51 protein-coding genes and 1 tRNA gene (1 of these 52 running past the window's edge) are annotated in these 56,375 nt (G+C 69.3%); 31 read left to right on the top strand and 21 right to left on the bottom strand.

All coding sequences use genetic code 11. The features are described from left to right. Positions 1-191: the 3' portion of a fatty acid desaturase family protein gene (locus J3P31_RS10610; RefSeq protein WP_210528421.1), read on the top strand. It extends 946 nt beyond the left edge of the window; only the last 191 of its 1,137 coding nucleotides appear in the window; the start codon falls outside the window, past its left edge; it ends in the stop codon at positions 189-191. A 52-nt stretch (positions 192-243) separates the two neighbouring features. On the opposite strand, the gene J3P31_RS10605 is transcribed toward J3P31_RS10610, so the two are convergent. Then, the gene (locus tag J3P31_RS10605) at positions 244-912 is read right to left on the bottom strand and encodes a phosphoribosyltransferase (RefSeq protein WP_210528420.1); all 669 of its coding nucleotides are present in this window, start codon (positions 910-912) and stop codon (positions 244-246) included. A gap of 535 nt (positions 913-1,447) precedes the next feature. Here J3P31_RS10605 and J3P31_RS10600 point away from each other — a divergent pair. The 4 genes from J3P31_RS10600 (at position 1,448) to J3P31_RS10585 (ending at position 4,974) form a co-directional block, all read left to right on the top strand. Beyond that, positions 1,448-2,305, top strand: coding sequence for an SDR family oxidoreductase (locus J3P31_RS10600; protein ID WP_210528419.1), 858 nt, complete (start codon positions 1,448-1,450; stop codon positions 2,303-2,305). Positions 2,306-2,667: 362 nt separating this feature from the next. Then, positions 2,668-3,435, top strand: coding sequence for an FCD domain-containing protein (locus tag J3P31_RS10595; RefSeq protein WP_210528418.1), 768 nt, complete (start codon positions 2,668-2,670; stop codon positions 3,433-3,435). Between the two features lie 106 nt (positions 3,436-3,541). After that, positions 3,542-4,504, top strand: coding sequence for an aldo/keto reductase (locus tag J3P31_RS10590; protein WP_210528417.1), 963 nt, complete (start codon positions 3,542-3,544; stop codon positions 4,502-4,504). A 185-nt stretch (positions 4,505-4,689) separates the two neighbouring features. Beyond that, on the top strand, positions 4,690-4,974 hold the full coding sequence (locus J3P31_RS10585; protein ID WP_210528416.1) for a hypothetical protein: 285 nt from the start codon (positions 4,690-4,692) through the stop codon (positions 4,972-4,974). Positions 4,975-5,040: 66 nt separating this feature from the next. Here J3P31_RS10585 and J3P31_RS10580 read toward each other — a convergent pair whose 3' ends face one another. Together J3P31_RS10580 and J3P31_RS10575 are read right to left on the bottom strand one after the other, a co-directional pair. After that, positions 5,041-8,178: an efflux RND transporter permease subunit gene (locus tag J3P31_RS10580; protein ID WP_210528415.1), complete on the bottom strand. Its 3,138-nt coding sequence runs from the start codon at positions 8,176-8,178 to the stop codon at positions 5,041-5,043. A 24-nt stretch (positions 8,179-8,202) separates the two neighbouring features. Next, positions 8,203-9,393, bottom strand: coding sequence for an efflux RND transporter periplasmic adaptor subunit (locus J3P31_RS10575; RefSeq protein WP_210528414.1), 1,191 nt, complete (start codon positions 9,391-9,393; stop codon positions 8,203-8,205). A 167-nt stretch (positions 9,394-9,560) separates the two neighbouring features. Here J3P31_RS10575 and J3P31_RS10570 point away from each other — a divergent pair, with 167 nt between their 5' ends. Continuing rightward, positions 9,561-10,217, top strand: coding sequence for a TetR/AcrR family transcriptional regulator (locus tag J3P31_RS10570; protein ID WP_210528413.1), 657 nt, complete (start codon positions 9,561-9,563; stop codon positions 10,215-10,217). Between the two features lie 132 nt (positions 10,218-10,349). On the opposite strand, the gene J3P31_RS10565 is transcribed toward J3P31_RS10570, so the two are convergent. Beyond that, entirely contained in the window at positions 10,350-11,015 is a 666-nt protein-coding gene (locus J3P31_RS10565) for an outer membrane protein (protein ID WP_210528412.1), read from the bottom strand. Between the two features lie 343 nt (positions 11,016-11,358). Here J3P31_RS10565 and J3P31_RS10560 point away from each other — a divergent pair, with 343 nt between their 5' ends. After that, on the top strand, positions 11,359-12,042 hold the full coding sequence (locus tag J3P31_RS10560; protein ID WP_210528411.1) for a TetR/AcrR family transcriptional regulator: 684 nt from the start codon (positions 11,359-11,361) through the stop codon (positions 12,040-12,042). Between the two features lie 171 nt (positions 12,043-12,213). On the opposite strand, the gene J3P31_RS10555 is transcribed toward J3P31_RS10560, so the two are convergent. Both J3P31_RS10555 and J3P31_RS10550 read right to left on the bottom strand, forming a co-directional pair. Beyond that, complete coding sequence (locus J3P31_RS10555) at positions 12,214-12,540, bottom strand: hypothetical protein (RefSeq protein WP_210528410.1); 327 nt, start codon at positions 12,538-12,540, stop codon at positions 12,214-12,216. Positions 12,541-13,486: 946 nt separating this feature from the next. Next, positions 13,487-13,573, bottom strand: a tRNA-Leu gene (locus tag J3P31_RS10550). A gap of 117 nt (positions 13,574-13,690) precedes the next feature. On the opposite strand from J3P31_RS10550, the gene J3P31_RS10545 reads away from it, so the two are divergent. The 7 genes from J3P31_RS10545 to gltB all read left to right on the top strand — a co-directional run bounded on the left by J3P31_RS10545 (position 13,691) and on the right by gltB (position 23,610). Beyond that, positions 13,691-14,671 (top strand): complex I NDUFA9 subunit family protein, encoded by a 981-nt coding sequence (locus J3P31_RS10545; protein ID WP_210528409.1) that lies wholly within the window; start codon positions 13,691-13,693, stop codon positions 14,669-14,671. Positions 14,672-14,702: 31 nt separating this feature from the next. Further along, a complete protein-coding gene (locus J3P31_RS10540) occupies positions 14,703-15,509 on the top strand; it encodes an undecaprenyl-diphosphate phosphatase (protein ID WP_210528408.1) in 807 nt (268 codons plus the stop codon). A gap of 158 nt (positions 15,510-15,667) precedes the next feature. Beyond that, positions 15,668-17,107 (top strand): NAD(P)-dependent oxidoreductase, encoded by a 1,440-nt coding sequence (locus J3P31_RS10535; protein WP_210528407.1) that lies wholly within the window; start codon positions 15,668-15,670, stop codon positions 17,105-17,107. Positions 17,108-17,184: 77 nt separating this feature from the next. Continuing rightward, complete coding sequence (locus J3P31_RS10530) at positions 17,185-17,913, top strand: hypothetical protein (protein ID WP_210528406.1); 729 nt, start codon at positions 17,185-17,187, stop codon at positions 17,911-17,913. Positions 17,914-17,972: 59 nt separating this feature from the next. After that, positions 17,973-18,641 (top strand): hypothetical protein, encoded by a 669-nt coding sequence (locus J3P31_RS10525; RefSeq protein ID WP_210528405.1) that lies wholly within the window; start codon positions 17,973-17,975, stop codon positions 18,639-18,641. A 14-nt stretch (positions 18,642-18,655) separates the two neighbouring features. After that, on the top strand, positions 18,656-19,078 hold the full coding sequence (locus tag J3P31_RS10520; protein WP_210528404.1) for a GFA family protein: 423 nt from the start codon (positions 18,656-18,658) through the stop codon (positions 19,076-19,078). Continuing rightward, positions 19,075-23,610, top strand: coding sequence for a glutamate synthase large subunit (gene gltB / locus J3P31_RS10515; protein ID WP_210528403.1), 4,536 nt, complete (start codon positions 19,075-19,077; stop codon positions 23,608-23,610). Before J3P31_RS10520 ends, gltB begins: the two co-directional genes overlap by 4 nt. Positions 23,611-23,855: 245 nt before the next feature. Here the strand turns inward: gltB and J3P31_RS10510 are convergent, their stop codons facing one another. Next, complete coding sequence (locus J3P31_RS10510) at positions 23,856-24,080, bottom strand: DUF4342 domain-containing protein (protein ID WP_210528402.1); 225 nt, start codon at positions 24,078-24,080, stop codon at positions 23,856-23,858. 148 nt (positions 24,081-24,228) lie between these two features. Here J3P31_RS10510 and J3P31_RS10505 point away from each other — a divergent pair, with 148 nt between their 5' ends. From J3P31_RS10505 to J3P31_RS10480, 6 genes are all read left to right on the top strand, one after another. After that, complete coding sequence (locus tag J3P31_RS10505; RefSeq protein WP_210528401.1) at positions 24,229-24,861, top strand: DUF1269 domain-containing protein; 633 nt, start codon at positions 24,229-24,231, stop codon at positions 24,859-24,861. Positions 24,862-24,915: 54 nt separating this feature from the next. Continuing rightward, a complete protein-coding gene (mtgA, locus tag J3P31_RS10500) occupies positions 24,916-25,749 on the top strand; it encodes a monofunctional biosynthetic peptidoglycan transglycosylase (RefSeq protein WP_210528400.1) in 834 nt (277 codons plus the stop codon). Between the two features lie 86 nt (positions 25,750-25,835). Beyond that, positions 25,836-26,501, top strand: a complete 666-nt coding sequence (fzlA, locus tag J3P31_RS10495) for an FtsZ-binding protein FzlA (RefSeq protein ID WP_210528399.1) — start codon at positions 25,836-25,838, stop codon at positions 26,499-26,501. Then, a complete protein-coding gene (queG, locus tag J3P31_RS10490; protein WP_210528398.1) occupies positions 26,482-27,561 on the top strand; it encodes a tRNA epoxyqueuosine(34) reductase QueG in 1,080 nt (359 codons plus the stop codon). The genes fzlA and queG overlap by 20 nt, the downstream gene beginning before the upstream one ends. Before the next feature lie 65 nt (positions 27,562-27,626). Further along, the gene (locus tag J3P31_RS10485) at positions 27,627-28,793 is read left to right on the top strand and encodes a PQQ-dependent sugar dehydrogenase (protein ID WP_210528397.1); all 1,167 of its coding nucleotides are present in this window, start codon (positions 27,627-27,629) and stop codon (positions 28,791-28,793) included. Between the two features lie 112 nt (positions 28,794-28,905). Further along, positions 28,906-29,961, top strand: coding sequence for a DNA topoisomerase IB (locus tag J3P31_RS10480; protein ID WP_246849449.1), 1,056 nt, complete (start codon positions 28,906-28,908; stop codon positions 29,959-29,961). Here J3P31_RS10480 and J3P31_RS10475 read toward each other — a convergent pair. Next, the gene (locus J3P31_RS10475; protein ID WP_210528396.1) at positions 29,954-30,628 is read right to left on the bottom strand and encodes a Crp/Fnr family transcriptional regulator; all 675 of its coding nucleotides are present in this window, start codon (positions 30,626-30,628) and stop codon (positions 29,954-29,956) included. The genes J3P31_RS10480 and J3P31_RS10475 overlap by 8 nt on opposite strands. A 167-nt stretch (positions 30,629-30,795) precedes the next feature. On the opposite strand from J3P31_RS10475, the gene J3P31_RS10470 reads away from it, so the two are divergent. Then, entirely contained in the window at positions 30,796-31,161 is a 366-nt protein-coding gene (locus J3P31_RS10470) for a hypothetical protein (protein WP_210528395.1), read from the top strand. A gap of 77 nt (positions 31,162-31,238) precedes the next feature. On the opposite strand, the gene J3P31_RS10465 is transcribed toward J3P31_RS10470, so the two are convergent. Continuing rightward, entirely contained in the window at positions 31,239-32,036 is a 798-nt protein-coding gene (locus J3P31_RS10465) for a response regulator (RefSeq protein ID WP_210528394.1), read from the bottom strand. Between the two features lie 96 nt (positions 32,037-32,132). Here J3P31_RS10465 and J3P31_RS10460 point away from each other — a divergent pair, with 96 nt between their 5' ends. From J3P31_RS10460 to J3P31_RS10445, 4 genes are read left to right on the top strand one after another with little or no spacing between them, the layout of a single operon-like run. Then, positions 32,133-32,291 (top strand): NepR family anti-sigma factor, encoded by a 159-nt coding sequence (locus tag J3P31_RS10460; RefSeq protein ID WP_246849450.1) that lies wholly within the window; start codon positions 32,133-32,135, stop codon positions 32,289-32,291. Further along, positions 32,288-32,959: an RNA polymerase sigma factor gene (locus J3P31_RS10455; protein ID WP_210528393.1), complete on the top strand. Its 672-nt coding sequence runs from the start codon at positions 32,288-32,290 to the stop codon at positions 32,957-32,959. Before J3P31_RS10460 ends, J3P31_RS10455 begins: the two co-directional genes overlap by 4 nt. Positions 32,960-32,994: 35 nt before the next feature. Beyond that, positions 32,995-34,821 carry a sensor histidine kinase gene (locus tag J3P31_RS10450; RefSeq protein WP_246849451.1) on the top strand — a complete coding sequence of 609 codons (1,827 nt, stop codon included), beginning with the start codon at positions 32,995-32,997 and terminating at the stop codon, positions 34,819-34,821. A gap of 57 nt (positions 34,822-34,878) precedes the next feature. Beyond that, on the top strand, positions 34,879-36,534 hold the full coding sequence (locus J3P31_RS10445) for a phospholipase D-like domain-containing protein (RefSeq protein WP_210528392.1): 1,656 nt from the start codon (positions 34,879-34,881) through the stop codon (positions 36,532-36,534). Positions 36,535-36,626: 92 nt separating this feature from the next. Here J3P31_RS10445 and J3P31_RS10440 read toward each other — a convergent pair whose 3' ends face one another. The 5 genes from J3P31_RS10440 to J3P31_RS21620 form a co-directional block, all read right to left on the bottom strand. Next, on the bottom strand, positions 36,627-37,733 hold the full coding sequence (locus J3P31_RS10440; protein ID WP_210528391.1) for a DUF3618 domain-containing protein: 1,107 nt from the start codon (positions 37,731-37,733) through the stop codon (positions 36,627-36,629). Further along, positions 37,714-38,124 (bottom strand): phage holin family protein, encoded by a 411-nt coding sequence (locus J3P31_RS10435; RefSeq protein ID WP_210528390.1) that lies wholly within the window; start codon positions 38,122-38,124, stop codon positions 37,714-37,716. Before J3P31_RS10435 ends, J3P31_RS10440 begins: the two co-directional genes overlap by 20 nt. A 6-nt stretch (positions 38,125-38,130) precedes the next feature. After that, complete coding sequence (locus J3P31_RS10430; RefSeq protein ID WP_210528389.1) at positions 38,131-39,069, bottom strand: hypothetical protein; 939 nt, start codon at positions 39,067-39,069, stop codon at positions 38,131-38,133. A 206-nt stretch (positions 39,070-39,275) separates the two neighbouring features. Further along, the gene (locus tag J3P31_RS10425) at positions 39,276-39,569 is read right to left on the bottom strand and encodes a hypothetical protein (protein ID WP_210528388.1); all 294 of its coding nucleotides are present in this window, start codon (positions 39,567-39,569) and stop codon (positions 39,276-39,278) included. A gap of 40 nt (positions 39,570-39,609) precedes the next feature. Continuing rightward, a complete protein-coding gene (locus J3P31_RS21620; protein ID WP_256439152.1) occupies positions 39,610-39,732 on the bottom strand; it encodes a hypothetical protein in 123 nt (40 codons plus the stop codon). Positions 39,733-39,949: 217 nt separating this feature from the next. Here J3P31_RS21620 and J3P31_RS10420 point away from each other — a divergent pair, with 217 nt between their 5' ends. Continuing rightward, entirely contained in the window at positions 39,950-40,768 is an 819-nt protein-coding gene (locus J3P31_RS10420) for a transglutaminase-like domain-containing protein (RefSeq protein WP_210528387.1), read from the top strand. 7 nt (positions 40,769-40,775) lie between these two features. Beyond that, complete coding sequence (locus J3P31_RS10415; protein WP_210528386.1) at positions 40,776-41,756, top strand: zinc-binding metallopeptidase family protein; 981 nt, start codon at positions 40,776-40,778, stop codon at positions 41,754-41,756. Between the two features lie 11 nt (positions 41,757-41,767). Here the strand turns inward: J3P31_RS10415 and J3P31_RS10410 are convergent, their stop codons facing one another. The 5 genes from J3P31_RS10410 to J3P31_RS10390 all read right to left on the bottom strand — a co-directional run bounded on the left by J3P31_RS10410 (position 41,768) and on the right by J3P31_RS10390 (position 46,508). After that, positions 41,768-42,619 carry a YihY/virulence factor BrkB family protein gene (locus J3P31_RS10410; RefSeq protein WP_210528385.1) on the bottom strand — a complete coding sequence of 284 codons (852 nt, stop codon included), beginning with the start codon at positions 42,617-42,619 and terminating at the stop codon, positions 41,768-41,770. Between the two features lie 387 nt (positions 42,620-43,006). Next, positions 43,007-44,227, bottom strand: coding sequence for a PRC-barrel domain-containing protein (locus J3P31_RS10405; protein WP_210528384.1), 1,221 nt, complete (start codon positions 44,225-44,227; stop codon positions 43,007-43,009). A 106-nt stretch (positions 44,228-44,333) separates the two neighbouring features. Continuing rightward, positions 44,334-45,272, bottom strand: a complete 939-nt coding sequence (locus J3P31_RS10400) for a cation efflux transmembrane domain-containing protein (RefSeq protein WP_246849479.1) — start codon at positions 45,270-45,272, stop codon at positions 44,334-44,336. Between the two features lie 5 nt (positions 45,273-45,277). Next, entirely contained in the window at positions 45,278-45,703 is a 426-nt protein-coding gene (locus J3P31_RS10395; RefSeq protein ID WP_210528382.1) for an enoyl-CoA hydratase, read from the bottom strand. A 1-nt stretch (position 45,704) separates the two neighbouring features. Further along, positions 45,705-46,508 (bottom strand): SDR family oxidoreductase, encoded by an 804-nt coding sequence (locus J3P31_RS10390; RefSeq protein WP_210528381.1) that lies wholly within the window; start codon positions 46,506-46,508, stop codon positions 45,705-45,707. Positions 46,509-46,695: 187 nt separating this feature from the next. Between J3P31_RS10390 and J3P31_RS10385 the strand changes: the two genes are divergently transcribed. The 4 genes from J3P31_RS10385 to glgX all read left to right on the top strand — a co-directional run bounded on the left by J3P31_RS10385 (position 46,696) and on the right by glgX (position 54,051). Continuing rightward, positions 46,696-48,483 carry an alpha-amylase family glycosyl hydrolase gene (locus tag J3P31_RS10385; RefSeq protein ID WP_210528380.1) on the top strand — a complete coding sequence of 596 codons (1,788 nt, stop codon included), beginning with the start codon at positions 46,696-46,698 and terminating at the stop codon, positions 48,481-48,483. Beyond that, positions 48,480-50,732, top strand: a complete 2,253-nt coding sequence (gene treY / locus J3P31_RS10380; RefSeq protein WP_210528379.1) for a malto-oligosyltrehalose synthase — start codon at positions 48,480-48,482, stop codon at positions 50,730-50,732. The genes J3P31_RS10385 and treY overlap by 4 nt, the downstream gene beginning before the upstream one ends. Before the next feature lie 134 nt (positions 50,733-50,866). Beyond that, positions 50,867-51,925, top strand: a complete 1,059-nt coding sequence (locus J3P31_RS10375) for a sugar phosphate nucleotidyltransferase (RefSeq protein ID WP_210528378.1) — start codon at positions 50,867-50,869, stop codon at positions 51,923-51,925. Between the two features lie 2 nt (positions 51,926-51,927). Further along, complete coding sequence (gene glgX, locus J3P31_RS10370; RefSeq protein WP_210528377.1) at positions 51,928-54,051, top strand: glycogen debranching protein GlgX; 2,124 nt, start codon at positions 51,928-51,930, stop codon at positions 54,049-54,051. Here the strand turns inward: glgX and J3P31_RS10365 are convergent. Both J3P31_RS10365 and J3P31_RS10360 read right to left on the bottom strand, forming a co-directional pair. Continuing rightward, entirely contained in the window at positions 54,048-54,566 is a 519-nt protein-coding gene (locus tag J3P31_RS10365; protein ID WP_210528376.1) for an HAD-IIIA family hydrolase, read from the bottom strand. The two genes, glgX and J3P31_RS10365, sit on opposite strands and share 4 nt — an antisense overlap. Continuing rightward, positions 54,563-56,375: hypothetical protein (locus tag J3P31_RS10360; RefSeq protein ID WP_210528375.1), on the bottom strand; the 1,813-nt coding region annotated here is incomplete at its 5' end. The genes J3P31_RS10360 and J3P31_RS10365, both read right to left, overlap by 4 nt.

The following is a 56,375-nucleotide window of genomic DNA, read 5'->3' as shown; positions in this document are numbered from 1 at the left end:
TTCACGAGGTCATCAAGCACGACCTGCCGCCGCCGAACCCCTCCATCTGGGCCGCCTACCGGGAGATGATGCAGGCCGTCCTGCGCCAGCGCCGCGAGCCGGGCTACTATCTCCAGCGCCAGTTGCCCTCGACCGCCCGACCCTACCGGCTCGACCTCCACCAGGCGATCCCCGAGCGGGAACCAGCCTGATCGAAGGGAAACAGGGGTTCGGCCCATCGAGGTCGGCGAGGGCGGACCAGACCTAAGATCGCAGGCCCAGCCCGGGCCGGCGGGCCTCGGCCAGGAGGGCAATGACCTCCTCGTCGGTGGTCTGGCCAAAGTCCACATAATGAAGACCGACGGCGATGAACGGATCGGGGGTGGCGAGGCAGACGACCTCGTCCGCCTCGGCCCGGAGGGGGCCGAGGATCTCGGCCGGCGCCAGGGGTACGACCAGCACGAGCCGCGCCGCGCGCGACCGGGCAAGTCCCCGGAGCGCGGCTCGCACCGTTCCACCCGTGGCGATGCCGTCGTCCACAAGGATGACGGTGCGATCCGCGGTCGCAAGGGGTGGGCCGTCCCCGACATAGGCCTGGCGCCGGCGCTCCAACTCCTCGATCTGGCGCCGGGTCTCCGCATCGACATGAGCCTGGGACGGCTTGACGATGTCCATCACCGAGGAGTTCAGCACCACCTGCGGCGGCGATCCGTCGACCACGGCGCCCAAGCCAAGTTCGGGATGGCCCGGCGCGCCGATCTTGCGGACGATCAGGACGTCCAACGGCGCTCCGAGCGCCTGGGCGACCTCATAGCCGACCGGGACGCCGCCACGGGGCAAGGCGACCACGATGGAGTCCCCAAGGTCGGGAACGGTCTGTTGCAGGGCCTCGGCCAGACGGCGCCCCGCGTCCCTGCGGTCACGGAAGGTCATGGGGCGGCCGCCGTTGTCCAGGATGTGGGTGCCATGGCAAGCCTGACGGAAGGTGGCAGGCTGGGGCGGCGCGACCCCGGCGGCGCCGATCCGATCCCGGAAACGTTCGCAGGGCTGGACGGCACGGCCTAGAGATCCGGCTGGCGGGGCGGCGCGGCATCCTCGCCCGGATCCGGCGGGCGATGCTCGCCATCGAACCAGAGCACCGCGCCCAGCACATGCTAGGACACCTGGCGGTCGATGCCGATGGTGGCTTCCTCGTCGACCAGATCGTCCAGCCAGACTTGCGAGACCTCGAGCGGTCCTTCGGAGATCCCGATCCCGGTGGCGCCCATTTGGTCCTCCCCCGTGTCGATGGATGAGCCTGCGGACGGCAGAGGCGGGCCATCCGCCCCTGGGCCCGCTCGCAGCGCCATGCCGCCGGAACCCAGGAGGCGGGCCATTGTTCCATGCCGCCCGGGACCGGATTCCCAGGAACATCCCGCGCCCGCGCCCGTTCAGGCTCCCGACAACACCGACTCAGTGGAGATCCGTCATGAAGGACTACCCCACCCCCCCGTTCCCCGACCAGCAGCAGCCCATGCCGGGCCGCACCGACCAGATGGATCCCAGGCCGGATCACGGCGAGGACAGCTACCGTGGCTCGGGCCGGCTCGAGGGATTGAAGGCCATCGTGACCGGGTCGGACAGCGGCATCGGCCGGGCGGTCGCGCTCGCCTTCGCGCGGGAGGGCGCGGACGTGCTGATCTCCTATCTCAGCGAGCATGACGAGGCGGAGGAGACGCGCCGCCTGGTCGAGGCGGCCGGGCGCAAGGCCGTCGTGGTCCCCGGCGACATCCAGCACGCCGAGCACTGCCGCGCCATCGTCGATCGGGCCCTGTCCGAATTGGGCGGGATCGACATCCTCGTGAACAACGCCGCCCATCAGGCGACCTTCGAGGAGATCACCGAGATCCCCGACGAGGAATGGGAACTGACCTTCCGGGTGAACATCCATGCGATGTTCTATCTGGCCAAGGCTGCCGTCCCGCACATGAAGCCGAACAGCGCCATCATCAACACCACCTCGGTCAATGCCGACAAGCCGAGCCCGCAGCTCCTGGCCTACGCGACCACCAAGGGGGCGATCCAGAACTTCACGATGGGCCTTGCCCAGATGGTGGCGGAAAAGGGCATCCGGGTGAACTGCGTGGCGCCGGGGCCGGTATGGACGCCGCTGATCCCCTCGACCATGCCCGCCGAAAAGGTCAAGAACTTCGGGCAGCAGTCGCCCATGAAGCGCCCCGCGCAGCCGGCCGAGCTTGCGACGGCCTATGTGATGCTCGCGGATCCCTTGTCCAGCTACACCTCGGGCGCGACGATCGCGGTCACGGGGGGCACGCCGTTCATCTGAGCTGTTGCCCACGGCGCGCCCTGTCGAACGGGGTCGAGGGCAATCCACCGGCATGACGGCTGAATGACGAGCTCGGGCGCCTCAGGCTCGGGCTCGTCCGAAGGACCGCGCCCGGAGCCGAGGCGAGGTCGCCGGATCACTTGGATGCAGGTCTCGCGCCACCCTGGCCGGGCTTCGACTGCGGGCCGAAACGTCCGGTCTTGCTTCCGCGCGATGTCCGGCCGTGAGACCCGGACTGGCAACGACGGTCGGAAAACTCGGACTGGTCCTATCTCTGGGTCTGGATGATCCACGCTGTGGCTTTGCACCGGACCCCGAGGCGCCATCTTGCCCTGAGTCGCAGGGTTGTCATAAGTTCTGGTATGACCAGTGCCGACCAGCCCGCCCGAACGAAGCGCGCCGACCATGTGCAGGCGCATCTGCTGGCCCGGATCCGGGAGGGCGAGTTGCGCCCCGGGGATCTCCTGCCTTCCGAACGCGAACTGATGACGGCGATGTCGGTCGGTCGCGTCACCATCCGCGAGGCCATGCAGAACCTGCAGCGGATGGGTCTGGTCGAGATCCGGCACGGCGGCCGTCCCCGCGTGCGGCAGCCGACGCTGGAGCAGGTCATCCGCGACATGGGCGAGACGATGCGCCACACGCTGACCTACTCCGGGGACACCTTCGACCATTTCAAGAATGCCCGCCTCGTCTTCGAGAAGGAGATGGTGCGCCTTGCGGCGCTGGTCCCCAGGCCCGAGCGCATCCAGCACCTGCGCGACCTCATCGGGGCCATGGACGCCGCCAAGGTCCAGCGCGAACAGTGGCGCGAAGGGTCCGAGGCCGGCTGGCCGACCGGGATCGCCTACGACGCCTTCCTGCGGCTCGACGGCGACTTCCACAAGGCCATCGCACTGATGACCGGAAACCCTGTGCTGGCGGCCCTCTGCGGGGCTCTTTTCGACTGGCTCGCCTACTTTCATGTCGACCGGGTGCGAAGCCCGGGCCTCGAACGGCTGACCATCGAGGAGCACAGCCGCATCGTGGACGCCCTGGAGGCCGGAGATCCGGACCTGGCGGTGGGCCGCATGGCCGAGCACCTGAACCGCGCCAACACCCTTTATCGGCAGGACCACGCCGCCTTGTGACGCTCCGGTTCGATCGGACCGCCGGCGCAGGAGGATCCGGGGGCTTGCGCCTGGGCCCGGCCGGTGCCCTCCTGCACGCGAACTTCCACCAGCAAGGAGCCGCCTCATGAAACGCCGCCCCCTCGGACAGACCGGGCTTGAAGTGACCGAGATCTGCTTCGGCACCTCGGGCCTGGGCAACATGCCCGACACCTACGGCTACGAAGTCGGCGAGGAGCGGGCCCGCGCCACCCTGCACGCGATCTTCGACGGGCCGGTGAACGTCCTCGATGCGTCCAACAACTATGGCATGGGGCGGAGCGAGCAGCGCATCGGCGCCGCGATCCGCGAGCGGGGCGGCCTGCCCGACGGCTTCGTGATTTCCACCAAGCTTGATCGCGACATGGACACCGGCCGCTTCGACGCTGCCCGGGCGCGCCGGTCCGTTGAAGAAAGCCTGGAGCGACTGGGGCTCGACCGGATCCAGGTCCTTCACCTGCACGACCCCGAGCACGCCCGCGACCTGGGCGAGATCACCGGAACCGGCGGCGCCCTCGATGAGCTGTTCCGCATGAAGGAGGAGGGGCTCGCCCAGGCGGTCGGCCTGGCCATGGGGCCGGTGGACCTGATGCTGCCCATCCTGCGCGACTGGCCCTTCGACGTGCTCATCAGCCACAACCGCTACACGCTCCTGAACCGGGCGGCGGATGCCATGTTCGACGAGGCTCGGGCCAAGGGCATCACGATCTTCAACGCGGCACCCTACGCCAGCGGGGTGCTGGCCAAGGGAAGCGCGGTGATGCCGCGGATCACCTACCAGGAGGCGAGCGAGGAGGCTCTCGAGCCCGTGCGCCGGATCGAGGCGACCTGTGCGCGTCACGGGATCCCGGTGGGGGCGGCGGCGTTGCAGTTCTCCATGCGGGACCCGCGGATCGCCTCGACCATCGTGGGCGTGTCCAAGCCCGAGCGCGTGTCCGAGACGCTGGACTGGGCCGCCACCGAGATCCCGGAGGCCCTGTGGGAGGAGCTGGCCTCGCTGCCCGCCTCGACCGAGGACCCGGAGGCCACCCGCGACTACAAGCCCGGCTGAGGGAACAGGCCGGCCTTTCGGCGACACGGCCGGCCGCGGGGGCCTGGGCTTCGTCGGCCTGCTTCGCTGCCGGCCGGCGATGAAGGGCGCTCTTGGTGCAGAGGGCGTCCGTTGCCTGCCGCATTCCTGCCGAGATGCCGGCTTAGACCGCGCCGGATGAAGCTCAGGGCTTTCCGGCGCGAAACATGATCCAGACCAATCTTTACACCTGCCTCATCCTGGCGGTGGCTCTTCCGTCCGGGATGGTCCTGGGGGCGACCGGCTCGGGCCGGCCGCTCACGGCGGTGGGGCTCTTCTACGAGTTCTGTGTGCGCGCCGCGCTGGCGGGCGGCCTGCTGATCCTCGCCATCCTGGCGCAGGGCCTTGGCGTTCCGCCGTCCGAGCTGTTCGCGGCGGTCCCGGTCGGGCTGCTTTTGCTGGAGCTGGGCTGGGCCATCCTGAGACCGGCCGGCGCTGTCTCGGACGACTGACGCGTCGGAGCCGCAGCGGGCTGGCGGGGGCGGCCCGGGACATCGCCCGGGCCACCCTTCGCGGGATCAGGCGGACGGGGCCTGCGCGGCCGCATCCCGAACGGGTGGCGTTCCCCGGCGGCGGAAGATGCGCGCAACGATCACATAGAAGAGCGGCACGAAGAGCACGCCCAGCACCGTGGCCGAGATCGTCCCGCCCAGCACGCCCGAGCCGATGGCGGTGCGCCCGCCCGAGCCCGCTCCATGGCTGAGCACCAGCGGCAGCACGCCCAGGGAAAAGGCCATCGAGGTCATCACGATGGGCCTGAACCTCTGGCGCGCGGCCTCCCTGACGGCGTCGAACAGCGACTCACCCGCTTCCTGTCGTTCGCGCGCGAACTCTACGATCAGGATGGCGTTCTTGCCGGTGAGGCCGATCACGGTCAGCAGGCCTACCTGGAAGAAGACCCCGTTCTCGAAGCCGCCGAGCCAGGCCCCCAGCAGCGCGCCCAGCACGCCGATCGGCATGGCCAGCATCACCGCGAACGGAATGCTCCAGCTTTCGTACAAGGCCGCGAGCGACAGGAACACCGCCGCGAGCGAGAGCACGTAAAGGAGCGGAGCCTGACTGCCCGATTCCCGCTCTTCGAGCGAGAGGCCCGTCCAGGAGATGCCGAAGCCCCCAGGAAGCTGGGCCGCCAGGCGTTCCATCTCGGCCATGGCTTCGCCGGTGGTCACGCCCGGCGCGGGCGAGCCCTGAATCTGCATCGAGGGCACGCCGTTGTAGCGGCTGATCCCCTGCGCCCCTTGGGACCAGGAGCCTTCCGCGAAGTTGGAGAAGGGGACGAGCCCGCCCGAGGCGTTTCGGACCCGCCATTGCTCCAGATCCGAGGGCGCGGCGCGGGAGCCCGCTTCGCCCTGGATATAGACCCGCTTGATGCGGCCCTGGTCGAGGAAGTCGTTGACGTAGCGTCCCGCCCAGGCGACCGACAGCAGGTTGCCGATGTCGGTGGCCGAGATGCCCATGGCGCCGGCCTTGCGCCAGTCGATGTCGATGTTGAACTGGGCCGCGTCCTCCAAGCCGTTGGGCCGCGCCGAGGCGATGAGGGGGCTTTGCGCCGCCATCCCCAGGAGCTGGTTGCGGGCGTCGAGCAGCTGCTCGTGCGTCTGGCCCCCCCGGGCCTGCAGGTAGAAGTCGAAGCCCGAAACGTTGCCAAGCTCGATCACCGAAGGCGGAACCACCGGGAAGACGAAGGCGTCGCGGATCTGGCTGAGCGCGCCGAAGGCCCGGCCCGCCACCGCCTGCGCGCTGAGGGCCGGATCGTCGCGGTCGGCCCAGTCCTTCAGCTTGACGAAGGCCAGGCCCATGTTCTGGCCTTGTCCGGCAAAGCCGAAGCCGACGACGCCGAAGACCGATTCCACCGCCGCGCTTTCCTGTTCGAGGAAGTAGTCCTCGATCTGCTCCACGACATCGAGCGTGCGATCCGCGGTCGCCCCGGTCGGAGCCTGGACCATGGTGAAGAGGATGCCCTGGTCCTCCTCGGGCAGGAAGCCCGTGGGCGTGCGCAGGAACAGGAACCCCATCGCCACGGCCAGCGCGACATAGACGAGGCCCACCCGCACGGGACGGCGCACGATCCAGCCCACGCTGCGGACATACCCGCCCAGCACCCGGTCGAAGCCGCGGTTGAACAGGCCGAAGGGGCCGCGCGTCTTGGCATGCCCGGTGTTCTTGAGCAGCGTGGCGCAGAGCGCCGGCGTCAGCGTCAGGGCCACCACGACCGACAGCGCCATGGCCGAAACGATGGTGATCGCGAACTGCTGGTAGATGACGCCCGTCGAGCCGCCGAAGAATGCCATCGGCACGAACACCGCCGACAGCACCAGCGCGATGCCGATGAGGGCGCCGGTGATCTGGTCCATGGAACGGCGCGTGGCCTCCAGCGGGCCAAGGCCCTCCTCCTGCATCACGCGCTCCACGTTCTCGACCACCACGATGGCGTCATCGACGAGGAGGCCGATCGCCAGCACCATGGCCAGCATGGTCAGCGTGTTGATCGAGAAGCCTGCCGCGGCAAGCACCCCGAAGGTCCCCAGGAGGACGACCGGAACGGCCAGCGTCGGGATCAGCGTGGCGCGCAGGTTCTGCAGGAACAGGAGCATCACCAGGAACACGAGCCCGATGGCCTCGAAGAGGGTGCGCACCACTTCCTCGATCGAGATCTCGACGAACGGCGTCGTGTCGTAGGGGATGACGTATTCGATGCCCTCCGGGAAGAACTGGGCGAACTCCGCCAGCCGTTCCTTGACCGCCTCGGAGGTGTCGAGCGCGTTGGCCCCGGGCGCCAGGCTGATGGCCATGCCCGCCGAAGGCGCGCCGTTGTAGCGCGAGATGAACTCGTAGTTCTGCGCCCCGATCTCGACCCGGGCCACGTCGCCCAGCAGCACGAGCCCGCCCCCCGTCTCGGCGCGGAGCACGATCTGGCGGAAGTCCTCGGGCGTCTGCAGGAGCGACTGGGCGGTGATCGTGGCGTTGAGCTGCTGGCCCTCGAGCGCCGGCCTCGTGCCGAAGGCCCCGGCCGAGATCTGGGCGTTCTCCTCGGAGACCGCGGCGACGACATCGGCGGGGGTGAGGTTGAAGGCGGCGAGCTTGGACGGATCGAGCCAGATCCGCATGGCGTACTGGCCGCCGAACACCTGGACGCTGCCCACGCCCTCCACCCGGCTGAGCTCGTCCACGAGGTTGGTGACCATGTAGTCGGCCAGGTCCACCTCCTCGTAGGTGCCAGTGTCGGAGATGAGCGACACCACCATGAGGAAGCCCGCCGCCGACTTCTGCACGCTCACGCCCTGACGCTGCACCGGCTCCGGCAGGAGCGGCGTGGCCTGCGCCAGCTTGTTCTGCACCTGCACCTGCGCGATGTCGGGGTCGGTGCCCGTCTCGAAGGTCAGGGTGATCGTCGCGCTGCCCGCCGAGGTCGAGTTCGAGGAGATGTAGCGCAGCCCATCAAGGCCGGTCATCTGCTGCTCGATGACCTGGGTGACGGTGTTGCCCACCGTCTCGGCCGAGGCGCCGGGGTAGACGGCCCGGATGGACACGGAGGGCGGCGCGATCTGCGGATACTGCGCGACCGGAAGGGTCAGCACGGCCAGCAGCCCGACGCCCATGATGAGGATCGAGATCACCCACGCAAAGACGGGGCGGTCGATGAAGAAGCGGGCCATGGCGGCTCTCCCGTGCGGATGGCGTCAGTCGGCGGCGGCTTCGCCCGAGGCGAGCTCGGACTCGGCGGTAGGGGTGGCCTCCGCGGCCGCGTCTGCCGGCGGCTGCTGCTCCTCGGGGGCCACGGTCGCGCCGGGCGCGGTCTTCTGCAGTCCCGCCACGATCACGCGGGACCCGGCCTCGAGGCCTTCGCTCACCACCCAGTCCGAGCCGCGATCCTCCAGCACGGTGAGCTGCCGTTCCTCGACGACGTTGTCGGCGTTGACCACCCAGGCGGTCGGACGGCCCCGGCGGTCGCGGCTGACGCCCTCCTGCGGGATCAGGAACACGTCGTCGGCGGTTCCGGTCGGCATCTCGACCTGGACATACATCCCTGGCAGCAGCAGGAGCTCGGGATTCGGGAACTCCATCCGCAGGACCACGACGCCGGTCTGCTCGTCGACATGGGGCTCGGCGGCGGTCAGCTCGCCGGTGTGCTCGAACTCGGTGCCATCGGCGAGGATGAGGCGGACCGTGCGGTCGGCCGTGCCCAGGTCGGCCTCGGCCTGACCGCGCCGCCAGGCCAGGAGCTCGGCCGCCGACTGCGTGACGTCCACATAGACCGGATCGATCTGGCGGATGACCGTCAGCGGATCGGCCTGGCTCGCCGTCACCAGCGCGCCCTGGCTGGTCAGGGACAGCCCGATCTCGCCCGAGATGGGCGCCTTGATCGTGGTGCGCTCGAGCTCGATGCGCGCCGACAGCTGCTGCGCCTGCGCGACCTGAAGCGCGGCCTCGGCGGCGTCCCGGGCGGCGGTGGCCTCATCGACGACCTGCTGGCTGGCCACGGCCCGCGCGGCCAGCTCCTGGACCCGCCCGGCCTCGCGCTGGGCGGCGCCGAGCTGGGCCTGGGCCTGGGCGACCGACGCTTCGGCCTGGGCCAGCGCGGCCTGATACGTGGTGGGATCGATGGTGTAGAGGACGTCGCCCGCCTCCACGCGGCTCCCTTCCTGGAACCGCCGCTCGGTGATGATGCCCGCCACCTGCGGGCGCACCTCGGCCGAGGCCGAGGGCACCACGCGTCCGGGAAGCGTGGAGGTCAGCGTGACGGTCTGCGGCTGCAGCGTCACGACGGTCACCGCAGGCGGCGGCGGGGCGTCCTGGGCCGAGACGGCCGCCCCGCCGCACCCCAGCAGCGCGGCTGCCGCAAGACCGATCGTCCGACCGATGACAGACATGGATCAACGCTCCCGAATGAAATCGGGCGGCTTGTGCGGCGACCCGGAGTTGGAATATGGAACCCAGCGGTTTCATAAACGCGGGACTTCCCGGGATGCAAGTGGATGCCGACCTGTCCCGCTGATATCTGGCCGAGAAACGGGCACTGCCGGAAAAGGAGGCGCGCGTGACCGACGTCGCGGACGAACCTGCTCGACCCCGACGGGGGCGTCCTGTCGCACTTTGCCCCGAGCAGCGCCGCGAGCGCATCCTCGACGCCCTGGGCGAGGTGTTCCGGGCGGCAGGCATGAGCGGCACGACCATGGCCGCCGTCGCCCGCCAGGCCGGCATGTCCAAGCGCACGCTGTATGACGTCTTCAGCGACCGGGCGGCGCTGTTCGGCGCCTATCTCCAGCGGCTGCGGAGCGACTTCGTGCAGCCTCTGGACGAGGCCGCTCTCCATCTCCCGCTCGAGGAGCGGCTGCGGCACCTGCTCGCGCCCCGATCCTGCCCCACCTCCTTCGACCTGCCACTCGCGATCCTCAGGGCGATGATCGCCGAAGCGCCGGAACGTCCGGACATGGCGCGCAGCTTCCTGGACGAGGGCCCGCGCGCGATCCAGGCTCTGATTCGCGCCGAACTCGACCGGGCGGTTGCCCGGGGCGAGATCGGGATCGCGGACACGGGCGCGGCCGCGACGCTGCTCAGCGACATGATTCGCCCCAGTCCGCTCGAAGTGCTGATCGATCCTGGCGAGTTGCCGGACGACCCGGCGGTCCAGGCCAGGTTCAACCTGGCCATCGAGGTCTTCCTCCGCGGCATCGCCTGCCCGGAGCTGCGCTAGGCCCGAAGGTCGCCCAAGGGCCGGAATACAAAAAGCGGGCAGCCCTGTTCGGGCCGCCCGCGTTCCAAGACTGACGTCAGCTTGCCGGGATGCGTCCGACGGACCGGAGCCGCCGGACGCCCCTGGTCCAGCTTAGAACCGGTAGGAGGCGCGGACGCCCACGGTGGTCAGGCCGGAGTCGATGTCGTCGTCATCGAGGTCGAACTCGTGGCGCAGCACCTCGCCGCCGACGCTGAAGCGGTCGTTCACGGCGTATTCCACGCCGCCGCCGAAGTAGTAGCCGTCAGCGTTGTCCTCGCCGGTGCTGGCCAGCTCGTCGGAGAACATCGCATTGGCGTAGCCTGCGGTCGCGTAGGGGAGCACGCGGCCCGCGTCGTAACCCACGCGGACGCCCGCCCGGGCCACGGCCTCGAGATCGGCGCCGGCGTTGTACGAGGTGGCGCCATTGTCGTCGTCAGCTTCCAGGTCGGCCCAGTCGTAGGCCAGCTCGGCGCCCGCGACGATGCGCCCGAAGTCGCGCATATAGCCGGCATGCAGGCCGCCCACGGCGCCGTCGAAGTCGGCGTCATCGGTGATGCCGTCGTCAACTTCGTAGCCGAGCTGGCCATAGGACAGCTGGCCACCCAGGTAGAACCCGCTCCAGTCGGCGGAGGGCGCGGGCGCGGCGGTCACGACGACCGGAGCCGGCGCGGCGACCGGCGTTTCAGCGACCACGGGGGCAAAGCCGCCCGCGAGGGCCGGAACGGCGACGGCGGACAGCAGGGCGCCAGCAGCCAGCGCACGGGTGCGATGGGACATGATCGATTCCTTTCTTGGTGATCGGCTGCGCGCGTTGGGCAGCCGGGGCGGGTCTCATCCGCTCTGCAGCCTAGTTAGAGGCCTCAGCCGGGGCCCACAAGTGTCCGAAGCGCATTTCTTGAACGATAGCGTTCAAGTAATATTTCATGTTGCAACAGCCTCGGGCGATGGTGCGCCGACCCTGTCCATCCGGACGGGTCCGCAGGGGTGTGCCCACGCGGCCGTTCCCAAGTTTCTTCTTCCTGTCAGGCTGTTATCATTCACCCGCAGGTTGGTGCGGCCTGCTATCCAAGGCGTGACAGCACCCGATCCGGGCCAGAAACCCAGAAACATGGAGTTCGACATGACCATGCCCGATGAGCCGTCCAACGGCCCTCCGGCGCACCGGCGAATGCGTGGGCGACCGGTCGATCCCTCCAAACGCGAGGCCGTGCTCGCGGCGGCGCGGGACCAGTTCCTTCATCGCGGCTACGAAGGGCTGTCGATCGAAGGCGTGGCCGCGACGGCGGGGGTGGCCAAGGGCACCATCTACAAGAGCTTCCCCGACAAGGAGAGCCTGTTCGAGGCCGTCATCGCCCGTGAGGTTCGCGCCATCACCGACCCCGACGGGGGCGGCGCCATCACGGACTGCAGCTTCCGGGACCGGCTCATCGCCTTCGGGCTGCGGCTCGTCGCACGCTCGACGGACCCGGCGCTGAACGCCTCGACCGCTCTCTTCCGCATGGAATCGATGCGTCGCCCCGAACTGGCCCACAAGGTCTATGAACTCGGGGCGGCCCGTGTTCTGGACGAACTGGCGCGGCTCATCGCCGAGGGCGCCGCGGAAGGGGCCATCGCCCCCGACGACCTCAGGCTTGCCGCCGAGGATCTGACGGGCCTATGGCATCGGGCGGAGGTCGAGCGCCTGCGACATGGGATCGTCGAGCGGATCGATCCCGAGGATCTCCGGAGCCGAGTGGTGCGGGGGGTGGACCTCTTCCTTCGAGCCCATGCTCCACGGTCGACCGACCTCAACCTCAGGGACTGACCGGCCTTGGACGGCCTGCCGGGCCAACAGACATAAGGGGCGCCGGTGTCCCGGCGCCCCGGCGCCCCGTTGCGCAGACCAGCCTGCGCGTGCCTCACTTCGCTGTCGCTGTCGCTGTCGCTGTCGCTGTCGCTGTCGCTGTCGCTGTCGCTGTCGCTGTCGCTGTCGCTGTCAGCGGACGCGAACGACCTGTTGCGCCACCACGTCGCCATCGACCTTCAGCACGGCCAGGACGTCCCTGGTGTAGGCCGGGGCGAGCGAGATCTTCACGTCGGTGTTGGCACCGGCCCGCACCGTGCGGGAGCCCAGCAGGCGACCCTCTTGTCCGGTCCGGTAATCGTAGACCTCGACCACGCCGGCGCCGCTGGAGACCACGGTTCCCAGTTGGATGAGATTGCTGGAGCTCTGCACCTCGTTGAAGCCGAAGTAGCTGCTGGCCGACGCCACGCCTGCGGTTGCGACAAAGGCGGCGGCAAGAAGGGGAAGAAGCTTGGTCATGATAGTGCCTTTCAGGGATATGGCGGAAGCGCAGGGAGAGCAGCGCCTCCGCCACATCGATTTTGCTAGCAGCGTGGATCTCTCAAGTAGGATGGAACTGGTGACATAGTATGAAAATGAATACTATTGGGTGACCACCCTCAAAGATCGACTGAAAACCTCAGGAAATTGGCACATGTGCGATCCTGCACATCAGGTGGGCCCCAAACGGCCTGACGTTTCGTCCCCCTGAGCCTTGCCAAGCATCCTATGCGGCCCGCGCCGCGTTCAGCGGCGTAGGATCGAGTTGGCCATCGACCTGCACCCTGGGGCTCGTTCAATGCCCAAGCCGGACGGCTTTCCTTGATGCGGCGTGCGGCCCCAACCGGCAGCTGACCTGACGGGCTGAGCTGGTCGGACCTGCACACCCAACGCAGGAGGCAAAGCAGTAGAACGCGCGGTGATCCAGGAACGTCGACCGACCTTCGGCAACCCTCGGAGGCGGCTTGAGCTCAACCTCTCCGCCAGGTGGTCACGATCCCGGCGAACCCCGTCGGGACTGGACCGACCCTGCAATGCCATGACCTGGCAACGATCGGGCTTGGCCTTGGCACTGCTGCGCGATTATCTGCCCGCCCCCTGCGAAAGCGCCTGACCTCCAACGTCCAAAGAGGGCACCAGACGCTGGGCTTCAGGCCAAAGGACCTTCAGGATCCACCGTCGCGAAGCCCGATGGATTTGTGCCAGCCAGACGGGAGCCCGAGGTGCTCACGGACTGGCGGCCGACGCACGCGAGCATCAGGAAGACAGTGCCGTTCCCAAGCATGACTGACCTGACCAAGGCCGACAACAGGCGCGGCACGGCACCATTTGGAACAAGGCCACATCAGTCATCCGGCCCTGTCTGCGACCAGAGACCTGCCCGACACCGGGCGATCTGATCGTCTGCCAATCTTCGGGGGAAGAGTGGTGCCCAGGAGAGGACTCGAACCTCCACGTCCTTTCGGACACTGGTACCTGAAACCAGCGCGTCTACCAATTCCACCACCTGGGCACGGGGTGTGGCCGGGGTCTTACGGGGAGTGGCGAGGGGTGTCAACAGGGGGCGGATGCGCTTGCTCGCGCTTTCTGTCGGCGGTAGATGCGTTGCGACACGGAAAAGGGGATGCCCATGGCGAAGCTGGTCACGATCTTCGGGGGCTCGGGCTTCCTGGGGCGCTACATCGCCCGGCGAATGGCCAAGGACGGCTGGCGGGTGCGCGTCGCCGTGCGTCGCCCGGACGGGGCAGGCTTCGTCCGCATGTATGGCCATGTCGGCCAGGTGCTTCCCTGGGCGTGCAACATCCGGGACGACGAATCGGTGCGGGCGGCGCTTCAGGGCGCGGATGCGGCGATCAACTGCGTCGGCACCTTCGACCGGGGCGGCCGCAACTCCTTCCAGGCCGTGCATGTGGAGGGCGCGGCCCGCATCGCCCGCATCTGCCTCGAACTCGGCGTGCGTCGCATGGTGCACATCTCCGCGCTGGGCGCTTCGGCCGAAGGGGGCAGCGAATACGCCCGCTCCAAGGCCGAAGGCGAAGCCGCGGTGCTCGACTCCATGCCGCATGCGGTGATCCTGCGGCCTTCGATCCTCTTCGGTCACGAGGACTCGTTCTTCAACCGTTTCGCCAGCATGGCCGCGCGCGGACCGATCCTGCCGCTCATCGGGGCCGGGACGCATTTCCAGCCGGTCTGGGTGGACGACGTGGCGGCGGCTGCGGCGATGGGGGCGACCGGGCAGGCCGCCCCTGGCATCTATGAGCTGGGCGGGCCCGAGGTCATGACCTTCCGCGAGCTCATGGACAAGATGCTCCACATCACCCGCCGCCGGAGGCTCGTGATCGGCCTGCCGTTCTGGCTGGGCGGAATCATGGGTTCGGTCTTCGACACCGGCCGGGCCCTGACGGGCGGGCTGGCTCCGGCGCCGATCACCCGCGATCAGGTGGCCTCCCTGCGCACCGACAACGTCGTCTCCGCGGGCGCGCGTGGCCTCGAGGCGCTGGGCATCGTGCCCACGGCCATGGACGTGGTCCTGCCCGACTACCTGTGGCGTTTCCGGCCCTCGGGCCAGTATGCTGCTCTCAAGGAATCCGCGCGCAACCTCCGCAGCTGACGCGCGCCCCTCTTCTCATCGGACCTGACCCATGACCCTGCCAGAGGCCGTCACGGCCGTCTTCCTCGGGCTTCTCGAGGGAGCGACCGAGTTCATTCCCGTGTCATCGACGGGCCATCTCCTGCTTGCCGGCCACTTCCTGGGCTTCGAGAGCAGCGGCAAGACCTTCGAGGTGGTGATCCAGCTCGGGGCCGTGCTGGCCATCGTCATCGCCTACTTCGCAAAGCTCGTCTGGGTCTTCGGCTCTGCGCCCCGCGACCCGGCGGCGCGGCGGTTCATCGGGGCGGTGCTCCTGGCCTTTCTGCCGGCGGCGGTGCTGGGCGCGGCGCTCCACGACGTCATCAAGACCGTTCTCTTCGAAACGCCCCGCCTGATCGCAATCATGCTGATCCTGGGGGGGATCGTGCTTCTCCTCGTGGACCGGCTGCCGCTGCGTCCGCGTTACGACGAGGCGGATCGCCTGCCCTTCGGGACCGCGCTGGGCATCGGTCTCTGCCAGTGCCTGGCGCTCGTGCCGGGTGTGTCGCGTTCCGGCTCCACGATCGTGGGGGCCTTGCTCCTCGGCGTCTCCAAGCGCGCGGCAGCCGAGTTTTCCTTCTTTCTGTCGCTTCCGACGATGGGCGGGGCCGTGGCCTTCGACCTTTACAAGAACCGCGACGTTCTGAGCTTCGACGATGTCGGGCTCATTGCGATCGGCTTTGCGGCCGCGTTCCTGAGCGGCCTCCTCGTGGTCCGCGGGCTCCTGGGATTCGTGAGCCGGCGTGGTTACGGCGTCTTCGGCTGGTGGCGCATCGTTGTCGGAACCGTTGCGCTGATCCTTCTTTCATTGAGGTTCTGAAATATAAGGTCAGTATCACTGACCAAATAAGAGGTAAGTGGAGCCTTTCTATTCGCCAAAGGGTCAGAAAATATCCGGTTTAGGTCAGCATTGCTGACTTGCCTTGCCGGGCTGCGTGCCGTATGGCCATCTCCGACCCAGCGTCAGGAGGATGCGTCGTGGCCGTCGAGAAAATGCTCAAGTTCGTGACCGTCGGCCGCGACATGCCCCAGAAGCGGCAGGCCGACGATCGTCGTCACGACTTCCTCGAAATCTACGGCGACTTCGCGCAGCCCAAGGCGGCCGAACAGGCCAGCCGGTGCTCCCAATGCGGGGTGCCCTATTGCCAGTCGCATTGCCCGGTGCACCACAACATCCCGGACTGGCTCCGGATGACGGCCGAAGGGCGGCTTCTCGAAGCCTATGAGATCGCCCAGGCGGCCAACAACTTTCCCGAGTTCACGGGCCGCATCTGCCCCCAGGACCGGCTTTGCGAAGGCAACTGCGTCATCGAGCAGTCGGGCCATGGCACCGTCACCATCGGCTCGGTCGAGCGCTACATCGCGGACAACGCCTGGAACGAAGGTTGGGTCAAGCCCATCCGTCCAGCGCACGAACGTGCCGAGTCCGTCGGCATCATCGGCGCGGGTCCGGCGGGGCTGGCCTGTGCCGACACGCTGCGTCGGGTCGGCGTGCAGGTCACGGTCTATGACCGCTACGACCGGGCTGGCGGCCTGCTGACCTACGGGATCCCGGGCTTCAAGCTCGAGAAGGACGTCGTGATGCGGCGCATCGATCATCTGCGCGACGGCGGCGTGGAGTTCGTGCTGAACTGCAACGTGGGCGAGGACCTGTCCTTTGATGCGATCCGGGGCCGCCACGATGCCGTGCTGATCGCCACCGGCGTCTATCGGAGCCGCGAGATCGAGGCGGACGGCGCCGAGGCGCGGGGCGTCGTGCGGGCCATCGACTATCTCACCGCGTCCAACAAGAAGCAGTTCGGCGACGAGGTGCGCGAGTTCGACTCGGGCGAGCTTGACGCCTCCGGCAAGCGCGTCGTCGTCATCGGCGGCGGCGATACGGCGATGGACTGCGTGCGCACCGCCATCCGGCAAGGCGCCTCGTCGGTGAAGTGCCTATACCGGCGCGACCGGGCCAACATGCCCGGCTCGCAGCGCGAGGTCGCGAACGCCGAGGAGGAGGGCGTGGAGTTCATGTGGCTTTCCGCGCCCGAAGGCTTCGAGGGCAACGCCGTGAGCGGGGTCCGCGTCCAGCGGATGCGCCTGGGTGCCCCGGACGCCACCGGCCGCCGCTCGCCCGAGCCGATGGGGGATGTCGTGCTCGAGGGCGCCGACCTGGTGGTCAAGGCCCTGGGCTTTGAGCCCGAGCCCCTGCCGTCGCTTTGGGGAACGCCCGGCCTCGAGGTGACGCGCTGGGGCACTGTCCGGGCCGAGTTCGGCAGCGGTCGGACGAGCCTCGACGGAGTGTTCGCCGCAGGCGACATCGTGCGCGGGGCCTCGCTGGTCGTCTGGGCGATCCGGGACGGTCGGGAAGCGGCCGCGGCGATCCTGGGCTACCTTGGCCAGAGCGCGACGGCGACGCCGGTCGCGGCGGAGTGAGGGGCGGCAATCGTCCCCTCGACAAGACGCACGACGCCGGGCCTCATGGCCCGGTCATCCCGAACCGAGGATCCTCCATGCGTTGCCTTGCCGTCCTTCCGCTTCTCCTGGCCGGGCCTGCCTTTGCGCAGGACACGTCGACCGACAGCCGCACCTTCCAGCCGCCGCAGGGCTGCACGGCCTATCTGACCGTCCAGATGGCGTCCTGCACGGTGTCGCATCACTTCCGCTGCGAGGGCGATCCCGAGGGCTGGCAGCGCCGGGTCGACATGGACGAGAGCGGCATCACCTATTTCGGCGCCATCGACCAGCAGACGCAGTGGATGGAGTCCTACCACGTCATGACGGGCCACAGCGAGATCCTGGCCCCGAGCCCGGCCGATCCCGCAGATTTCGACGCGCTGACCGCGAACAAGTCCGACAGCTTCGACTTCATGACCAATTCGGCCGAGATCGGCTCCACGCGGTACGTGGGCCGGGACCGGCTGACCGGAAAGACGGTGACGATCGACGACGTGCCGCTCGAGCAGACCGAGTACGAGATCACGGCCTATGACGGGCAGGGCAACGAGGTCTGGCGCAGCGCGGGGAACGAGTACATCAGCCGTGACTGGCGAATGTTCCTGTCGGGCAAGAGCTCGAACGTCGTCGGCGAGGACGTCACAGAGACGGATGACAGCCCGGTGGAGTTCATCTTCCCCGGCGAGCCCGGCTTCCTGTCGGTCAGCCCCAAGCACGGCTGCAACGAGGTGATGTCGTCCTACGACGCGCCGCTCATGTCGCCGATTCCGGAAAGCCACGGCTGATGCGGGCCGAGTCGATCTTCGCCGCGCTCTCTGTCGCTACTGTAGGTGGAGGCACTGCCTTGCCGACCACTGCTCAAGAAGTCGGTGAAATATACGTCAACATCTGGGATGCGTATCCGCCCTTCCTGACCGTTCAATACGAAGGGTGCAAAGTCGAGACCTTCGGTCGTAACTCGGCTGGGATCATGTATGTGAACTCGGACGAGTCGACCGCGCCGTACGACGCTCTGGGAGTCGTGTTCTCGCCAGACGGGGACGTGACCAACGCTTACGGTCTTTCAGGTCCCGGCATCAACAGCATCCTCGAAGACCGCGACCCGTTCTCTCTCAGCAACCTCTTGGTCAGGGGCGAGGACCGGTTCGACCAGACGGTTGCATTGGATTTGCCAACCTACGGACCTGGGCAACCTTACAACAATCCCCCAGTGCGTCCTTCAAGGTTGGACGGGTTCGTCCGCTTGGACGGGGAAGCCACTATGATCGACGGGCGCAGCCTCCTTACTGGTCATGGAGAAAGCAAGCTCCAATACGGCGAGAACGGCCCGATCTGGACCACGGCGGCAGAGGTCTTCATAGACCAGCAACTCGGGATCGTGCTGCAGGGGCGGACGAGCCAAACCGGGCCGACGGGCTCCGTCGTCGTCTCGGGCGGTTTGCCTATGGACTTCATCTTCCCCGGAGAGCCGGGCTTCATGGCCGAAAAGCCTTTGATCGGATGCCACGGGTAGATGGAGGGCACGTGATGATCACCGGCCACTGCCTCTGCGGCGCCGTCACCGTCACCGTCCGGGGCGGGCACGACCCGCGAGTCGGCGCCTGCCATTGCCGGATGTGCCAGCGCTGGAGCGGAGGCCTGTTCCTCTGCTTCAACGCCCAGGACGTCGAGGCGAGCGGTCCCGTCGCGCGCTTCCAGAGCTCCCCCTTCAGCGAACGGGCCTTCTGCGCCACCTGCGGCTCGCACCTCTGGTTCCACGACCTCGACAAGCCCGAGGGCACGCTGGAGCTGATGCCCGGCCTCTTCGACGAGGCCAGGGACTGGCCGCTCCGCTCCGAGATCTACGCCGACCGCGCCATGGAGTCGGCCAAGCTCGCCGGCGACCACCTGCGCAAGACGCGCGCCGAATACGAACACGAGAACCCCTTCATCGAAGGAGACGACCCATGACGACCACCTACGACGAATCCTGGGTCAAGGCCGAGGAAACCAAGCGCGCCTGGATGGCCGAGAACTCGCTCTACAAGGCCGATGACGAGCATGCCTCCTGCGGCGTGGGCCTTGTCGTCGCCATCGACGGCAAGCCGTCGCGCGGCGTGGTGGAGAAGGGGATCCAGGCGCTCCAGGCCGTGTGGCACCGGGGCGCGGTGGACGCCGACGGCAAGACCGGCGACGGCGCGGGCATCCACGTCCAGATCCCCGTCCGCTTCTTCTACGACCAGGTCCGCCGCACGGGGCACGAGCCCGCGATGGACAAGCTCATCGCCGTGGGTCAGGTCTTCCTGCCCCGCACCGACTTCGGCGCGCAGGAACGCTGCCGGACCATCGTGGAGACCGAGGTCCTCCGCATGGGCCACTACATCTACGGCTGGCGCCACGTTCCCGTGGACATCTCCGTGCTCGGCGAGAAGGCCAACGCGACCCGCCCCGAGATCGAGCAGATCCTGATCCGCTGCGAGAAGCCGCTCTCGACCGAGGAGTTCGAGCGCGAGCTCTACATCATCCGCCGCCGCATCGAGAAGGCGGCGATCGCCGCGCAGATCCCGGGGCTCTACCTCGCCTCGCTCTCCTGCCGGTCGATCATCTACAAGGGGATGATGCTGGCCGAGCAGGTCGCCACCTTCTACCCCGACCTCCAGGACGAGCGGTTCGAGAGCGCCTTCGCGATCTTTCACCAGCGTTATTCGACCAACACCTTCCCGCAATGGGCGCTGGCCCAGCCCTTCCGCATGCTCGCCCACAACGGCGAGATCAACACGCTCAAGGGCAACGTGAACTGGATGCGGTCGCACGAGATCCGCATGTCCTCGGACGCGTTCGGGGACATGGCCGAGGATATCAAGCCGATCATCCCTTCGGGGACCTCGGACTCGGGCGCGCTGGACGCGGTGTTCGAGGTGCTGGTCCGCGCCGGACGCTCTGCCCCCATGGCCAAGACCATCCTCGTGCCCGAGGCCTGGTCCAAGATGACCGGGGACCTGCCCAAGGCCTGGGCCGACATGTACGCCTACTGCAACGCCATCATGGAGCCCTGGGACGGTCCCGCCGCCCTGGCCATGACCGACGGCCGCTGGGTCTGCGGCGGCCTCGACCGCAACGGCCTGCGCCCGCTCCGCTATGTCGTCACCGCCGACGGCCTGCTTGTCGCCGGCTCCGAGGCCGGCATGGTCCCGGTCGAGGAGCGCAACGTCGTCGAGAAGGGTGCCCTCGGCCCCGGCCAGATGATCGCCGTCGACATGCAGGACGGCCGTCTTTACCACGACACGCAGATCAAGGACCGGCTCGCCGGGTCCCAGCCCTTCGGCCAGTGGGTCGAGAAGGTCGTGGACCTGAACGCCATGCTCCGCGACGTGCCGGAGCGGACCCTTTTCGAGGGCGAGGAGCTGCGCCGCCGCCAGATCGCCGCCGGCTACTCCGTCGAGGAGCTGGAGCAGGTGCTGGCCCCCATGGCCGAGGACGGCAAGGAGCTCGTGGCCTCGATGGGCGACGACACCCCGGCTGCCGTGCTGTCGGCGCAGTACCGGCCGCTGTCGCACTACTTCCGCCAGAACTTCTCCCAAGTGACGAACCCGCCCATCGACTCCCTGCGGGAGGGACGGGTCATGTCGCTCAAGACCCGGTTCGGCAACCTCAAGAACGTGCTCGACGAGGATTCGTCGCAGACCGAGATCCTGGTCCTCGAGTCGCCCTTCATCGCCAACGCCGAATTCGACGTGATGGTGCAGCAGTTCGGCGGCCAGGTGGCCTTCATCGACTGCACCTTCGCGCCCGGTCCCGACGCGCTCCGCCTGGGGCTCGAACGGATCCGGGGCGAGGCCGAGGACGCCGTCCGCTCGGGCGCCGCGCACATCGTCCTCACGGACGAGCATCAGGACCCCGACAAGGTCCCGATGCCGATGATCCTTGCCACCAGCGCGGTGCATTCCTGGCTGACGCGCAAGGGCCTGCGCACCTTCACCTCCGTCAACGTCCGCTCGGCCGAGTGCATCGACCCGCATTACTTCGCGGTGCTGATCTCCTCGGGCGCTACCACGGTGAACGCCTATCTCGCGCAGGACTCCATCGCCGACCGGATTGCCCGGGGGCTGCTGGACGGCACGCTCACGGACGCCATGCGCCGCTACCGGGCAGCGGTGGATGCAGGGCTCCTCAAGATCATGTCCAAGATGGGCATCTCGGTGATCTCCTCCTACCGAGGCGGCCTCAACTTCGAGGCCGTGGGTCTGAGCCGCGCCATGTGCGCCGAATACTTCCCCGGCATGCACTCGCGCATCTCCGGCATCGGCCTTATCGGCCTCCAGAAGAAGATCGAGGAGGTCCACGGCAAGGGCTGGAAGGGTCCGACCGGCATCCTTCCCATCGGCGGCTTCTACAAGGCGCGTCGCACCGGCGAGAAGCACGCCTGGGAAGCCACGACCATGCACATGCTGCAAAGCGCGTGCGACCGGGCGTCCTACGAGCTCTGGCAGCAATACGCCAAGGTCATGCAGTCCAACCCGCCGATCCACCTGCGGGACCTCCTGGCCATCAAGCCGCTCGGCCCCGCCATCCCGATCGAGCAGGTCGAGAGCATCACTGCCATCCGCAAGCGCTTCGTGACGCCGGGGATGTCGCTGGGCGCCCTGTCGCCCGAAGCGCACAAGACCCTCAACGTCGCCATGAACCGCATCGGCGCCAAGTCCGACTCGGGCGAGGGCGGCGAGGACCCGGCGCACTTCCTGCCCGAATCCAACGGCGACAACCCGTCTGCCAAGATCAAGCAGGTCGCCTCCGGCCGCTTCGGCGTCACGGCGGAATACCTCAACGCCTGTGAGGAGCTGGAGATTAAGGTCGCGCAGGGTGCCAAGCCCGGCGAGGGCGGCCAGCTTCCGGGCATGAAGGTCACGGCCCTCATCGCCCGGCTGCGCCACTCCACCCCCGGCGTGACGCTGATCTCCCCGCCGCCGCACCACGACATCTACTCGATCGAGGACCTCGCCCAGCTCATCTACGACCTCAAGCAGATCAACCCCCGGGCCAAGGTCTGCGTGAAGCTCGTGTCGAGCAGCGGCGTGGGCACCATCGCGGCGGGCGTGGCCAAGGCCAAGGCCGACGTGATCCTGATCTCGGGCCACAACGGCGGCACCGGGGCCTCCCCCGCGACCTCGATCAAGTACGCGGGCCTCCCCTGGGAGATGGGCCTGACCGAGGCGCATCAGGTCCTGTCGATGAACAACCTCCGGAGCCGCGTCACGCTGCGCACCGACGGCGGCCTCCGCACCGGCCGCGACATCGTCATGGCCGCCATGCTGGGCGCCGAGGAGTACGGCATCGGCACCGCCGCCCTGATCGCCATGGGCTGCATCATGGTCCGGCAGTGCCAGTCGAACACCTGCCCGGTGGGCGTCTGCACCCAGAACGAGGCGCTGCGCGCCAAGTTCACCGGCACGGCCGACAAGGTGGTGAACCTCATCACCTTCTACGCCACCGAGGTGCGCGAGATCCTGGCCTCCATCGGCGCGCGGTCCCTCGACGAGGTGATCGGCCGGGCGGACCTGCTCACGCAGGTGTCGCGTGGCTCCACCCACCTCGACGACCTCGACCTCAACCCGCTCCTCATCACCGTCGATGGCGCGCGGACGACCGTGTACGACCGCTCCAAGCCCCGGAACGCCGTTCCGGACACGCTGGACGCGGAGATTGTCAAGGACGCCGAGCGCTTCCTCCAGGACGGGGAAAAGATGCAGCTCGCCTATGCCGTGCGGAACACCGACCGCACCATCGGTACCCGCGTCAGCTCCCACATCGTCAAGCGGTTCGGGATGCGCAACTCGCTCCAGCCCGACCACCTGACGATCAAGCTCACCGGGACGGCGGGCCAGTCGCTGGGCGCCTTCGCCGCGCCGGGCCTCAAGATCGAGGTGTCGGGCGAGGCGAACGACTACGTGGCCAAGGGCCTCTCGGGCGGCACCATCGTGGTCCGTCCGGCGATGGCGTCATCCCTTGTCGCGTCCGAGAACACGATCATCGGCAACACGGTCCTGTATGGGGCGACGGGGGGCTTCCTCTTCGCCTCGGGCCGGGCCGGCGAACGCTTTGCCGTCCGCAACTCGGGCGCGTCCGTGGTCGTGGAAGGCTGCGGATCGAACGGCTGCGAATACATGACGGGCGGAACGGCCGTGATCCTGGGCCGCATCGGCGCGAACTTCGGCGCCGGGATGACCGGGGGCATGGCCTATGTCTGGGACCCCGAGGGCAGGGCGCGCAACCTCATCAACCCGGAGTCGCTGGTCACTTGCCAGGTGACCGTGCCCTTCTGGGAAGAGCAGCTCCGCACCCTGATCGAACGTCATGTGGCCGAGACCGGGTCGCGCCGGGGCAACGAGATCCTGAGCGACTGGCCCACGATGCTCGGGCAGTTCGTGCAGGTCTGCCCCAAGGAGATGCTGCCCCACATCAAGCACCCGCTCTGGGTCGAGGATCAGGCCATCCCCGCCGAGTAGGATCGGCAGCGGTCGGGGGGGCCGTCCCCCGACCTTCGAGCCGCGCCGTCCGAGGTGCCGCGGCTCGTTCGTCTTGATGACAGGCGCCGTTCCGGCCGCCTGCTCCCCTGGGCGCGGTCTCAGGCGTCGACCTTGGGCGGCTCCACAGGCTCGGCCGGATCAGCCGCTGGAGGAACATCGACCTCGCGCTCGATCACGATCCGGACGTGCTTGACCATGGCCGCGATCACCCCCAGCACGGCAAGCTAGGGCGCTGCCAGGGCCACGACCCCTCCGGCCAGCACGCCGATGGTCAGGGGCACCTCGAACTGGGTTTCCCCGTCCCTGGCGATGATCCTGAGTTGCCGGATGTTGCCTTCGTGGAACAGGTCCTTGACCCGTTCGACCAGTTGGTTGCCCGAAACCTCGATCTCCTCGAGCACGGTGCGGTCCTTGGTGTCGGTCATCTGATCCTCCATGTCGCTGCTCATCGGGAGCATCATCAGGCTGGATCCCTGGGCCCGCCCTGTCCTTGAGCCAGATCAATGGTCCGCGACCCCGGGGGTCGTAGATTGCGGCTGGCGGGGAACCGTGCCGCCCCGGCCCGGTTTCCCAGCCCGAACACAGCAGGAGACAGACATGTCCGACCTCATCGTGATTGGCTTTCCCGACGATACGTCCGCCTTTCGGGCGCGTGCCGAGTTCGTCCAGCTCCAGAAGGACTACCTGGTCGACATGGAGGACGTGGTCGTCGTGACCCGCTCCATGGACGGTCAGGTCCAGCTCCATCAGGCGGTGAACATGACGGCGGCCGGGGCAATGGGCGGCACGCTTTGGGGCACCATGATCGGCCTGCTGTTCTTGAATCCCCTTCTGGGCGCAGCGGCCGGCGCGGCAGCCGGGGCGCTGTCGGGCGCGCTGACCGACCTGGGCATCGAGGACGACTTCCTGCGCGAGGTGGGCAGCACGCTCGACAGTGGAGGCGCGGCGTTGGCCGTGCTGCTGCGCAAGTTCACGGCGGACCGGGTGATCGACCGGCTCGGGTCCCTGGGGGGCCGCGTGCTCCAGACCTCGCTGCCCCAGGACCTGGAGGAGCGGCTGCGCACCCGGCTTTCCCTTGGCACCCCTCATCCCACCCCGGCCCAGCCGGCGACCACCCCGACCGACCTCGAAAGCGCGGCGCCCGCCCCGGCGCTGGGCGGGGCTCCGTCCGGTGCCACCGCGCCGGCGAGCGTGACCACCGATCCCCAGGGCGCGCACAGTCAGCCCTGAGTCGGGCCGACGCGGCCCTTGACCCCCCCGCCCCGGGGGGCCAGTCATGGCGCCATGGCAAGAGCGACGGGCAGGACGAAAGCGGAACGGGAGGCGGCTGACGCCTCCGACGCGGCTGACGGCGAAGGTGAGGTCCTCGATCCTCGGCCGCCGAAACGCCGCCGCCGGTCCCGTTCCACTTCGCCCGCCGACCTGGCGCCCGCCTCCGGGCCGCGTCACCGTCCGCTGGTTCTCCTCGTGCGCGGGGTGCTTCTCGTGATCGCTGCGGTCCTGGCCGTCATTGCCGTCGTCGGGGCGATCAACCCTCCGACGACGCCCTACATGTGGAGCGAGGGGCAGCGCCTGGGCGGTGTGCAGCAGACCTGGGTCCCGTTGGAGGACATGGCCCCGATCATGCCCCGCGCGGCCGTGGCGGCCGAGGATGCGGAATTCTGCGAACACTGGGGCCTGGACCTGCGCGCCATCCGCGAGGCCGCGGCGCAGGGCGGCAACCGGGGCGCGTCGACCATCAGCCAGCAGGTGGTCAAGAACGTCTTTCTGTGGCAGGGCCGGAGCTGGCTGCGCAAGGCCATCGAAGCCGCCATGACCCCGGCCATGGAAGCGTTCTGGTCCAAGCGCCGCATCCTCGAGGTGTACCTGAACGTGGCCGAGTTCGGCGAAGGCGTCTTCGGCGTCGAGGCCGCCGCGCGCCATCATTTCGGCGTGAGCGCGGCGGAGCTGTCGGACGCGCAGGCCGCCCGTCTGGCCGCGATCCTGCCGGATCCCAAGAACCGCGACCCGGCCCACCCCACCGACGAGTTGCGGCGGCGCGCGGTGCGGATCCTGGACGGCGCCGCCACCATCGAGGCGGATGGGCGCGCCTCCTGCTTCGAGGGTGCGGGCCTCTGACCAGGCGCCACGCTTGCCCTTGAACGCGAGGGACGGTTGCGGCATGGGTCGGACGCTTCCCCCGACCTTCGGATCCCCCGCGCAGCATGAATCGGCTTTACCATTACCCGCTCTCCCCCTTTTCCCGGAAAGTGCGCCTTGCCCTTGGCGAGAAGCGCATCGAGGTGGAGCTTGCGGAAGAGCGGTACTGGGAGCAGGGCATCGAGTTCCTGCGCCGCAACCCGGCGGGGCAGGTTCCGATCCTGCGGATGAACGGCCGGATGCTATCGGACAGCCAGGCCATCTGCGAATACCTCGAGGAAACGGTCCCCACGCCTCCGCTCCTGCCGCGAGATCCGGATGGCCGCTACGAAGTCCGGCGACTCTGCGCCTGGTTCGACGGCAAGTTCCACGCCGAGGTGACCTCCAAGCTGATGGGCGAGCGGGTGTTCAAGAAGCTGCGCGGGGGCGGCGTGCCGGACTCGGCCTCGGTCAAGGCCGGGGCGCGCGACATCAAGTACCACCTCGGGTACATGACCCATCTGCTGGAAACGCGCCGGTGGCTGGCGGGCAACGACATGACCCTCGCCGATTTCGCGGCGGCGGCGCATCTGTCCTGCCTGGACTACGTATCGGACGTGCCCTGGGACAAGTACGAGTCCGTCAAGGACTGGTACGCCAAGATCAAGTCCCGCCCCGCCTTCCGGTCGATCCTGGCCGACCAGGTCCCGGGCTTCCGGCCCGCCCCGCATTATGCGGACCTCGACTTCTGATCGCGCCCGCGCGGCGCGCCCGGACCCGCCGGCCCTCAAGGCGCGGCTGGCCGGGGAGGCGCGCGACGCCGGATTTGCCGCCATGGGGATCTGCCGCCCCGACGCGATCCCCGAGGCGATGGGCCGTCTTCGGGCCTTTCTCGACCAGGGCCGTCATGGCCAACTCGACTGGATGGCCGACCGGGCGCATTGGCGCGGCGACCCGACGGCCCTCTGGCCCGAGGCCCGAAGCGTCATCATGCTCGTGGACAGCTACGCGCCCGAGCATGACCCGACGGAGGTGCTGGGCCATCCCGACCGGGGCGCCGTCAGCGTCTATGCGCAGGGCAGGGACTACCACGACAGCGTCAAGCCGCGTCTGAAGCGCCTGCTCCGCTGGCTTCTGGCCGAGGTGCCGGGGGCGGAAGGCAAGGTCTTCGTGGATACCGCGCCGGTGATGGAGAAGCCGCTGGCGCAGGCCGCGGGACTGGGCTGGCAGGGCAAGCACACCAACCTCCTGGGCCGCGAGTTCGGCAACTGGGTGTTCCTCGGCGCGATCTTCACGACGGTCGACCTGCCCCCGGACGCGCCCGAGGTCTCGCATTGCGGGTCCTGCCGGCGCTGCCTCGACGCCTGTCCGACGGGCGCCTTTCCCGCGCCCTACCAGCTCGATGCGCGGCGCTGCATCTCCTACCTCACCATCGAGCATCGTGGCCCGGTGCCCGAGGAGTTCCGCCCGGCGCTCGGCAATCGGATCTACGGCTGCGACGACTGTCTGGCGGCCTGTCCCTGGAACAAGTTCTCGGTCGCAGCCTCGGAGATGAGATACCTTAGAGGGGACGGGCCGCCGCGCCTTGGCGACCTCGCGGCCCTGGACGATCCGGCCTTTCGGGCGCGTTTCGCCGGTAGCCCGGTCAAACGGATCGGCCTTTCGCGGTTCCTGCGGAACGTGCTCTACGCCATCGGCAATTCGGACGACAGGACGCTGCTGCCGTCGGCGGAACGGCATCTGGGACACGAGGACCCCGTGGTCGCCGAGGCGGCCGCCTGGGCCGTCTCGCGGCTCCGTGAAGACCTGTGACGGAAGCGCAGCGCGCCGATGGGCGTTGACGGGCCAAAGGCCCTCGACACCAGGAGACCCGATCCATGCGTCATGCGCTGACTGCCTTGGCCCTGCTGCTGCCCCTGCCGGCCTTGGCCGCCGTGGAGCAGGGGGCGCCGAACGCACCCTTCGAGCCTGCCTTCGCGAACCAGACCCGCGCGCCCGCGCTGCCGGGGACCTCCGTGCAGGCGCAGCCCTTTGCCGGGGCGCTGGAGAAGCCCTGGGGCCTCGCGTCCCTTCCGGACGGGACCTATCTCGTCACCGAGAAGGCGGGCCGGATGCGGCTCGTGGCTGCGGACGGCACCATCTCCCAACCCATCGCCGGGCTGCCCGAGGTCGATGCGCGCGGGCAGGGCGGGCTGCTCGACGTGGCCGTGTCGCCGGACTTCGCCCGGGACTGGACGGTCTTCTGGACCTACGCCAAGCCCATGGGCGACGGCCTCGTCGCCACGGCCGCGGCGCGGGGCCAGTTGTCCGAGGATGGCACGCAGCTCAGTGATGTGCGGGACATCTTCGTGCAAACGCCCGCCTCCGACAGCACGAAGCATTACGGGTCCCGGATCGTGCCGGATGGCCGGGGCAACGTGTTCGTCACCACCGGAGAGCATTCCGACGCGCCCGAGCGCGAGCGCGCCCAGGATCCGGACGCGACCTGGGGCAAGGTCGTCCGCATCACCCAGAACGGCGAGGCCCTGTCGGACAACCCCTTCGTGGGCCAGGGCCGCCCCGAGGTGTGGACCCAAGGGCACCGCAACATCCAGGGCGCGGCGTTCGACGCGCAGGGCCGGCTCTGGACCATCGAGCATGGGCCGCTGGGCGGGGACGAGCTGAACCTGATCGTGGCCGGCGCCAACTATGGCTGGCCCGAGGTGAGCTACGGCCTCAACTACGACGGCTCTCCGGTCGGAACGGGGCAGCCCCGGGCCGAGGGGTTCGCCGAGCCCGTCTATTACTGGGACCCGGTGATCGCGCCCGGCAACATGACCTTCTACCGGGGTGACCTGTTCCCCTGGCAGGGCGACGCCGTCATCGCCGCGCTCAAGACCGGAGGGCTCGTGCGGCTCGACATCGAAGGCGACCGGGTCGTGGGCGAGGAGCGGATGCTGACGGAGCTGGGCCGCGTCCGCGATGTCGAGGAACTGGGCGACGGATCCCTGCTGATCATCACGGACGACGCCAACGGCGGCATCTACCGCGTCACGCCGGGTTGACCGTCCGGAACCCCGGGGCGGGGGCTGCGCGTTTCCGTCCCACGGAATTCGGAAACGGAAGGCCTGGGAGGGGCAGCCCCATGCGGGCACCCGTCCCCAAGGGGGAGGCGGCTTGAAGGACACCGACGTCATCGAGGCGATGGAGCAAGGGCTGCTGGACGGCCCCGCCGAGCCTCCCCGCGTGGAGGTGCCCGCGGGGCTCGTCTACGTCACCGACTCCATGCCCGGCATCCGGCGGCAGAAGCGCGGCAAGGGCTTCAGCTATATCGGCCCGGACGGCACCACGATCGAGCGCGGGGCCGAGCGGGAGCGGCTGGAGAAGCTGGGCGTGCCGCCGGCCTATGACCGGGTCTGGATGTGCCCGCTCCCCAACGGCCACCTGCAGGCCACCGGCTTCGACGTGCGGCAGCGCAAGCAGTACCGCTACCACCCGGAGTGGTCCTCGCACCGATCCGGCAACAAGTTCGACCGGCTGGTGGATTTCGGGCACGCCCTGCCCGCCATCCGCGAGCGTGTCGCGCACGATCTCCGCGCCCCTCCGGGCGACCCCCGCTTTGCCCTTGCCGCCGCGGTGACTCTGATCGACCGGCTGTCCCTCCGGGTGGGCAACGAGGAATACGCCCGCGAGAATGGCAGCTACGGTGCGCTGACCCTCCGCAACAAGCATGTGCGGCTCAGGGACGGGGAGATCGGGCTCGACTTCAAGGCCAAGAGCGGACAGCGCGTCCGGCGGCGGCTCAAGGATTCGCGGCTGCTCAAGGTGCTCGAGAAGGCGTCCGACCTGCCCGGGGCGGAGCTCCTGACCTGGGTGGACGACATGGGGCAGGTCCACAGCCTGACCTCGACCCAGCTCAACGCCTACCTCGACGAGGCCGACGGGGACGACAGCCTCGCCTTCACCGCCAAGACCTTCCGCACCTGGGCCGGCACGCTCGCCGCCTTCGAGCGGCTGGCGCAGGGCGACGCCCCCAAGATCAAGGCGCTGGCCGAGGCCGCCTCGCAGCGACTGCACAACACACCCACGGTCGCCAAGCAGGCCTACATCCATCCCGCCGTCCTGGAGATGGCGGGACAGGTGCCCGACCTGCCCCCGCCCGAGCCGATCAAGGGCCTTTCGACCGACGAGACGCGGCTTCTGGCCTTCCTGGAGAAGCCGCCGCTCACATGAGCGGCCGCTGCTCGGGGTCGTCCCTGTCCACCAGGGCGATCCCGGTCAGCGCGGCCAGGTTCCCGATCCGCAACTTGCCCCCGGACCAGTCGCAAAGCCCGGCCTGCCGGAAGCGCGCCAGCGTCTTGTTCGTGTGGACGAGCGAAAGGCCCAGCGCCTCCGCAAGATCCTGCTGCCGGAAAGGCAGGGGAACCATTCCGTCCCGTTCCAGGCCCATGGCCTCGAGCCGCCGCCAGAGCCGCAGGAACGCCCAGGCGATCCTTTGCCCGGCATTCCGCTGGCCCACGGAGACCAGCGTTTCCCCCAGGAGGTGGCTCTCCACGGCGGCGATCCAGGCCAGCGCCTGCGCCCGCGCGGGTTGCCCGTGGAACACCTCCTGCACCCGGGCTCGTTCGAACACGCAGAGCACCATCCGGGTCCGCGCCTCGATCGAGTGCTTCATCTCGCCCATCATGGCAGCGTGGAGGCCCAGGAAGTCGCCCGGTAGAACGAAGTTGATGATCTGCCGCCGCCCGGTCGAAAGCGACTTGTACTGGACGGCCTGACCTTCCAGCACGGTGTAGATCCAGGGGCTTTCCTGTCCCTCCGCCAGAAGGGTCGTCCCGGGGTCGACCGACATCTCGCCGATCTTGAAACCTTCCATGAAGCGCACCTCGTCGGCGCTCATGGGGGTGAACAGGGGGCGGTGTCGAAGCGGGCAGGCCCGACACGGAATCGTGATCGCCTGGCGTGGAACCGGGACGCGGATCGTCACGAACGGTGTTGCAGGTTAATGCAGCCTTCCGCCCGATCCTCCAGAAGGGTCCTGACCCGGGGGCTAGGTGTGGGTTGTTGATGAGTGACGCTGTCGTACGAGGACCGATCTACCTCATCGTGCTGTCCCAGGCCTTTGTGGCCTTGGACCTGAGGATGACGATCGAGGAGTTCGACCCCACCGCCCCCGTGGTCGCCGCCACATCGACCGCCGAGGCGCTTCCCGTCCTGGAGGGGGTGGACCGAATCGCCGTGGCCTTCGTGGACCAAGGACCGGGCGACTACGAACAGTCTGCCCTGGCCCGGATCGTCGCGGAAAAGGGCGGCCATGTGGTCCTCATGGGGGATCGTGCCGAAGAGGATGGCGCGGGTCACGGCTATGCCGTGCTGGAGCGCCCGTTCCTGACCGCGCACGTCGCCGACCATCTCCTGGCCGCCCTCGGCTGACGGCCCCGCCGGCAAGCCCCTTTCCGGCCCGGGAGAATGGCCTGAACGGCGCGGGGCCGGACAGGGTCCTGCGATCATCAGGCGGCCAGGGTCTCGGTCGAGGCGAAGAACATGGCCTGGCTCACCGCCGACCGGACCTGCTCCTCGGAGTAGGGCTTGGTGATGAGGAAGGCCGGCTCGGGACGGGCGCCGGTCAGCAGGCGTTCAGGGAAGGCGGTGATGAAGATGACCGGCAGGTCCTGGAACTCGCCCAGGATGTCGTTCACGGCGTCGATCCCCGAGGAATTGTCGGCCAGCTGGATGTCGGCCAGGATCAGGTCGGGCGTCGTCTCGCGGGCCAGCCGCACGGCCTCGGTCCGGGTGCGGGCGACGCCGGTGACCCGGTGGCCCATCTCCCGGACGACCGCCGAGATGTCCATCGCGATGATGGCCTCGTCCTCGATGACCATGACGCGGCCCGCGACCGATTCCTCCATCTCGCGGATGGCGGTGTCGATGAGGTCGGTCGCCGTTTCGGGCGTGACGCTCATGATGGCGCCGATGTCCTGCGGCAGGAACCCTTCGATGGCATGAAGGAGCAGCGCCTCGCGCGTGAGGGGCGTGAGGCGCGCCATGTGGCCCTGCGCCCGCGCCTCGATATGGCTCTGCGCCTCGTCGAGGGGCGTCCCCGCCTGCGTCCAGACCCGGTGGAAGGCGCGGAAGAGCGCGACCTTGGGGGGCATATCCTCCGCCGAGGACGACGGATCGAGGATCAGCGCTTCCAGCGTCTGCGCCGCCAGGGCGTCGCCCGCGGTCTGGTTTCCCGTCAGGGCACGGGCGTAACGGCGCAGGTGCGGCAGGCTGGCCCCCACGGCGGAGGCAAAGTTGGACGTCATGAATTATCCCTCTAGATCTCTCCCTGGAACCGAACGCATCTCTCGCGCGTTCGGTTCCGAATGGTTATAGGGACGAGCGCGGGGACAGTCTTGGGCATGTATGTGGAAATGGCCGAAAACAAGGGGAAAAGCAGGCTTCATCAGCAGATCGATGAAAACCTGAAGCGCGTGTACGAGGAAGCGCTGACCGAAGAGATCCCTGACCGGTTCAAGGACCTGATCGCGCGCCTGCGTTCCAAGGAGGGCGGCCAATGAGGGAACCCCAGGCCACGGGGGTCCCGGAGCCGAAGGCCGAGGTTCCTGGAGCGACTGACGACAGAGGGTCGGGCGTGATCGTAGGCCGACCGGAAGGCGTTCTCCCCATCGGTGCCCGCGACCCGCGCGACGAACTCCCCGAGCATCTTGGCGCCCTTCGCGCCTTTGCCATTTCGCTGACCCGCAATGTCGCCGCCGCTGACGACCTCGTGCAGGATACGATCGTCAAGGCATGGACCAATCTGGACAAGTTCCAGCCGGGCTCGAACCTGAGAGCGTGGCTGTTCACGATCCTACGGAATACCTTCTACTCCGATAAACGCAAGACCCGGCGGGAGGTGGCCGATCCCGAAGGCGTCTACGCTGCCGCGCTCTGCGAAAAGCCCAGCCATGACGGACGGCTCGCCCTGGCCGATTTCCGCCGCGCCTTCGACCAGCTCTCGCCCGAGCATCGCGAGGTTCTCATCCTGGTGGGCGCGTCAGGCTTCGCCTACGAGGAAGCGTCCATCATGATGGGGGTGGCCGTCGGCACCGTGAAGAGCCGCGCCAATCGCGCCCGCGCCCGCCTGGCCGAGATGCTGGGCCTTGAGGAGGGAGAGGAGCTTCTCTCGGGAGTCGATGGGGCCACGCTGGCGGTGCTGGGCAAGTCCGGGGTCCGGGCGGCATGACGATCCGCCGGCCAGGGGGCCGACCCGTAGCCTGAATGTCCGACCTCGCCGCCACGCATCCTGTCACGGCCCAAGCCGGTCGGTCGTCCGACCGGCTTCGCCGTTCGTCCGCCATGTCTCCTCGTCCTCCCTTCTTCCACCGCCTCGGCTTTCGGCTGGCAGCCCTTCTGGCCGTCGCGCTCCTGCCGCTTGGGCTGATCTCGCTCCTGCAGGCGAACGCCTGGCTTGATGCCGCCCAGCAGCAGCGGGCTGCCGTCCTGATGGGCGAAACCCTGCGGGTGAGCGCGCCCGTCACCGGCTTCATCCGCGAGGCCCAGGGGACGGCGTCCGCGCTGGCCCGCACTGTCGGACCCCTTCTGGATGACGAGGCCGCCTGCGACGCTGCCATGTCGCAGCTGGTGTCGATCAGTCCGCAATATTCGGTTGCGGCCTATGTCCCCGTCAGCGGCGACATGACCTGCGCCTCGAACGGAGCCGCCCACGACTATTCCGGCGATCCGGTGTTCCAGGACCTGATCCGCGACCTGCGGCCCAAGATCATCGTCAACCCCCGAGGCCCGGTCTCGGGCACGTCGATCGTCCTCGTGGTCCAGCCGGTCGTCGGGGAGACCGGCGGCTATTCCGGCTATGTCGCGCTGGCGTTGCCGCACGCCGCGCTGTCGGCCGAGGCACCGATTCCCGACGCCGGGGGCGGCCTGCGGGACGCGCCGGATTTCGTCACCTTCAACCGGGATGGCGTGGTCCTGACGGCCTCGACAGGGTTGGACCGTGTCGCCGACATCCTTCCCGCGGACAGGGATCTGCTCGCCCATGTCTCCGAAAGGCAGGGGAACTTCTCCGCCTCGACGGCGGCGGGACAGGACCGCGTCTATTCGATGGTGCCTGTCATTCCAGGCGAGCTCTTCGCCCTGGGCTCCGTGCCGGCCAAGGAGGCGCTGCATCTCGGGCCCGTGTCGATCGTCGCACCGTTCTTCCTGGCCGTGCTGATGTACGGGGGCAGCCTCATAGTGGCCTGGGCCGCGGCGGAGCGACTGGTGTCGCGCTACATCCGCCGGCTGGGGCGGGCGATCGGCAGCTTCGCCTCGGGCAGCCGCGTCGTCGGCGATCTCGACATGTCGCGCGCGCCGTCCGAGATCCGCGACGTCGGCAACGCCTTCCTGCGGATGACCGACACGATCCTCCATGACGAGGCCGAGCTCGAGGACACGGTCCACCAGCGCGAGGTGCTGCTGCGCGAGGTTCACCACCGGGTGAAGAACAACCTTCAGCTCATCGCCTCGATCATGAACATGCAAATGCGGCGCGCGCGGTCGCCCGAAACCCGCGCCCTGATGCAGGGGCTGCAGGAGCGGGTCATGAGCCTCGCCACCGTCCACAAGGAGCTCTACCAGACCTCGGGCCTGGCCGACGTGCGCGCGGACGAGCTCCTGGGCGACATCACCCGGCAGATCGTCGGCATGGCCTCGGCCCCCGGGCGGACCTTCCGGATCGAATCCGACTTCGCGCCGATCCCGCTCACGCCCGATCAGGCCGTCCCGCTGTCCCTGCTGCTGACCGAAGGGCTGACCAACGCCATCAAATACGCAGAGCCGGAACCCGGGGAGTCCTCGCCCCGCCTGGTCCTGCGGTTCATTCCCGTGGGACCCAACCGGGCCGAGCTGACGATCATCAACTCGGTCCGCGACGGGAGCCCGCAGGCCACCGAGCCGGAAGGAACGGGCCTCGGCCGCCAGCTCGTCATGGCGTTCGCCAGTCAGCTGGGCGGCCAGGTCGAGACGGCGATGCAGGACGGCCGGTTCACCCTGCGGCTCGAATTCGGGATCCACCCTCTCGAAGGCGGCGAGGAACGGCACTCGGCCTGAGCACCCGGAACCTTGTGCGCCACGGTGTGTTGACCTTGTGACATACCGAGCAGGACCATGCAGCATGTGACGGGCCTGGTGCGGGATCGCACCAAGACCGAGATTCTACTGACCGCCGCTGAAGCCTTTCCGGCCTTCGAGCGGGCGGTGCTGGCGGCCGAGTCCGAAATCTGGGCTTCGTTCCGCATCTTCGACCTGCGCACCCGCCTGCGCAGCTCCGAGGCGCGCGCCATAGGATCGACCTGGTTCGACCTCGTGGCGGATGCGCTCCGCCGTGGCGTTTCCATCAACCTCATCATCTCGGACTTCGATCCGGTGGCGCGGCCATCGCTTCACCGGGGCACCTGGGCGGCCGTGCGCCAGGTCCTTGCGGCCGGCGAGGCCTCGGGCGCCCCGGAGCGGTTGAGGGTCTGCGCGGCCATGCATCCCGCGGTGACCGGGCGCCTGCCCCGCGCCGTCCTGTGGCCGCAGGTCGCCGTGAGCCTCGCACGGACCGCGCGCTGGCTGAACGCCCGCGATCCGGTGCGTCGCATCTCGGCATTGCGCGACATGCCGGGCCTCGCCGGGCTGCTCCGCATCGGTCCGGACGGACGGGTTCGGGCCCGGCCCTGGCGGCTCCCCGTCCTGCACCCGGCCACGCACCACCAGAAGCTTGCGGTGTTCGACCGCCAGAAGCTGTATATCGGGGGCCTTGACCTCGATGAGCGGCGCTGGGACACGCCTGACCACGACCGCCCCGGCGCGGAGACCTGGCAGGACCTCCAGCTCATGGTCGAAGGCCCTGTCGTGCGCGAGGCCCAGACCCATCTCGAAAGCTTCCTGGATGTGACGGCGGGGCGGGCGCCACCCCCGCCGCAACGGCGCCTCTTGCGCACGCTGTCGCGCACGCGGGGCCGCCCCTGGCTGGGCTTCGGTCCCGAGCCGGTGACGCAGGAGATCCTCGAGGCTCACGAAATGCTCGCGAGCCGCGCCGAATCGCTGATCTATCTCGAAACGCAGTTCTTCCGCGACACGCGCCTTGCGCGCTGCCTGGCGCGGGCGGGACGGATGCGGCCCAAGCTCAGCCTGATCCTGATCCTGCCGGCTGCCCCCGAGGAGGTGGCGTTCGGCCGTGCCTGGGGCATCGACACCCGTTACGGAGAGCATCTGCAGGCCAAGTGCCTCCGGATCCTGGAGCGGGCCTTCGGACCCCGCCTGTTCGTGGGCGGAGCCGCCCAGCCCCGGCGGCACCCGCGCCCCAGTCACGATGGCCCGGACGCCGCAGGTCCCGAGGGCAAGGACGGGCCGGAGGTCTTTTCCGGCGCGGACGAGCCGGCGGAGCCCATGGCGGCCGAGCGGCGCGGCCATGTCCTCGGGGCGCCGCTCGTGTACATCCATGCCAAGATCTCGATCTTCGACGACACGGCGGCGATCGTGTCGTCGGCCAACCTCAATGGCCGCAGCCTGCGCTGGGACACGGAGGCCGGCGTGCTCCTCCGCAATCCGCAGGACGCGCGCCGCTTGCGGGAACGGGTCATGCGGCATTGGCTGCCCGCGGACCCCGATCCCCGCTATCTCGACCCGGCCCAGGCAGCGACCATGTGGCGGCTCCTGGCGCTGCGCAACGCGCGCCGCCCGCCCGAGCACCGCGAAGGCTTTGTCGTGCCCTATGACCTGAAGGCGGCCGAGCGCCTCGGCCAAGCGGTGCCCGGAGTCCCCGAGGAGATGGTCTGAGGCAGATCGTCTCCCAGCGGGATGAGACCCAAGGCAGAACATGGAAAGGCCCGGGACGAACCCGGGCCTTTGCGTTTTCAGAGGGGGGCTGGTCAGCCGATGACCGGATCGCCCGGCCCGGCCATCGAGGGCGAGGAGCCGGAGCCGCCTTGGCCCTGGATGTTCCGGAACTCCTCGGAGGCGCGGTCGGTGACGCGGGTCGCGGCCTGGGAGGCCTTCTGGGTCGCGGTATCCACCATCGCCTCGACGGTCTCTTGGGCGGCGGCCTTGACCTCCTGGCCCAGCGAGCCCGCGATCTGCATCGCACGCGACCGCTCTTCCCGCAGAAGGCGCGAGGCTTCGTTCATCAGCCGGTCACGCTCGGAACCGAAGGCACGGTTTTCCGCGTCGGTGCTGGGCAGGATCGCAGCCACGGCCGCGCCGAGCGCGAAGGCCACCGAGCCGGCCACGAGCGGGTGCTCCTCCATGGCGCGGGACGGATCGCGGACGACATCGCGGCCGACGCGCTCGGCCCGGAGCATCGCGCCATAGGCGCGTTCGCGCGCGGCGATGATCTGCTGGCGCGAGCCTTCGGGCAGGCTGTCGAGGCCCGAGGCAAAGCGGGTGCGCAGGTCGCTGGTGAAGTTGGAGATCACCGACTGGCGCTCGGCCTCGAAATCGCGGGAGCCGCCCGACGAGGAGGACGAGCCGGACCCCGGCAGCGCGTGCCGAAGGCTGTCGTAGTAGGACTTGGCTTCCTGCTCGATGCGGTGGAGCGCCGCCGAGGCGCGGGCCCGCAAGCCGGTCGCCTCGCGCGACCAGGCGTGGTCGTCGTCGTTGTCGGACGGAACGTAGCCCACCCGGCCATAGTCGGACGCCCGGTTGTCGGCCGAGGCCCAGCCCCGGTCGTCATGCTGAAGGCCGCCCGCATAGCCCGAGGACTGGCTGGACGAGCTCGAGGACCCTTTCATGCGGGGTCCGACGAACATCCAGGCGATCCCGGCCCCGATCAGCGCGACGGCGAGCGGGTTCGCCCGGACCGCGTGGTCGATGGTGCTGGTGGCGCTGCCGGCGTGGGACTTGAGCATGCCCAGCGCTTCCTTGGCCAGGTTGTCCACCGACACCCGTTCGGACAAGGTGTCCAGGGTATCGGCCAGTGCCGCGCGTTCGCGGTCGAGGTCGGCCTCGATGTCGCGCGGATCAGTGCTTGTGGTTGCCATTTGCAACGGTCTCCTTGATGGCTTGGGCGTCGGCCTGCACGCTGCGGACGGTGCGGCTGGGCGCCAGGTTTTCGGGTTTCAGCGCGTTCAGCCCCCTGAGCGCGAGGATGACGGCCACAACCAGGATGACCACACCCACGAGGAGCGCGGCCCAGCCCGGGCCGATCCAGTTGGACAGCGCGGCAACGAGGGCCGCCGCGAGGACATGAAGCGCAACCAACGCCAGGACGAGGGCCCCCACGAGGAGGCCGACGCCCAGACCGGCGTTGCGGATGTTCTGGGCCACTTCGGCCTTGGCGAGCGCGACCTCTCCCCGCACGAGGCGGGTCAACTGGTTGATCGCGTCGCTCAGGAGTGAGCCCGTCGGTCGGGGATCGGCGTCGAAGCTCATCTCATCCTACCTGTCGTAACCTCTGTTGGAGGTGTCCCCCGACGAATTCGGGGTGGCGGTGCCGGCATCGCCCGAGGCGCTGCCGCCGCCCATGCCGTCGTCCGCGATCGACCCCACGTCGTCGAGGTCGTCGTCATGGGTGCTCATGCCGCTGGTGCTGACCGAGCCGCCGGTCCGTCCTGCGCCGTAGCCGCCACCGGTGCCCACTCCGAAGGAGCCGCCGCCGGCGTAGTCGCCGCCCGACCCGAGACCGGAGCCCGACCCCGCGCCCATGGAGGAGCCGCCGACATCGCCGGTTCCGCCCAAGCCGCCGGCGCTGTCCATGCCGCCCATGGCAGCGGTGCCGCCGACCGAGGAAGTGCCGTAGGAGGGGCCGCCGGCCCCCGACGTGCCGCCCAGCCCAGACGAGCCATAGGAGCTCGAGCCATAGGAGCTGGCGCCATATCCGCCGGAGGATTGGCTCCCGCCGTAGGAGTCATCCTGGAACTGCCCGCTGCCGTAGGACGACGAGGTCGAGGAGGCACGGGCGAATCGGGCAAAGGCGAAGCCGGCCAGCGCCGCCGCCGCGACGAAGGCGCCCGGGTTGCGGCGGGCAAAGGATTCGGTCTGGGCCAGCAGGTCCTGGAAGCTGCGCCCGCGCAGCGAATTCGAGACGTTGGAGATGCTGTCCGCCGCAGCGGCCATGAGGCGCGCCTGGATGGAGTCGTCGCCTCCGTCCACCGCGCTCCGCAGCGACTGGGCCAGGCGGTCGCCCGTCGAGGCGAGGGCGTCCTTGGCCGTCTCGGCCTGGTCCATGGCCTGGGTGCGGGCCGCGTCCGTGGTGCGCGAGACCGCGTCCATCGCCTTCGACTTCACTTGCTGGTAGGTGTCGCGCCCGGCGTCCGAAAGGCTGCTCGCGATGGAGGAGCCTTGGCTGGTTGCGTCGCTCATGCTGGTATCGGTCATCGGGGTCTCCTTAGGGGGTGCCGACCCGGATCCCGGACGCCTGCAACTCCTGGCAAGGAACTGGGGCGGCGCGGCGCCGGTCGCGCCCAGGGTGCGGATCGCAGGGTCGTGACGAGGTCGTGACGCGGGCCAAACGCGCGCTTCGGCTTGAGGTTCCCCGATGCGAAGACGGGAACCTCCCGGTCTGGGTCCGGGCTGTGGAGGGATCAATGCCGCCAGTGGCGGCGCGGGTCGAACCGTTCGGCGCGCGTGTCATCCACGCGCGGGCGAACCACCGCAAAAGGGCGGGCGCAGTCGCGGAGCTCATCCCAGGCGGGATCCTGGCGCTTGATCTCGTGTTCGAGACGACGGGCGAGGATCGCCGCGCCGAACGAGCCCAGGGCCAGCGCGAGAAGGATCGTCGGCCAGCCATAAAGGCCCAGGGCGAAGGCGGCCACAATGAAGGGGCCGGTCACGACCGTGGCCGTGAGCATGGCCAGGACGAGGGTCAGGGGGTTCATGGGGAGTTCGGCGGCTGACGGGCCGGAGCCCGTGCGCGCGTCAGCGACGCGGGCCGCGCCGGTCGTCGCGGCGGATCGGAATGGCGATCAGATCCGGTTGCCGCCCGTACGGCGCGATGAGGTCGAGCAGGCGATGAAGGAGGGACGCGGCCAGGTCGAACAAGGAAGCCTCCTGCGGCAATGGGGAATCCGTCAATGACGGTCTGAGGCGAGAACGCCGCGCCGGTCGGCCGGGTTCCGTGGCCGGGCTTGCGCCCTCCGCCGGGCGGCGCCTTGCCCAGGGGAACCCGAAGCGGGCCGAAGCGTTGACCCCAGCGAGCCATGGGGCCGGGTTCCAACCCGGGCTGGCCTTCGCGCGTGCCTTTTCCGGGATCATCGTCATGCTTATCCGCGTCGCCCTCGACATCACCTTGTCCGCGCCCGCGCCGACCCCGCTGATCCTGGCCCTGTGCCCTCATCCAGAGGAAATGCACAGGATTTCTGCCAACGCCCTGACGGCGTTTCCCGAGATTCCGCTCCAGTGGTATGTCGATTCCTTTGGCAACCGGCGCGGCCGGCTGGTGATGCCGGCCGGTGAGCTGCGCCTGACCTGGGAAGGTCTGGCCACCGACAGCGGCCGTCCCGACGATGTGAACCCCGAGGCGGAGCAGCATCCCGTCGAGGATCTGCCGGATGACGTGCTGCAGTTCCTCCAGCCCTCGCGCTACTGTGAAAGCGATCTCCTGATCCAGGAGGCCTGGGATCGCTTTGGGCATCTCCCGACGGGCTGGGGGCGGGTGCAGGCGATCTGCGACTACGCGCATGCGAACCTCACCTTCGACTACAAGGACGCCTCGCATTTCCGCACGGCGCATTCCTCGATCCAGGAAGGCAAGGCGGTCTGCCGCGACTACGCGCATCTCGTCATCGCCTTTGCGCGCGCCCTGAACATCCCGGCGCGCTACGTTTCGGGATACCTGGGCGACATCGAATGGCCCGACCAGGGCCCGGGCGATTTCTGCGCCTGGACCGAAGTCTTCCTGGGGGGGCGCTGGTACACCTTCGACGCGCGCTACAACGTCCCCCGGATCGGACGCATCGTGATGGTGCGGGGGCGTGACGCGGGTGACGTCCCGATGATCACGTCCTTCGGGGCGACCACGCTCGACAGCTTCCAGGTCTGGTGCGACGAGGTGAAGCTGCGCGCCGCGGCGGCGTGAGTTCGCCATGAAGCGCTTCACCTGCCCCGTCTGCGACCACGAGGTGTTCTTCGACAGCCTGTCCTGCCTCAACTGCGGGACCGAGCTTGCCTATGCGCCGGACGTGGCCCGCCTCGTCGACCTGAGCGGACGGCAGCCTTGCGGGAACCGGGCGGCGATCGGGTGCAACTGGGTCGCCCGCAAGCCGGGCGAGGGCGCCTTCTGCGTGTCCTGCGCCATGACCGAGACGATTCCGGACCTGGGGGTGCTGGGCAACGACCTGCGGTGGCGGCGGATCGAAGGGGCCAAGAGGCGCCTCGTTTATTCCCTGCTCCGGCTGGACCTGCCCCTTGTCTCGCAGGCCGGGAACGCCCTGACCTTCCGCCTGCTGGCCGACGAGAAGATGCCGGACGGGCGCATCCAGAGGGTGCTGACGGGCCATGACAACGGGCTGGTCACGCTCAACGTGTCCGAGGCCGACGACGACCGGCGCGAGAAGATGCGCGTCGAGATGGGCGAGCGCTACCGCACCCTGCTGGGACATTGCCGTCACGAGGTCGGTCATTTCTACTACGACGTCCTGGTGGACGAGGGCGGGCGCCGCGCCGAGTTCGAGGCGATCTTCGGAGATCCCGACCAGGACTACCAGGAGGCCCTCGACCGCCACTACCGGGAGGGTCCGCCGTCCGGATGGGAGGACGGGTTCGTCTCGGCCTATGCCACGACCCATCCCTGGGAGGACTTCGCCGAAACCTTCGCGCACTGGCTTCACATGACCGACGGGCTCGAGACGGCCGAGGCCTATGGCCTGACCTCGGGACCCGATCCCTACGCCGAGGGGACCGTCGAGGCCCTGGCGGAGGCCTGGGTGCCGCTCTCGGTGGCGATGAACGCCATGAGCCGCGCGCTGGGGCAGCCGGATCTGTACCCCTTCGTGCTCGCGCCGCAGGTCATCCGGAAGCTGGGCTTCATCCATGGCCTGATGGGCGACCGGCTCCAAGCCGTCTAAGGGCTCAGGCGTCACGAGGCGCGCGCGCGGGCCTCGCGGGCCTGCTGGACCTCCAGCGTGTGCTGAAGCTTCTCCGCCCCGCCAGCCTCGATGGCCGCGTTCAGGCATCCGCCGAAGAGCACCACATAGGCCGACAGGTAGAACCACATCAGAAGTGCGACCGCCGCCCCGAGCGAACCGTAGACCTCGTTGTAGTGGGCGAAGCTGCGCACATAGATGGTGAAGGCGATGGACACGACCAGCCAGAGAAGGGTGGCAGCGATCGCTCCGGGTGTGATCCACTTGGGCCGGTGCCCCCGGCGGTTGGGGCCGTAGCGGTAGACGATCCCCAGAGTCATCATGACGACGCCGATGGCCACGATCCACCGCGTCAGTTCCGCCGCGACGGTGGCGAGGGGTCCCAGGGGAAAGATCGCGATCAATACGGGCGCCAGCACCACCGCCGCAATGGCGACGAACGTAAGCCCGCAGAGAGCCAGCGTCACCCCGAAATCGGCCATGTAGCGGCGCCAGATGCTCTGGCGGTGGCCGATGTCATAGGCCGCGTTGAGCCCCCGGATCAGCGCCGAGACCCCGGCCCGGGCCGACCACAGCGCCACGAACAACGAGATCACCGTCGCGGTGCCCAGCTTGCCGCTGCTGCCCGCGTTCACGACCCCGGCCACCTGGTTCATCAGGATCTGATGGACCTCGGGGGGCACGACCTGCCCCGCCAGATCGAGCAGGGTGTTGATCTGCCCGGGATCGGCCACCCAGCTCCAGAGAAGGACGATCGCGGCCAGTGTCGGGAACAGCGCCAGCATGGCGAAGAAGCCGACGCCGGCCGCGATCAGGCTGATGTTCAGCCGGTCCATCACGTCCATGATGAACCAGAAGGCGTCGAGGGCGCGTTTCAGGGGCCGTCTCCCCGGATCAGGACCCGCGGTGCAGGCTCCTCGGCCCGGATGGGGGCGGAGCCAAGGCGCCCGGGCCGGTCAGTGCAACGATCACGAGAACCCAAATGATCTTCGCTCCAGCAGGCTGATCCGAGTTCACCACCGGCGCAATTGCCCGGAAGCCCAGGACAGAGAGGCGGACGAACAGGCCGGTGACGGCCTAGAATTGCATGGCTCGCCGTCCATGTCACGGGGCCGACCCCATGTTCCGCCGGCACGGCGGGAGATTGCAGCTGTCCAAATGGATCCGGGCGCATGGAAAAGGGGCCCGCGCCGGGCGCGAACCCCTCCGTCTCATCGTTCCGGCGGCCCGGTTTACTGAGCCTGTTCCTCGTAACGCTCCATGGCGTTGAGCTGGTCCTCGGTCTGGGTGACATAGACGCGGAGCTCTTCACCGCCGTCCTGGCGCAGGATCTCGACCGAGTCCATGGGCAAGGCCACGGGCTTCTCGCCGATGCCGAGGAAGCCGCCCACGTCGATCACGAGATCGGACACCTGGCCTTCGGCGGTCAGGACGATGTCGCCCACCTCGCCGACGCGCTCGTCGTTCTGGTCATAGACGCCCGCGCCCTGGAGGCGTTCGGCGGTCATGTCCTCGGCGCCGGCGGCCACGAAGCCTTCACGCGCGCTCGCGGTGTCGGCCGAGGTCTGCTCGGTGTTGGTGACGTCCTGGCCGGCCATGTCGGTCGTGGCGTCGGTCGCGGCCATGCCGGTGGCGGCGGTGTCGTCCATCGTCGTCGCCGTGTCGGCCGCCGTCTGGTCGGTCGCGGCCATGCCCGCCGCGGCATCGTCCGTCGCGGCCTGGGCGGTCTGGTCGGCCTCTATCTCGGTTTCGGTGGCCATGTTCCCGGCGGCGTCGGCGGTGGCGTCAGCCGCGTTGTCGACCGCATTGCCCGTGGCCTGGGCGGCATCGCCCGCGGCATCCGCGACCGTGTCGCCCGCGTTCTCGACAGCGCCCGCCGCGGCCCCGGCCGCAGCGCCTGCCGCCGCACCGGCGGCCGCGCCCGCCGCAGCCATGTTCGAGGCGCCGCCCTCGACGGCCTGCTCGGTCTGCTGGGCCGCCTGCTCGGCGTTCATGTCGCCGTTGTTCCCGCCCGTGTATTCGGGCGCGTTCTCGAGCGCCTCACGGGTGGTGTTCACGACGAGGAAGAAGTCGTCGGCGTCTTCGGCGGTGGTCGAATCCGACACGAACTGGAGCGAGTCCATGCTCAGGGCGACCTGACGCTCGCCGATGCCGAGGAAACCGCCGATGTCCACGAGCACGGCCTGGACCATGCCATCGCGGTCGAGGACGATGTCGTTGATCTCGCCGATGTCGTCCCAGTTTTCCTGGATGCCCTGGACTTCCTGGTTATCGACGGCGGCTTCGGTCGCATAGACGCGCATCCCCAGGAAATCCGAGGCGCGGATTTCCATGTCTTCGGGCGCCTGCCGGAAGATGCTCTGGGTCTGGTCGGTGGTCTGGGCCTGATCCTGCGCAAGGGCGGGGACGGACGCGGCCACCAGAATGGCGGTGGACAGCAGCAGCTTTTTCACGAGCGTTCTCCCAAGGTTTGTTCGATGATACGGCTCGGAGAGCCTGGGGCGCGGTCAGTCGTCGCGCTCGGCCCCCCAACGTCCAAGCGGACTGGCGGTTCCGACTTCAGAGGTCCCGATCCCCCAGCGGGCGCCACGACAGGTCCCGGACCCGCCATGAGAGGCCATGCGTGATGCGGCCCAGATCGGCCGGGTCACGGGACTCCAGGACGCCGGTGATGACGCGGCCCGTCTCACGCAGCACGATGCGGGCCCCCAGTTGCCGCGCCCGCTCGCCCAGCAGGAGCGCCTCGTCGTCGATGCGGTCGCTGCGCAGGTCGCGGGGGGCACCGTCCACCAGCTCGGCCACGGCCTTGCGGAGCGCCCCGACCCCGTCCCACAGGATCGACACGGCGATGAGCCCCGCCGCCAAGGCGTCCGCCCACCAGAAGCCCCAGGCGATCCCCAGGATGCCCAGGATGCCGGCCACCCCGGTCTGCCAGTCCGCCTTGTTCATCTCCGAGTCGGTCACCAGGACCTTGTCGTTCAGCAGCTCGGCGGGGCGCTGCTTGAGGTGGCCCAGGATGACCGGCGGCACGATGGAATAGGCCAGCGCCAGGATCATCAGCCAGCCCAGCCAGACTTCCTCGCCCGCGATGCGGAGGGAGCCGATGGCAGGGTGCTCCTGCCGGATCAGGGTGGCCACGGCGCCGTAGATCAGCACGCTGCCGAAGCTCAGGAGAACCGCCGCCGCGGCGAAGAAGGCGAGCGAGGCGGTGCGGTGGAAGCCGTAGGGAAAGCGGTGCGTCGGGGCCCGGCTTTCGAACCAGGTGGCCAGCAGGAAGAAGGCGGGGGGCAGGAGGCTCAGGCAGTCCTCGATCCAGGCCGTCCGCATCGCCTGGCTCTGGCCGGTGACAAGGCCCATGATCGCGATGACCGAGGCCAGCCAGACCAGCGACCACCATTCGAGCCGTCGCCCCCGCGCCATCGCCTCGCGGACCTGCGGCGGATACTCGGGGTGGTCCTCGCCGCCGGGGTGCCGCGAGCGCGGCAGGAGATCGAGCATCGCCGTCACCGGTCCTCCTCCCTCGCATCGGCAACGGCGCGGTTCGCGGCAAGGAGGAGGGCGTTCTCGCCCTGCCGGAGCAGGAGCACGAACCGTTCGGGACCGACGGGGTTGGTGGCGGCGGTCTCGTCGGTCAGCGGGGTGTCCTTCGGGATCGCCCCCGCCACCGCCTGGATCTCGCCCCGCCCGAGGGCGTCGACCGCCGAATGGATGTCCCCGGCGACGAAGGAAAGCTCGGCCCCCAGGTCGTCGGCCAGGAAGGAAAGGGCCTGTCGCTCGTCCGCGGAAAGCTCGGGTGCGACGACGGCGACCGCCAGGGTCCCCCCGGCAAGCCGGTCCAGCGTGCCTTCGGGGTCGCGCGGCAGGTCGCAGGAGGCCGGCAGGGCCAGAAGCCCCGCCAGCGCACCCCCCAGGATGCCCTGCCCCGCCATGTCAGCTCCCCACCGGAGTGCCGCCGTTCACGTGGATCACCTGTCCCGTCACGTAGCTCGCATCGTCCGAGGCGAGGTACAGGTAAGCCGGGGCGAGCTCGTAGGCCTGCCCGGGCCGGCCCAGCGGGGTGTCCTGCCCGAAGGTGGCCACCTTGTCGGGGCTCATCGTCTCGGTGATGAAGGGGGTCCAGACGGGGCCGGGCGCCACGGCGTTCACCCGGATCCTGCGCTCGGCCAGCTGCGCCGCCAGGGACCGGAGCAGCGCCAGCTCGGCCCCCTTGCCCATCGCATAGTCGACAAGCTGCTGGTTGCCCTTGTAGGCCACCACCGACACGGTGCCGACGATGTTGCTCCCTTCCTTCATGTGCGGCAGCGCCGCCTGGATCGTCCAAAGATATCCCAGGGCGTTGACGAACAGCGTGTCCCGGGCCTGGTCCGGCGACACGTCCAGCACGTCCTCCTGCACGATCTGCATGGACGCGTTGCACACGAGGATGTCGAGTGTGCCGCCCAGCCATTCGATGGCCTCGCGCGTGGCGCGCAGGTTCTCTTCGTGGATCCCGGCATCCATGCCGACGGCGTGGGCCTCGCCGCCCAGCTCCCGGATGCGCCGGACCGTTTCGTCCGCGTCCTGCGGGTCGGAGTAATAGGAGATCGCGACCTTGGCGCCCTCGCGTGCGAAAAGCAGCGCGGTGGCCCGTCCGATGCCCGAGGAGGCGCCGGTCACGAAGGCGGTCTTGCCCCGCAGCTTGTCGCTGCCCTTGCCTCGGGGCGATTCGTCGAAGGGCTCGCTGGGATCGGGCATGGGCTCGGCTCCTTGGGATCGGGGATGGGTCCGGGGCGGGGCGCCGGGCCCATGACGGCACGGAAACGTGACTCCCCCGCGCTTCGGTTCCGGAACGCCCGGAACTTAGGGGCGCGGCGGATGTTCCGTGGGGGCGGGCGAGCCTTGACGGCGACGCCTGCGGGGGAACGGCACAAGGAGAGCGGCGATGCCCGATGGACGACCAGGCGAACGGACGCAGGGGATCGTGGGGCAGCCACATGCCCTGCACCATGTCCGCACCTGGGGGGCCGAGCCGCTGGGCGACGGATTGTGGCGCTTTGCGCTATGGGCGCCCGGGGCGGATGCGGTCGCGGTCGAGATCGGGGATGCGCGGCACGGCATGGAGCGCGGGCCCGATGGCTTCTGGCGCACGACCCAGACGGCGCGGGCGGACGACGCCTACGCCTTCGTGGTCGACGGGCGGCCCACGCCCGATCCCCTGGCGCGGGCGCAACTGGGCCTGGACCTGAAGGGGCCATCGCGGCTCGTCGATCCGCGCCGCCACGCCTGGACCAGCGAATGGCCGGGCCGCCCCTGGGAGGAAGCGGTCCTCTACGAGCTCCACATCGGCACCCTGACCCCCGAGGGCACCTTCGCCGCGGCGATGCGCCGGCTGCCGGATCTGGCCGCGCTCGGGGTGACCGCGATCGAGGTCATGCCGGTGGCCCATGGACCGGGCCGCCGCGGCTGGGGCTACGACGGCGCCCTGCTGGCCGCGCCCCATCCGGCCTACGGTACGCCCGAGGAGATGAAGCGCTTCGTCGAGGCCGCCCAGGCCCAGGGCATCATGGTGATCCTCGACATCGTCCTGAACCACTTCTCGCCCGAAGGATCGGACCTGGAGCGCATCGCGCCCGGCTTCTTCGATCCGGAGACGAGCAGCCCCTGGGGCACCGGAATCGCCTTCGGCGATCCTGCGGTGCGCAGCTTCTTCACCGACCTTTGCCTGGGCTGGATCACGGAATACCGGATCGACGGGTTGCGCTTCGACGCCATCCACGAGATCCGCGACCCCCGCTCCGATCCGGAATACCTCGTGGAGCTCGCGCGCGAGATCCGGGGCCGCGACTTCGGCCGTCCGATCCACCTGATCGCCGAGGACCCGCGCAACGATCCCTGGCTCATCCGGGACGGGCTGTTCACCGCGCTCTGGGACGACGACTTCCACCATGCGCTGCACACGCTGCTGACCGACGAGAGCAGCGACTACCTGGCGGACTTCGCCGAGGACCCGATGGGCAAGCTGGAACGCCTGCTGGCCCATGGCTTTGCCTGGGAGGCGGACGAAGCGCCGGAGCCCGAGGAGGGGCTGCCGGTCTACGGCCTGCCCTGGACGGCCTTCATCGTGCACAAGCAGAACCACGACCAGATCGGCAACCGCCCGGACGGAGGCCGGCTCCTGACGCTGGTCGACGATCCGCGCGCGGTCGAGGTGGCGCACGCGCTCCAGCTCACCTCGCCCTTCGTGCCGATGCTCTGGATGGGCGAGGAAGAGGGCGAGCGGGGGCCTTTCCACTACTTCTGCGACGTGTCGCCCGAGCTCGCGCGGAAGATCACCGAAGGCCGGCGGGAGCAGTTCGGCAAGATGTTCGGCCGGACCGACTTTCCGGACGCCAACGACCCCGCCACCATGGAGGCCTCGCGCCCCTTTACCGACAGCGGCAGCGAGCACGCGCGGTACTGGCGCGAGCTGACCCGCCGCCTTCTCGCGCTGCGGCACGAACGCATCGTCCCCCTCGTCAAGACGGGCCGCGCCGGGCCTGCCCGCGTCGAGCGGACAGGGGACTGCTCGTTGTCCGTCACCTGGCCCTTCCGGGCGGGCACCATCGCCGCCCACATCAACCTTGGAGCGCCCCCCGACCGACCGACCGCCGTGCCCGAGGTGAACGACCTCGCGCTCGGCGACCTCACCGCCGACCCTTATGCCTTCACCCTGATCGTGAGCCCCGAATGACCCTGCCCCGCGCCACCTACCGCCTGCAACTGCGCCAGGGGATGACCTTCAAAAAGGCCATCGAGCGGCTCGGTCCGATCCGTGACCTGGGCATCAGCCACCTGTACCTGTCCCCGATCTTCACCGCCGCCTCCGGGTCCAGCCACGGCTACGACGTGACGGACCCGAGCGAGATCGAGCCCTGCCTCGGCGGGCGGGACGGCTTCGAGGCCCTGTCCCGCGCCGCGCAGGAGCACGGACTCGGCATCATCATCGACATCGTGCCGAACCACACGGCCTTCTCGCTCGGCAACCCCTGGCTCCTCGACGTGCTGCGGCACGGCGAGCGCAGCCGCTGGGCGCGGCACTTCGACATAGACTGGAGCGCGGGGCGGCTGGTGCTGCCGTTCCTGCCCGAGCCCTTCGAGGCCATGCTGGATGCCGGGCGGATCAGGGCCAAGGAGGGCGAGGACGGCCCCGTGCTCTGCGCCGGGGATCTCGAGGTGCCCCTGACGCCCCATCCCCTGACCGAGGAGGAGCGGGCGGGCGATCCCGAGGCGCTGCGGGCGCTCCACGCACGCCAGGCCTGGCGGCTCGCCCATTGGGAGCTGGAGCGGGACGGGGTCACGCACCGGCGCTTCTTCAACGTCACCGGACTGATCGGGATGCGCGTCGAGGACCCCCAGGTCTTCGAGGACACCCATGCGCTCACCCTGGATCTGGTGCGGACCGGGCTGGTGCAGGGCCTGCGGGTGGACCATGTGGACGGCCTCGCGGACCCCGGGGCCTATCTCCAGCGCCTGCGCGAGGCGGCCGGGGATTGCCCGATCTGGATCGAGAAGATCCTCGTGGGGGAGGAACGGCTCCCCGACTGGCCCATCGAGGGGACGACGGGCTACGAGGCCTGCGCCGCGATCACCCGCGTCCTGACCAGTCGGAAGGGCTTGGAGCGCATCGACGCCTTGTGGCGGCAGGCGACGGGCGAGGAGCGCGACTGGCTGCAGGTGCTGGCCGAGGCCAAGGCCCAGGTGATCCGCCAGGACCTCGCGGCCGAGCTGGCCCAGCTCAAGAACCTCGCCATGGGCGCCGCGGCGGCCTCGGGCGAGGTGGAAGCGGGCGAGGAGTCCCTGCGCGAGGCGATGCTCGCCCTGCTGGTGCAGATGCCGCGCTACCGCACCTACCTGGAAACCGCCGACCCGACGCGGCGGGACGAGGACGTCGGCCTCCTCGATGCCTGCGCCGACCGGGCGGCCGAGGGGTTGGTCAGCGACAAGGCCCTGCGCTTCGTCGCGCGCTCCATCCGGGAGGGCGAGACCGAGGAGGCCCTCAGGCTGCGCACCCGCTTCCAGCAGGTGACCGGCGCCCTCATGGCCAAGTCGCAGGAGGACACGGCCTTCTTCCGCTTCACGCGCTGCCTGGCGCATTGCGAGGTGGGCAACGAGCCCGGCGATCCGGCCTGGACCCCCGGGCGTTTCGGGGAATGGCTGGAAGAGCGGACGGGACAGGACCTGACGCTGACCTCCTCGCATGATACCAAGCGGGCCGAGGACGCGCGGATGCGGCTCGTGGCCATGACCCACTTTCCGGGGGCCTTCACGCGGGTCTGGGAGGCCAGCGCCGCCGTCCCCGGGGCGGACCAGGTCGATGCGGGCACGCGCTGGTACATCGTCCAGAGCCTCCTGGCCCTGTGGGAGGACGGGCGCGACGGCCTGGCCGACCGTTTGGCGGCCCATCTGGAGAAGGCCATGCGCGAGGCGCGGGAGGTCACCAACTGGACCCATCCCCGTCCCGAGGCCGAGGCCCGGCCCGAGGACTTCGCCCGCGCCCTCGCGGCCGAATGGGACCGGGCCCTCCCGCCGGGTGCGGCCGAGCTGATCGCGCGGGCCGACGAGCTTTCGCTTGCGCAGGTCGCGCTCAAGGGGCTGATGCCGGGCATCCCCGACTTCTACCAGGGGGCCGAAGGGCCGCTCCATCACCTGACGGACCCCGACAACCGTCTCGGGGTCGACTGGGACCGGCTGGGCTGCCCGGAGCCGGGCGGCTTCGCAGCCCGCAAGGACCGGCTGACCCGGCAGCTTCTGGGGCTCCGGGCCGAGCGGCCGGAGCTCTTGGCCGCGGGTTCAGTGCGGGTCGAAGGAACCGACGATGCGTGGCGCCTCGTCCGGGAGAGCGGGGACGGGCGCGTCGTGCTGTCGCTGGACTGGACCGGAGGGGCCCAGCCCGTCTCGCTGGAGTGGTCGTCCGGAACGGCCATGCACGCGGCGGAGTAGGCGCGCGCCGGAAATCCGGGCAGCGAAGCGAGCCAAGGCGGAATCAGGCGACGGCGTTACGGCTTCGTGGGAACCCGGCGAGGTCCGTGCGGTTGACCCGGGCGCCCCCTTCGCAGTCCCTGCCGGAGTCCCCCTTGGACCGAACGAATATCTTCGACCCTTCGCGGACCCTGGCTGTCCTCCTTGCGGGTGGACCGGGATCGCGTCTGCATGAATTGTCGGCCCTGGAGGCCAAGGGTGCCCTCCCGCTTGCCGGGGGGCGCCTGGCGGATGTCGCCATCGCGGCGGCGAAGTCGGCGGGCGTGGGACGCGTGCTGGCCCTGGTGCGGCACCGGCCCGAGACGCTGCTGCGCTACTTTCCCATGCGCTGGGGCGAGGAGATCGACATCTCGGTTCATGACGGGCGTCGCTTCGGCGGCGGACGCGGCACGGTCGAGGCCCTGGCCAGCGCGGTCGATGCCATTGACGCCGCCGACCCGCACCAGATCCTGATCCTTCCGGCCGATCAGGTCCAAGCGCTGGACCTGCGCGCCATGATGGACGCCCATGCCCAGGGTGGCGCGCCCGCGACGCTGGCCAGCCGCCATGACCTCCCGGGGCCGGTCCTGATCGACTGGTCCGCCTTGCGTCCGCATCTGGCCGCCGTCCCCGAGGCCGCGTCGGAGGACCTTTGGGCCGATCTTCTGCCCCGGATCGCCGCCGACGGGGATCTCGCGACCTGGGTGCCGCCGTCCCGGACCTACTGGCGCGACGTCGATACCCTCGATGACCTGCGCGAGGTGTTCCTGGACGTGCAGCGCGGGGTCTCCTGCCTGCTCCCGCCGGGCGAGGCGGGGCCCCTTGCCGACGATGGCCGCGATCTGGCCTTCGAGGCGGGCGGCATCTCGCTCTCGGCGCCGCGCTTCGGCGCGCGGACCCCGGGCCGCTGGACGCTCCTGGAGGACACGGTGGTCCTGCCGGGCGCGCGCATCGCCGCCGGGGCCCGCCTGACCCGCGCCGTCGTCGCCCCTGGCGCCATCATCCCTGCCGGCCTCGTGGTCGGCGAGGACCCGGAGGATGACGCCCGCTGGTTCCGGGTCACGCCCGGCGGCACGACGCTTCTCACACCGCCCATGCTCGCGGCCCGCGCGGCCGAGCGCATGCGCGCCCGACTTCAGAGCCGGACCCCCGGCCTAGCCACCTCAGGACGCTGATGATGCTGAAACGACCCGTGCCGTCCCTTGCCTTCGATCGGGAGTCCGCCCACGCTGATGCGCTGGGCGCCTCGTTCGACGGGCAGGGGACGAACTTCGCCCTGTTCTCGGCCCATGCCACGCGCGTGGAACTCTGCCTTTTCGACGATTCCGGCAAGGTCGAGACGCATCGGCTCGTCCTTCCGGCGATGGAGGGCGGCATCTGGCACGGCTACCTTCCGGGCGTGGGACCGGGGCAGGTCTACGGCTACCGCGTCCATGGCCCCTATGCTCCGGCCGAAGGACACCGCTTCAACCCGAACAAGCTCCTTCTGGATCCTTATGCGCGCGAGCTTCGCGGGGAGATCGTCTGGGACAATGCGCTCCACGGCTATGTGCTGGAGGATCAGGACGACGACACCCCGGACCTGCGGGACAGCGCCGCCTTCATGCCCAAGGGCGTCGTGGTGGACCCCGACTTCGACTGGGAGGCCGACCGGGCGCTGCGGCACCGCTGGCAGGACACCTTCGTCTACGAGGCCCATGTCCGTGGCCTGACCATGCGGCATCCCGGCGTCCCCGAGGACGACCGGGGCACGTTCCAGGGCCTCGCCGCGCAGCCGGTCATCGACCACATCAAGAGCCTGGGCGTCAGCGCCATCGAACTGCTGCCCGTGCACGCCTTCGCCAACGACCGGTTCCTGGTGGAAAAGGACCTGTCGAACTACTGGGGCTACAACACGCTGTCCTTCTTCGCCCCGCAGGCCCGCTACCTCAGGACCGGCACGATCCGCGAGGTCAAGGAGGCCGTGCGCCGTTTCCATGCCGCCGGCATCGAGGTGATCCTCGACGTGGTCTACAACCACACCTGCGAAGGGAACGAGAAGGGCACGACCCTCTCCTATCGCGGGATCGACAACGCGAGCTATTACCTGCTCTCGCCCGAGGACAAGCGCCACAGCTACGACACGACCGGGACGGGCAACACGCTGAACGTCGCGCATCCCATGGTGCTGCGCATGGTCCTCGACAGCCTGCGCTACTGGGTCCAGGTCATGCACGTGGACGGCTTCCGCTTCGATCTGGCGTCCACGCTGGGCCGCGAGTCCACCGGCTTCGAGCGGGAAGGGGCTTTCTTCGCCGCCGTCCGGCAGGACCCGATCCTGTCCACGGTCAAGCTCATCGCCGAGCCCTGGGACGTGGGCGAAGGGGGATATCAGGTCGGCGGCTTCCCTTGGCCCTTCCGGGAATGGAACGACAAGTTCCGCGACGACACGCGCGGCTTCTGGCGCAAGGACCAGGGTCTCGTGCCCGCGATGTCCGAGCGTCTCATGGGCAGCCCCGTGCAGTTCCGGCACTCGCACCGGCCGGCCACCTCCTCGGTCAACTTCCTGGCGGCGCATGACGGGTTCACGCTCTGGGACACGGTCAGCTACAACGACAAGCACAACGAGGCCAACGGCGAGGACAACCGCGACGGCCACAACAACAACCTCAGCGACAACATGGGCATCGAGGGGCCGACCGAGGACGAGCGGGTGAACGAATCCCGCGAGCGGCGCGCTCGTGCCATGCTGGCCACCCTGCTGCTGAGCCAGGGCGTGCCGATGCTGCTGGCCGGCGACGAGATGGGCCAGTCGCAGGACGGGAACAACAACGCCTACGCCCAGGACAACGAGATCACCTGGATCGACTGGTCGCAGCCGCGCCAAGGGTTGCTCTCGGCGGTGCGCGACCTCGCGGCCTTCCGGCACGAGGCGAGGCTGGCCCGGCTGCGCTTCGCCTCGCCTCTGGGCGAAGGGGTGGGCGACGGTCCCGTCGCGCGCTGGCTGCACCCCGAGGGGCGCGAGATGTCGGACGCCGACTGGCACGACGCCGGGCTGCCGCTCTTTGGCGTGGACCTGTTCCTGCCGGGCGGACCCCGGCTGCTGATCCTTCTCAATGCCGGTGACGAAGCCGTGTTCACCATGCCCGAAGGCAGCTGGCGGCTCCGGATCGACACCGCGCGCGAGACCGTGGCCTGCGACGAGGAGGCAGGCGCCGAGACCACGATCGACTGGCAGAGCGTCCAGGTGTTCTGGTGCATGGACGCGCCTGAACCGACCTCCGAGGACGAGGACGGAGAGCCCGAAGCCGCCGAAGCCTAGTGGAGCCCCCTGGCTCGCGCCGGGGTCGGTCGCTCGAGAAGGTCGTTCACATGCAGGAAGGCGACGCCCGCCCGGTGCGCCGCCTCCCGGTCGACCTCGGCATCTCCGACGAACAGGGTCGCGCCCGGGGGGGTGCCGTGGAACGCCATGGCTTCGATCAGAAGTCCCGGCTCGGGCTTCCGACAAGCGCAGCCCGCGTCCATCGCATGGGCGCAGAAGCGCACCGCCCCTGCAGGGGGGCGATGGCCGGTGGCGGCTTCGGCCGCATCCATGAGGAGTTGCCGGGCCATGCTCTCGGTCAGGTGCCCGTAGAAGACATGATCCTGGTTCGACGCCATGCCCATCAGGAGGCCGCCGGACCCCCACCGAGTCCCGGCAAGCGCCTCGCGGATCCCGGGCAGCGGCTCCCATTCGCCGGGGCCGTGGGGACAGACCTTCCCGGGGATGGTGACCCGGCGCAAGGTGTTGTCCGCGTCGAAGATCACGAGCCGGATATGCGGCGGAAACGGGGTCACGCTATCCCCTCGGGCGCGAGGTCCCGGCGCAGCAGGGCGGCGTAGCGGTCCCGGTCGCGTCGCAGGCTGTCGGCGTCATCCCCCTGGCCCAGGGTCTCGGCGGCCAGGCTCGTGTAGCCGAGCCGCCAGGCCAGGTAGGCCGTCCGATAGAAGGGCAGCACCTCCCGGACGCCGGCGTCGCGGGTGCGCGCGACATACCCCTCGATGAGGGCGCCCTGTGCGGCCGGGTCCATGCCCCACTCGATCGTTGCCCCGGCCAGGTCCCAGGCGATGTCCTGCGCGCCGGGCCAGAAGTGATCGTCGTGATGGTCGATCCCGTCGGTCTTCAGGATGCCCTCCGGGGTCCGCAGCCATTCCTGCGGCAGCATCCGCCCGTCGCCCGCGACCGTGGGCCGGGCGAGCACCGCGTCGCGCAGCCTGTCCATCCAGGCGGTCCGGGCGGCTGCCTCCGGACCCAGGGCTTCCGTGACGTTGACGCGCGTCATGTGAAGGAGGTCCTCGAACCGGGGGACGCCGTCCGCGCCTCCGTCCACCAGATGACCAAGGTAGCGGCCCATGACATCGAGGAGCCCCGCATCGAGGTCGGACGCCTGAAGCGGCTGGCCCGGGACGAAGCGCAACGCCAGGAATCCGTTGGACAGGCCTTCGACAGCGGGCGCGAGACCGGCCTCGGCCTGCCGCTCGGCCCTGATGCGCGCCCGCCGTCCACGCGACCCCAGGCCCGCGAACTTGAGCAGCAGCGGCGTCCGTTCCCCGCCCAGCAGGTACTTCCGCCGTTCGTGCTGCGGCTGGACCGCCGGACGACGGTCCGGGGGGCACAGGAGATCGCGCCAAAGGCCCCCGGACATGTCGCGCAACGCACCGCCGCCCCAGGGCTCGGACAGGCGGCCGGTGTCGAGGAATTTGCGCTCGAAGCTGGCCGTCCAGCGTGAGAGCCGGGGCCAGAGCGCGCGCGCCTTGTCGGATCGAATGCCGGCTCCGTCCGTGTCCCAGCTCGGAAAGAGGGCGAGCCGCGCCTCCGGCACGCCGGCCCGCAAGGCTGCCTCGGCCACGCAGGCAAAGGACGAGCCGCTGATCCCCGGTCCTTCGTCGACGACCAGCACATGACCCGGCGCACCGTCCTCCATCGCTTGCAGGAGCCGCGGACCAAGGCGCAACTCGCGTTCGAAGGGATGCGCGCGGGGCCGGACCGTGAAGGTCCTGACCGGAAGCCCGGCCGCTTCCAGCTCCGCCGCGACCACCGCCGAGAGCGTGGTGCCAATGTTCCGCAGGCCGATGACGAGCGCCCGCTCCGGTCCCGTGGCTTGCAGGAACTGGCGGGCCGCCTGGGCGTAGAGCTCGGGGTAAAGCGCATAGAAGGCAAAGCCCTCCGGCTCCGACACCGCCACGACATCAGGAAGCGGGCCAGAGGCGATTACCGCCAGCCTGGCCCTGGCGGCGTCGATGCGCGCCTCGGTCCCGGACCCTCCACGGACGGCGTGGGCCAGATCCAGCGTTACCGCCCGCAACTGGCGGGCCAGGGGCGGCTCCTCATCGCGATCCGGGGACAGGGCGTCGGTCACGGCGGACTCCAGGAGCCCGGCTTCGATCAGCCGGTCCGGCAGGACGTCGGGCGTGGCGCTGCGCAAGGCAAGACCGCCAAGGAGGGCGGACACGAGGGCCTTGGGATCTTCGCTCCGTTCGCGATCGGAATAGACGATCATGGACGGCAGACGTGGCGGGCCGCCCCCCTGGGCGGCCCGGCCCGGCCGGGTCCGGTCACGGGCTGGTCCCGGCTTCGGCCTCCGCGCCTGCCCCCGCGCCCGCGTC

This window comes from Rubellimicrobium arenae, assembly GCF_017916275.1.
GTDB lineage: Bacteria > Pseudomonadota > Alphaproteobacteria > Rhodobacterales > Rhodobacteraceae > Rubellimicrobium > Rubellimicrobium arenae.
Note: the sequence above shows the minus strand (reverse complement) of the source record. Positions and strands in the feature narration are given on the sequence as shown.

Excerpts from the sequence above, each read along its gene's own strand:
- J3P31_RS10425 (WP_210528388.1), bottom strand. The coding sequence starts at position 39,569 with ATGAACCCCCTGACCCTCGTCCTGGCCATGCTCACGGCCACGGTCGTG.
- J3P31_RS10555 (WP_210528410.1), bottom strand. The coding sequence starts at position 12,540 with ATGACCAAGCTTCTTCCCCTTCTTGCCGCCGCCTTTGTCGCAACCGCA.
- J3P31_RS10475 (WP_210528396.1), bottom strand. The coding sequence starts at position 30,628 with ATGAGCGCCGACGAGGTGCGCTTCATGGAAGGTTTCAAGATCGGCGAG.
- J3P31_RS10445 (WP_210528392.1), top strand. The coding sequence starts at position 34,879 with ATGCAGCATGTGACGGGCCTGGTGCGGGATCGCACCAAGACCGAGATT.
- J3P31_RS10460 (WP_246849450.1), top strand. The coding sequence starts at position 32,133 with ATGTATGTGGAAATGGCCGAAAACAAGGGGAAAAGCAGGCTTCATCAG.
- J3P31_RS10435 (WP_210528390.1), bottom strand. The coding sequence starts at position 38,124 with ATGAGCTTCGACGCCGATCCCCGACCGACGGGCTCACTCCTGAGCGAC.
- mtgA (WP_210528400.1), top strand. The coding sequence starts at position 24,916 with ATGGCAAGAGCGACGGGCAGGACGAAAGCGGAACGGGAGGCGGCTGAC.
- J3P31_RS10605 (WP_210528420.1), bottom strand. The coding sequence starts at position 912 with ATGACCTTCCGTGACCGCAGGGACGCGGGGCGCCGTCTGGCCGAGGCC.
- gltB (WP_210528403.1), top strand. The coding sequence starts at position 19,075 with ATGACGACCACCTACGACGAATCCTGGGTCAAGGCCGAGGAAACCAAG.
- J3P31_RS10470 (WP_210528395.1), top strand. The coding sequence starts at position 30,796 with ATGAGTGACGCTGTCGTACGAGGACCGATCTACCTCATCGTGCTGTCC.
- J3P31_RS10560 (WP_210528411.1), top strand. The coding sequence starts at position 11,359 with ATGACCATGCCCGATGAGCCGTCCAACGGCCCTCCGGCGCACCGGCGA.
- J3P31_RS10510 (WP_210528402.1), bottom strand. The coding sequence starts at position 24,080 with ATGAGCAGCGACATGGAGGATCAGATGACCGACACCAAGGACCGCACC.
- J3P31_RS10410 (WP_210528385.1), bottom strand. The coding sequence starts at position 42,619 with ATGGACGTGATGGACCGGCTGAACATCAGCCTGATCGCGGCCGGCGTC.
- J3P31_RS10465 (WP_210528394.1), bottom strand. The coding sequence starts at position 32,036 with ATGACGTCCAACTTTGCCTCCGCCGTGGGGGCCAGCCTGCCGCACCTG.
- J3P31_RS10520 (WP_210528404.1), top strand. The coding sequence starts at position 18,656 with ATGATCACCGGCCACTGCCTCTGCGGCGCCGTCACCGTCACCGTCCGG.
- J3P31_RS10450 (WP_246849451.1), top strand. The coding sequence starts at position 32,995 with ATGTCCGACCTCGCCGCCACGCATCCTGTCACGGCCCAAGCCGGTCGG.
- J3P31_RS10395 (WP_210528382.1), bottom strand. The coding sequence starts at position 45,703 with ATGGCGGGGCAGGGCATCCTGGGGGGTGCGCTGGCGGGGCTTCTGGCC.
- J3P31_RS10400 (WP_246849479.1), bottom strand. The coding sequence starts at position 45,272 with ATGCTCGATCTCCTGCCGCGCTCGCGGCACCCCGGCGGCGAGGACCAC.
- J3P31_RS10440 (WP_210528391.1), bottom strand. The coding sequence starts at position 37,733 with ATGGCAACCACAAGCACTGATCCGCGCGACATCGAGGCCGACCTCGAC.
- J3P31_RS10600 (WP_210528419.1), top strand. The coding sequence starts at position 1,448 with ATGAAGGACTACCCCACCCCCCCGTTCCCCGACCAGCAGCAGCCCATG.
- J3P31_RS10565 (WP_210528412.1), bottom strand. The coding sequence starts at position 11,015 with ATGTCCCATCGCACCCGTGCGCTGGCTGCTGGCGCCCTGCTGTCCGCC.
- J3P31_RS10575 (WP_210528414.1), bottom strand. The coding sequence starts at position 9,393 with ATGTCTGTCATCGGTCGGACGATCGGTCTTGCGGCAGCCGCGCTGCTG.
- J3P31_RS10390 (WP_210528381.1), bottom strand. The coding sequence starts at position 46,508 with ATGCCCGATCCCAGCGAGCCCTTCGACGAATCGCCCCGAGGCAAGGGC.
- glgX (WP_210528377.1), top strand. The coding sequence starts at position 51,928 with ATGCTGAAACGACCCGTGCCGTCCCTTGCCTTCGATCGGGAGTCCGCC.
- J3P31_RS10580 (WP_210528415.1), bottom strand. The coding sequence starts at position 8,178 with ATGGCCCGCTTCTTCATCGACCGCCCCGTCTTTGCGTGGGTGATCTCG.
- J3P31_RS10430 (WP_210528389.1), bottom strand. The coding sequence starts at position 39,069 with ATGACCGATACCAGCATGAGCGACGCAACCAGCCAAGGCTCCTCCATC.
- J3P31_RS10595 (WP_210528418.1), top strand. The coding sequence starts at position 2,668 with ATGACCAGTGCCGACCAGCCCGCCCGAACGAAGCGCGCCGACCATGTG.
- J3P31_RS10530 (WP_210528406.1), top strand. The coding sequence starts at position 17,185 with ATGCGTTGCCTTGCCGTCCTTCCGCTTCTCCTGGCCGGGCCTGCCTTT.
- J3P31_RS10420 (WP_210528387.1), top strand. The coding sequence starts at position 39,950 with ATGCTTATCCGCGTCGCCCTCGACATCACCTTGTCCGCGCCCGCGCCG.
- J3P31_RS10415 (WP_210528386.1), top strand. The coding sequence starts at position 40,776 with ATGAAGCGCTTCACCTGCCCCGTCTGCGACCACGAGGTGTTCTTCGAC.
- J3P31_RS10540 (WP_210528408.1), top strand. The coding sequence starts at position 14,703 with ATGACCCTGCCAGAGGCCGTCACGGCCGTCTTCCTCGGGCTTCTCGAG.
- J3P31_RS10505 (WP_210528401.1), top strand. The coding sequence starts at position 24,229 with ATGTCCGACCTCATCGTGATTGGCTTTCCCGACGATACGTCCGCCTTT.
- fzlA (WP_210528399.1), top strand. The coding sequence starts at position 25,836 with ATGAATCGGCTTTACCATTACCCGCTCTCCCCCTTTTCCCGGAAAGTG.
- J3P31_RS10585 (WP_210528416.1), top strand. The coding sequence starts at position 4,690 with ATGATCCAGACCAATCTTTACACCTGCCTCATCCTGGCGGTGGCTCTT.
- J3P31_RS10385 (WP_210528380.1), top strand. The coding sequence starts at position 46,696 with ATGCCCGATGGACGACCAGGCGAACGGACGCAGGGGATCGTGGGGCAG.
- J3P31_RS10545 (WP_210528409.1), top strand. The coding sequence starts at position 13,691 with ATGGCGAAGCTGGTCACGATCTTCGGGGGCTCGGGCTTCCTGGGGCGC.
- J3P31_RS10455 (WP_210528393.1), top strand. The coding sequence starts at position 32,288 with ATGAGGGAACCCCAGGCCACGGGGGTCCCGGAGCCGAAGGCCGAGGTT.
- J3P31_RS10590 (WP_210528417.1), top strand. The coding sequence starts at position 3,542 with ATGAAACGCCGCCCCCTCGGACAGACCGGGCTTGAAGTGACCGAGATC.
- treY (WP_210528379.1), top strand. The coding sequence starts at position 48,480 with ATGACCCTGCCCCGCGCCACCTACCGCCTGCAACTGCGCCAGGGGATG.
- queG (WP_210528398.1), top strand. The coding sequence starts at position 26,482 with ATGCGGACCTCGACTTCTGATCGCGCCCGCGCGGCGCGCCCGGACCCG.
- J3P31_RS10485 (WP_210528397.1), top strand. The coding sequence starts at position 27,627 with ATGCGTCATGCGCTGACTGCCTTGGCCCTGCTGCTGCCCCTGCCGGCC.